This is a genomic window from Spiroplasma culicicola AES-1 (assembly GCF_000565175.1).
GTDB classification, from domain to species: domain Bacteria; phylum Bacillota_I; class Bacilli_A; order Mycoplasmatales; family Mycoplasmataceae; genus Spiroplasma_A; species Spiroplasma_A culicicola.
Window position 1 is genome coordinate 403,700 of record NZ_CP006681.1, and the last position, 57,671, is coordinate 461,370.

Below are 57,671 nucleotides of genomic sequence, written 5' to 3' on the forward strand. Positions count from 1 at the left end.
TTGGCAAAATCAATTCGTGAATTAATTGCTAAAGAAGATTATGATGAATTAGATAAAAAAATGAGTGAATTAGAGCAAGCTATGAAAATGGCTTCAGAAATTGCAGCTCAACAAGCACAACAATCATCACAAGAAGCACCAGCTGATGAGAACAAAGAAGAAACTAAAGATGAAGAAAGCAAATAATTTTAAAAAACAACTACTTGCTAGTTGTTTTTTAAAGATAGGAAAAGAGGTGTTACATTATGGCTAATAAGCGCGATTATTATGAAGTCCTTGGAGTTTCAAAATCTGCAACAGAAGATGAAATTAAAAAAGCATATCGAAAATTAGCTAAAAAATATCACCCTGATGTCAACAAAGAACATGATGCAGAAGAAAAATTTAAAGAAGCAACTGAAGCCGCTGAAGTATTGTTAGATGCCAATAAAAGAGCTACTTATGATCAATTTGGTCATGATGGTTTAAAAGGTATGGGACAAGGCTTTGGCCAAGGTTTTGGTGGCTTTGAAGATTTCTTTTCAAATATGGGTGGAGGAAGTGACTTCTTTTCAGATATATTTTCTAACTTCTTTGGTGGGGGAGCTAGAAGTTCATCAGGATTTTCACGTAACTCAAGTCGTGGTCCTTCAAGAGGAAAAGATATTGTCATTGATTTAAATTTATCATTGAAAGAATTAATGTTTGGAATTGATAAGGAAGTTGACTTAAAATTAATTGCCAAATGTGAAGAATGTGATGGTCATGGCGCAGTTGATCCAAAAGATGTCACAACTTGTGATGTATGTAATGGAATTGGAGTTGTTACAGTTCTCCAAGATATGGGAATTGCCAAATTTCAAACTCAACAACCTTGTCCTAAATGTAAAGGAAATGGAAAAGTTAATAAAAATCCATGTAAACCATGTAAAGGTGATGGAGTTAAATTGAAAAATGAAACCATTGTTTTACCAATTCCAAAAGGTCTAAGTCCAGGTCAACAAATTGTTTTACGCAATGCTGGAAATTATGGAGCCAATGGGGGAGAACGTGGCCACATTTATGCCAATATTCATCTAAAAGCAAGTAAAAAAATTAGTATCATAAATCAATATGATATTAAAACAACAATTGATGTTTCATATTTAGATGCTTTATTACATAATGACTTAACAGTTGACACTCTTGATGGTCAAGTAAGTGTTAAATTGCCAAAACACATTAAAAATGGAGAACAAGTTATTTTAAAACATCATGGTCTATATAGTGGAGTTAAATCTTCAAAACGTGGGGACATGATTTTAATAATTAATCTTGTTATTCCTGATAAAATTTCAGATAAAGAAAAAGCAGCTTTTGAACTTCTTGAAAAAGATAGTGACTTTAAAGTTCAAAATGAAATTAAAGAATAATTTAAGAGCTAGAAAATATCTTATGTGCTAAGATATTTTTTACTTTGTTTTATTGTATAATCAAATAATGGGAGGTGAGATCTATGTCTGATAAAATTAAAGTTTTACAAATTAATCGCGAAATTAATAAAGAAGTTAAATCTGTAAATGGTAAAAAAGTTTTTAAACCAGTTGATGATGTTTGATATGAAGATAATTCTTCAAGTGTATCAATGGATTTTGATCGTACTTTAAATTTTAAAAAGAATGTAGGTCCCAAAATTTCATTAGTTCAAAATGCAAATTCCCATTTTTTTAAACCAGAAACAAATCAAGATATGACATTTAAAAAAGAAGACATTGGTGCTAATGATTTTGAATCTTTAAATATTGTTGATCGTCGTTTTACAAAACGCAGTTCAGCTTTACCAGATCAAATTTTGAAATTAAGAGATGAATCATATCAAAATCAACAAGCCCAAAAAGATGTTTTACTTGAAAAATTAAATGTTAATTTAAAATTTAAAAATAACTTTGAAAATTATAATTTGACAAATCTAAATGATATTCCAGTTTCAAAAAATAAACAATTTATTGAAGATGTTAAAAAAAGTTTATTAAATACAGACACAATTAATCAACAAGAATTAATTACTCCTTCAAGAGAAAAAACTAAAAAAATTGATGAACCAATTATTACAAATGAAGTTTTTGAACAAAAACAACCTGAAGAAGTAACTAATGAAAATGTTTCACCGTTTGATCCAAATAAATTAAATGATTTAGATATTGCAAAAAGTCCAAATTTTGTTCTTGAAGAACAAAAAAAAGATGAAATCAAAAATGAAGTGGCACCTATTAATAAAAATGAAATTTCAATTAAAGAACAAAATCATTTATTTAATATTGAAAGTGAAAGTTTTATTGAAGATTTATCAATTCCAGTTATTAGAGATTTTGACAAAACTTATACAGAACAAACAGATGATTTAGAACGTGTTATTAAGGAATTGGAAAATAATAAAACTAAATTAAATGCAAAAAATATAGATTTATTTGTAACAGAACCCCAAAATGATACAACAATGTTAGTTAATCGTTTAGCAAATGGGGCAAATGAGATTAGAAAATTAAATTTAAGTGCTGCTAAATTTGATGATTTTGAATCATGATTTAATAGTTCAAAAGATGTTGCAAAATTGGCAAAACTTGCCAAAAAAGAGAAAAAAAGAATGACAAAAAATTCTAAAGGAAAATAATTTATGAGCAAAAAAGTAATAGTTGGTCTTAGTGGAGGGGTAGATTCTTCAGTGGCAGCTGCTCTTTTAATTGAGCAAGGCTATGAAGTTGAAGCTCTTTTTATGCGTAATTGAGATAGCAATTTAAATAATGATATTTTAGGAAATAATCAAACAACTGATGTTTGTCCTCAAGAATTAGACTTTATTGATGCACAAGAAGTGGCCAAAAAACTAAATATTAAATTACATCGTGTTGATTTTATTAAAGAATACTGAGATTATGTTTTTCAATACTTTGTTGAAGAATATAAAAAAGGAAGAACTCCAAATCCCGATATTTTATGCAATAAATATATTAAATTTGATAAATTTTTAAATTATGCAATTGAAAAATTAGATGCAGATTATATTGCAATGGGTCATTATGCTGGTGTTAGATTTAATGAAATAACTCAACAATATGAAATGATTAGAGGAATTGATGATAATAAAGATCAAACTTATTTTTTAGCACAATTAAATCAATTTCAATTATCTAAAACTTTATTTCCTTTACAAGCTTTTAAAAAGGATGAAATTAGAGCAATTGCTAAAAAATATGACCTAATTACTGCAGAAAAAAAAGATTCAACAGGAATTTGTTTTATTGGTGAAAGAGATTTTACTAAATTCTTACAAAATTATATTGCCAATCAACCTGGAAAAATTATTGATATTGCTGATGGCCAAGAACTAGGTGAACATATTGGAGTGATGTATTATACAATTGGTCAAAGAAAAGGTTTAAATTTAGGTGGTCAAAAAGAACCTTATTATGTTGCCAAAAAAGATATTGATAATAAAATCTTGTATGTTTCAAAGTTTAGCGATGAATCATATTTACAATCAAAAGAATGTATTGTTAATGAATTTAACTTTATTGTTGATTATACAAAATACTTTAAAGAGTCAACTTTTGAATGTGTTGCTAAATTTCGATATCGCCAAAAAGATATTAAAGTAATGGTCACAATTCTTGATAATAATAGTATTAAAATTACTTATAAAGATGAAGTCAGAGCAGTTACTGAAGGTCAACAAGCAGTTTTATATTTAAATGAAATTTGTCTTGGTGGGGGAGTAATTGATAAAGTTATAAGTTAAATGGTATTTTTTAAAAAAAATAAGTTAAAATTGATATGAAATTAAAAAAGGGAGTAGATGTATGAACATATTAGCACAAAACTATACTTCAACAATTATTATTGGAGTAGTTGCACTTGTAATTATTGTATTTATTATCGTATCTGCAATTACAAGTAAAAAAGCGCAAAAAAAAGAACAACAAAAAAGAAAAAAAGTTGTTAAAGATGAAATTAAACTATATTTATCAAAAACTCAAAGTTTAAAAAACATTAAAATTGATTATGAAAAAGTATATGCTCGTAAGGGTGCAGAATACAAATATCGTGACGTTTTTGATGTTGTTGTAAATATCTATGAACCAAAAACAAATAATTTATTGTATACAAGAGCTTATGAAGTTGAAGGTATCACAACTCGTGCTGACAAAAAAACATATACTACTGCATGACAAGTCAATCAAGAATTGGATTTAGAAGATACAAAAAAACGTATAGCAATTGCTGAAAAGAAAATCAAATTGACAAAAGAAGAAGCCAAAACTTTGAAAAAAGAAGATTTAGCAAAAGCAAAAGAACAAAAAGTACAAATGAAAGAAGAAATGAAACAGTTAAAAGAAGCCAAAGCTGAACAAAAGAAAGCAAATTCTCCAAGAATTGATGAAGCTGTTAAGGCAACTACTGTTAAATTTATTCCAAGAAGAAATAAATAACATATTTCTATTTAGAAATATGTTTTTTTATATGATAATTATATTTGGAGGTGACTTTTAGAATGGAATTAAAAAATAAAGTATCAAAAGAAGACTTTAAACGCTATATGAATGATTGTTCAAAGTTAAGTTGAATTTTTCATTCAATTGATAACTTTAAAAAAGCAATTGATTTTAAAAAAAGTCACAAGATATCAACAAAATTAAAAGTTGAATTAGAAAATAGTGATGAATATAATACTGCTGAAGGTTTTGAGCCTTTAACTTTATATGAAAGATTGCTAACAGCCTCAGATTTAACAAAAGATGAGTTGATTCAGCAAAAAGCTTTATTGGCAAATATTGACAATGCAAATGGTTTAGAATTAAGTCCAACTCCAGCAGAAACTATTATTGATGGTAATGCCGTAGGAGATGCTGCACGAGAATATTTTATTGCTGATTTATATGAATATAATCGTGAACATAAAACACAATATCAATATTTTGATTTTTTACAATATGGATTTGCTGAATCAGTTGATTTAACACGTGATATTTTAAAAGATGATACACATCGTGTTTTATTTGAACCATCATTTGAATATGGTAATTCAAAATTAAAAATTAGATGTGATATTTTAATTAATAAAGGAAATCGTCATGTTGAAATTATTGAAGTTAAAGGTTCAACAAAAGAAAAGAAAGATCATTTTTATGATTTATTTTATCAATGATATTTATTAAAAAAATTAGGCTATATTATTGATTCAGTTAAATTATGTTTAATTAATAAAAATTATTATCGTGGATTAGGAGAAATTGATCCAGGATTAGTTTTAAGTTTAGAAGAAGAATTTATTGATTTTGAAAAAGAAATTAAAATTCCATTTTTAGATAATGATTTTGAAGTGCCAAATAATGATTTTAAATCAGACATTGAGTATTCAAAATTATTTGTTGTTTCAAATACTTATAATGAACAAAAAATTAAACCAGATTATTTAGCGATTTTTGAAAATATTGCAGATAAAAATGATATTGATTATTTATTTGAAAAAATTGCTGCAATATATAATGATGAAAATTTTTTACTTAATGAAAAATGTGGAAAGTTTAAAATGGATTTTAAAAATGAAACAATTGATTATAAAAAAGCATATTGTCGCCATATTTTTAAGTATCGCAATTTAGATGAATTTAATGTTTTAAATTTACCTCAAATGCATACAAAAGTTGGAGAAATTCTGTGAACACGAGATTTCTTTTATTTAAAAGATATTCAAGATCCCTTTGATAAAAAATATACAGATTCACAAAATAAGCCAATCTTTTCTGCCACAAACGCACGTTTAATTAATTTAACAAATCAATATTTAAAAAATAATTGTCAAACTAGTCCAGATATGATTGTTGATATGAATAGAATTGATGATATTGTTGATTTACTAAAAGATTATTATCAATATCCAGTTTATATGTATGATTTTGAAACTTCAAAATGGGCTGTACCTAACTTTAATAAATCAAAAAGTTATATGCAAATTCCATTTCAATATTCAATTCACACAATTTTAGATGATAAATATGATTTTAAAAATTCACAAGCAACAATGAAACATGCAAATTTTATTGCCAATTCTCAAAATGATCCAAGACCTGAATTTATCCAAAAGTTTATTAAAGATTCATTTGAGTTTGGACCAGGAATCTATGTTGCCTACAATAAGTCATTTGAAAAAATGGTTTTAAGACAATTAATTCAGTTATTTCCTGAATATAGAAAGCCGTTGCATTATATTTGACAAAATACAATTGATTTACGTGATTTTTTTGCCAAAGCACAAAATAATTGATTGATTTATCACCCAGAATTTAAGGGAAAGTCATCAATTAAAATTACTCAACCAGTTTTAGATGGTTCATTAAGTTATAAAGATTTAAGAATTAATAAGGGAGATAAAGCAAGTCAAGTATTTCGTCAATTTGCAGATGATTTTTTTACTCAAGAACAATGAGAAAATATCTTTAAAAAAGATATGTTAGCTTATTGCGATCGCGATACTTTAGCAATGGTTGTAGTCTTGCAAAAAGTTGTAGAATTAATCAAAGAAATTGATCCAATGTTAATTGAAACAATTAAAAAAGGAGAATCTTAATATGAGTTATAAAGTAATATTTTGTGGAACGCCCCCAATTTCAGTTGAAATCTTAAAAGGACTTGAAAATATTGATGTTGAAATTGTGGGAATAATTACTCAACCAGATAAAAAAGTAGGGCGTAAAAAAGAGATTATGCCTTCCCCAGTTAAACAATATAGTTTAGAAAAAAAATATCCAATAATTCAACCATATAAAATGATTGATTCCTTTGAACAAATAAAAGCATTAAATGCAGATTTTTTAATTACTTGTGCTTTTGGCCAATTTGTACCTCAAAAAATTTTGAATTTATTTAAAAATTCTATTAATGTTCATGCTTCTTTACTACCAAAATATCGTGGAGGAAGTCCAATTCAATTTGCTATAAAAGATGGATGTCAAAAAACTGGTATTTCATTAATGAAAATGATTAAAAAAATGGATGCTGGAGCAGTTTATGCTCAAGAAGAATTAAAAATTGAAACAAATGATGACTCAGGATCACTATTTGATAAAATGGCAGTTTTGGGTAAAAATATGATTGAAAAATATTTAATTGATATTTTAAATGAAACATTGACAGGAATTGTTCAAGATGAAAATGAAGTAACTTTTGCTTATAACTTGACTAATGAACAAGAAGAAATTGATTGAAAATTGCCAAAACATGACATTGTAAATTTTATAAGAGCGTTAAGTCCTGCTCCAATTGCATTTACACATATTAATGATGAAAGAATTAAAATTAAAAAAGCAAGAGTAATTGGTGATGAAGAAATCTTTATAGCTGTTTCAAAAATTTTTCAAGTAGGAGAAATTGTCACAACAGATAAAGAAGGAATAATTGTGCAAACTATTGATGGTTATATCAAGATTTTAGAATTACAAAGAAGTGGAAAAACTATGGTTGATGCAGGCAGTTTTCACTTTCCAAATTCACCATTACATATGGGAATTAGGTTTGGTCAAAAAATAGAGCAAAATTAAGCAAATTTGTATATAATAAAAATGATTTTAAAAAATAAGGAGATTTTATGTTAGTAAACGATTTAAGACCAGGAAGTACATTCTTGTACGATGGAAATATTTTTGTAGTTTTAGAAAATTCATTTTCTAAATCAGGAAGACAACAAGGTAAAGTAACTGTTAAAATTAAAAATTTAAGAACTGGGGCAAGATTGGAGTTAACTTTCACAGGTGGTGAAAAAGTTGATAAAGCCATGATTGAGAAAAAAGATATGCAATATCTATATAATGATGGTTCAAATTGTATGTTAATGGATACAGAAACTTATGATCAAGTTGAAATTGCTTCAAGTAAATTAGAATGAGAATTGAAATTCTTAACAGAAGGTACAATGGTAAAAATGACAGAATATGAAGGAGAAATCTTGGGTATTACTATTCCAGAAAAAATGGAATTAGAAGTTGTTGAAGCAGAACCAGCTGTTAAAGGAGATACTACAAGTGGTGCTCAAAAGAAAGCCAAAGTAGAAACTGGATTAGAAATTCAAGTACCATTATTTATTAAAGAAGGCGAAAAAGTTATTATTAACACAAATGATGGAAAATATGCTGGAAGAGCATCAAACTAGTGTAAAATAATTAAGGAAAAGAATTGGAGTTAAAAATATGTATATTTCAATGGAACGAAATTCAAGAGGAAATCTTGAAATTGAAGAAAAAATCTTAAATAAAATTATTGAATTTGATGTTTCTAACAATTCAAAAGGAATTGAAAAAACTGAGGCTTCAGTGAGCTTACATCATGAAAATACTTTATTTATCTTAATAAAGTTATACGTAAGTAACAGAGATAGCTTAAAAATTGATGAATCAAAATTAAACGCAACTATTATAGCTTCAATGGAAAAAACATTATTAATTAAGCCAAAAAATATTGCATTTGCTTATATTAAAAAATAATTTAGATAATTTTAAATCAACTTGAGAGTTGATTTTTTTGACTATTATTTATCTCAATAAAAAGGGTATAATATTAACATAAATTTAAGACAAAAAACCACTAAATATAGCATTATCCCAACTAGGACTACAAAATAAGACAAAAATAGTGTATAATATTTTTGTCTTATAGTTATTAAATTAGGAGGAACGTTACATGGCTGCAACTAAAAAAACAACAAGTAAAGCAAAAGGGCAATTACAAAAGCCTGGTACTGAATATATATGGCAACCTTTCAGTCCAAAATCTTTGGCCTTAATTAATAAATACAACCTTCAAACTGATGAAAGTTATAAAAAACTAATCTCATCATTTGAAAGAATTGAATCATTACCTCAAGATGATCCAAGAAGACCAAATTTGGTTGAATTATGAGAAGCTGAATTTAACAGATTATTTAAGCATTTCTGAGAAAATTATGCGGGGGCTACTAAAAAAGATAGTGGTGTTTCAGGATGAAAAGATCGTTTAGATATTAAAGATTCACCAACAACTCCAGATGAAAAGAGAAAAGACTTAATGTCAAGACTTTCACCTGGTGCTGGAAATGGTAATAGAAATACTAAAGAAGAAATCATGAACCGTGCTGGTTATCAACCACAAATCAGAACTGAACAATTTAACTTTACAGCAACTCCAAAAACTGGTCAAAATTTACATGAAATTGAAAACTTGTTAAACATTGCAGAAGAAAAAGGAATGACAACTCCTGAAAGTATTCTGCAAAATGGCTTTGGTGCAGTTGGCGCTAATGTACAAGATAATTCAACAATTGATTTTGATGAAGAAACAAAAATCATGACTCAAGAAGTTAAACCAGATCCTAATTTACTAGACTTTGTAAATGGATCTTCTTCTGAAGATAACAGCAGTGTTGAAAAAGAAACACCTGCAAATGATTTTAATAATACATCATATATAGCAAATGAAAGTATGTCTAGAGAAGAATTTAATTCTTTAAACAATATTCAAGGAGAAATGCCTCCCCAACAAGATGCAGATGCATTATCTGTGTTAGAATTGGGAACAGACTTTTTCCAATCACAATTGGGAGCACATGGTCTACAACCTGAAACTCAAACAGAAGATGGAATGGCACCAATGACTTATTCTGAAAAAGATGAGTTAATTAATCCAGAAAAAAGAAATATTCTTTCAAAAGATGGATTTGAAGTTCACATTAATAGTGATGGTGGCTCAATGGCTGGTAAAGCCAACTATGATATTCAAACTGGTGAAATGTCAAAACCATATCATGAAATTAAACCAGTTGGAAATTATGGGATGTCTTTTGATTATGCAAAAAGACCTTCAATGCAAGATCTTTTAGATGCACATAAACGTGAAGGTCAAGCACTTGACGAAATGACACAAAAAATTGAATTCTTAAGAGATTTACGTAATGAACGTCGTCACAGAATCAATATGATGAAAATTGAACGTGCAAATAGTTATATTGTTGCAAGAGCAAGAAGAATGGCTGAAGCTCGTGAATTGAGACGAATTAAAAAACGTGATGAATTAAATCTAAAAGCAATTGAAAAAGCTGATAGAATGAGAAGACTTCAAGAACGTCAAAAACTAATCGAATTAATGAAAGAACGTCAAATTAAGAGAGCTGAAGAAAAACGTGTAGCAACAGTTCTTCGTTTAGAAAGAGAAAGACGTTTAGAGAGAGATGCAAAATATAGGGCAGAAATTGCATCAATTGATGCTCAAATTAGACATGAGCAAGAACTTATCAAACGTACAGAATTGAAAATGAAAGCCTACTTTACAAAAGTACATGATGATCAATTATTTGATGAATCTCTAAGAATTGCTAAAAAATCAAGTCAATTTGCACAACTTGAGCAAAAAGCAGAAGCAATGCAAGAACTTGAAGAAGCAAAAAGAAGAGATAGAATTGAAAAAATTAGTAGAAAATTTAATAAAAATATCAAATAGTGGGATGGGCGAGTTAAAAGAAAAAATACTCCCCATTTTTTTGTAAATATGAAAGGAAACGATGTTAATGGCAATTAAAAAATCAAAAATTGTTTCAAGAATTCCAAAAGAAAGAGTTCTAGAAGAAGCAAAACTTGACCTGAAGACTATTAGTACTTTAACAGGTAAAATTGGGGTTACTTTTTCTTCAAATGATGAAGTACCACTTCATGATGCTGTAAAAAAAATGCAAAATAATCATGGAACAACTTCAAAGCTTTCTGATAAAGAAAATAAACGAGTACAAGAGATTGAACGTATAAAAAACAAAGCTGGAACAATTAACAATAAAGTTGTTAAATTAGAATCAAGAAAAAAAGCTTTTGTAAATACACGTAAATTATCACATGAACTTGAAATTGAAGAAAAAAGAAAACGTTCGCAACAAAGTAATAATAAATCATTGTCACAACTTCCCGATTTTATGAAATTAAATCAAGAAATTGCTCAAACATATTTACAAGAAACCACAAATAAACAAAAAATTAAAGATAATTCAAAGACTTTAAAAACAAGAAATACTAAAAAAACAGAAGTTATGGATTTTTTTGATACAAGTGAATCAAAAAAATTTAGTTTTAAGCAATCTACAAATATTAAACCTTCAGCAAGAAACACTAATTTTTTAACTAAACTAGATTATGTTTCTGAATCTTCAAAATATTTTGCCCAAGAATTAGGTTGAATTGAAAATGAAAAACCAAAAAGAATTTTTAATTCACCACTAAAAGAATATAAAATAGAAGATGAAGAAGGTAATGAAGAATTAATTGCAGAACAAGTTGAAGAAAATCAACTAAGAACAATTGATAATTTAAATGATACTCTTGATTTAGAAAGAGCACAGGCTCAAGAAGAGATGGATTTAAAAACAATTGATGCTTTAGCAAAGAAATTTGCACGTGAAGCTGAAGAAATTAAAAAAAATAATGATAAATTAGAACAAGAATTTATTAATGTATCTGATATTTATAAAAAAATATTAGATCAAAGTCCAATATCAAAAATATCAAGAACAAGCAAACAAGTTGTTAAAGTTCCTGATGGAGTAGATATTAATAAAATACCTTCGTTTGTTTTGGAAGGAAAAAAGTAATAGGGGTGAATAGCATGGCAAAAAATAATACTAAAGAAACAATTAAAGATTTTAAACTTATTGGAGATCGCACAAAGCAAAGAATAATTGGCTTAATCGAAAAAAGATTAACAGCACAAACAATTATGCTATTTGCTCAAGAATATGAATCATATGATGCAGAAATTAGAAATGAAATTATTGAATTTATTATGTTTTTATTAAACCGTGAAGAAGAAGCTTTACGCTTAAATGAAGCAAAAATTGCAGATCAAAGAGCTAAAATGATTATGGAACGTCGTAAAATGGAGTTCCAAGAAAAACAAAGTAATTTCAAAAAAATTCAAGATATGTTATCTAAAACAGAAGCTAATAAAAAACGTCCAGTTGAAACAACAACTAAATTAAAGGTTACTAAACCTGAACCAAAACCAAAAGTTGAAACTAAACCAAAGGCTGCTCCAAAACCAGAAGTTAAAGCACAGCCAAAACCAAAAGTTGATAGTAAATTAGAACAAATGCTAAAAGAGGCTCAATTAAGAGAGCAAAAAATGGCTAGAGAAGAAAAACAAAGACAAGAAGAATTAGCACAACAACAAAAACTTGCAGAAGCTGCAAAGGCAAAAGAAGTTAAACAAAAAGCAGCCGCAAAACCAAAGGCTGCTCCAAAACCAAAAACAACAACAGCTTCAAATAAAGTTAGTCGTACTCCAAGCAAAAAACCACTTTCATATGAAGAAAGACTATTTGCAAGTCAAGCAGGATCAAAAACAACTCAGGAACGTGATTATGAAAAAGAACAAAAAGAAAAAGAACGTTTATGACAAGAACTTTATGGTAAAACTAGAGAACAATCTTTAGGAGAAAGACAAAAAATTGTTGCAAAAGATTCTAAAAAAGATGATGTTGACAAAACTCCAACAATTGAAGAAGTAAAATTAACAGACTTTAGATTAAATGGAGTATTATGTCCAATTGATGAATTAACAGATCCAAAAAACAAGTTGTATGTATTTTGAAGTAAAATTAAAGCTAAATATCGTACAGCCAATATTTCTGCATGATTAAGAGAAAAACCTTTAAAATTTCAAAGAAAAATTTATAAGAAAAGAATGAAAACTTTAAATCGTTTTAATAAACTTGTAGAAAATAATACACCAAAGCCAGAAAAAGCACCTGTAGAAAAACCAAAAGTAAAAGATATTAAACAATTAAAAGAAGTTAAAAAAGAAAATAAAAAGGAAATTAAAGTAGATGAAGTAAAGGTTGAAAAAAATCAAAAATCTGCTGAATAATTTCATATTAACAATCAAATAAAATAGAAAAGAGATGTTAAAATGAGTGATTTACAAATAATGTTGCTATCAATAATTGGTGGAGCAATCTTAATTGTAATATTATTGACATCAATATTGTATTCACAAATTAAGGCTAAAAACAAAGACAAGCATATTGAACAAATTACAAGAGAGCCTTATTTTGTTAATGAAAAGCATACAAAAGAAAAATGATGAGTATCAAAAGATGGGTTATTAGAAAAAAACTGAATGAAAGGTCAAGATTATGACTTTAAAGTTTCAATCTTTAATTATTATGAAAACTTTTCTGAAGGTTTTTTCAATTCTAAGTTTGTAAGAACTAAATCATTTTTATTACAAATTATGGATGTTAAATCAGTAAATAGAACAATTGAGAGATTGAAAATTCATGCTGGTTGTTTGGAAAACATTTGATGAAGAAAATATAAAATTTTAATGAATTCTTCTTTCAATGATATGCCAAAAGTTACTAAAGCACCAGAATATTTCTTTTATAAATATTATTTTGAATTTATTTATCAATTAAGAAAAATAATGAGTGATTATTTAACAAATCACATTATACCAAATACAATATTTTTAGAATTAAAGCCAATATATTACAAACAATATGGAATCAAAAAAGTTGACGATCCACAAAAAAACATTGTTTTTGCATTTAATCAAGTAAGTCAAGATGCCAATGCTTTATCAGATCGTTTACACTCTGAATTTACATTAGAATTAGCTGCTAAGGGAGCACAGTGAACTGTTGATTATAAATCAACTAATGATTTATTAATTATGCTTCAACCAGATCATTATATTCAAAAGTTATTTTTAAAAGACAAAATTTGAAAATTAACTAAAAAATATAAATTACCAGCAACTGGTGATTTAGATGAAGCAATTCAAAACTTAGAAAATCACATTAAATCAATTGAAGAAAATAATGTAAATCAAGTAAGAGAATATATTGATCGTTATCAAGAGATTAAACAAAATTCTTAAAAAATGCCTCAAAAAAGGCATTTTTTAATAGATAAAACTTCTAATCTCTATTGGCAAATCAAAGTATAATTTTGCAATTTAAAGTATAATAAGAATAGTATGGGGGTTTATTTTTATGTTATATACAGCAAGCGACGCCATTGATTTAGTGTATCGAATTATTGGCAAAACTTCTTCTTTATTAGTTGATAGTTCAACACAAGAGGACAAAAAGTCAAAAATAGCTTTTGATATTAAAGAATTTTATCGTTTTGTAATTAAATCAAAAATCAAAACTGAAATTGAGTTAGTTAATGCTTTTGATGCTTTTAATTGAACATTTGTAGAAGCTTCACATGATGTTGAAATTTTAAAAACAATGAAAGACTTTGTAATCGAATTTTTTTTAATTGATGAAGATTACAATTATTTTTTGGATGTAAATCATATTAATGAAGAATTAAATAAAATTTATGATAAATCTTTAGATAATACTTTTATTGAAGATAAATCAACAATTGAGTGACACAAAACTGTTAAAATGATTGAATCAAGATTTTTAACATGAATCCAAAATAAAAACTTAAAACAAAATCTTGAATTAAAAGATCGTTTATTAACAATTTTAGAAGCTATGAATGAAAAAGAAGAAATTAACTATGATCACAAGTATGGTCTATTAATTAATACTTTTGATCGTTTAAAAGAATATGTTGATGATTATGCAGCAGGTAAAATCGAAAAAACAGCTGAAAATGTTGAATTATATGATAAATATTTAGCATCAATGAAAGCTATCAATATTTTGCCAACTGGAGTAAAAATTAAAGACTATTTAAATCATGAACAAATGGTATTACAAGTTAAAAAGTTACCAGATGATGCAAGTTTGTGAGAATTTGATTTTACTTCTGAACTATTAATTCGTATCTTTTTAGCGTCATTAACAAATAGTTTAGTAACTTCTGATACTATGAGTATTTGAAATGCCAAAATTGAAATGCTACGTTCTAATGGGGGATGAGAAATTGATCTTAAAAAAGATTCTGTGAGAAACTTATACATTGCTTTAACTCAAAGCCAAGAAAAAATTAAAGAACTAATTGCTTTTAATGGTAAAAAAGTTAATAATGAAATGATTGATGTGGCTTCAAAATTAATTAAAAAATATACTTCATTAATTGAAAAAGAGTCATTTATGAGTATTGATCACAAAACAGCATTTGAAATGCCAAATTGTTCAATTATAAAGACATATTTAATGTATATTGGAAAATTAATTAAATATCATGAAACTGGAATTAGTGATACATTTATTACTCACCCAGGAGATGCAGTTGGAGACTTTGATATTAACAGAGCAGATTCACTTTTAAACTTTGAAAATGTTAATTCAATTATTAGAGCATTACAAGAATTAGATAGTGAAATTAAAGATTATCCTCAGGAAGTATTTCAAAAAACAATTCAATTCCTTGAAGATATGGGAAATATTATATAATAATAAAAAATCGTTATATTAACGATTTTTTTAAATGAGGTGAAATAAATATGTGTTGTAATTGCAATTATAATTATGTTAAAAACTGTACTTGTTTAATTTATGAAAAGAAATGTATTGATTTTATTTGTTGTTGATGTTGTGTTTTTCAAAGATGAATTTCAACTCAAATTGAAGGTTCTTTATATAAAAATTTAATTGCAGATATTCAAAACGCAATTAATAATAACAAGGAATTAAAGATTTTAAAGAAAGTACTTAAAAATCAATTTAGAGATATTGACAAAATTCAAAAAGATTTTGATAAATATTTAGCAAATGATTACTTAACTTTAATTGATGGAGAACAAGCAATTGAACAAGTTGTTCCCGAAATTGAATTACAATTAGGTCAAAAAATACGTTTACAATTAACAGAATGAGAAGTTTATTTTGAAGTCTGTCGTGTTGTTTTAGAAATGGATAATTCTTATTTTACTAAAATGACTTATTTAAATATGTTTGAAATGACAGAAGTTATTTCAAAAACCTTATATGAATTTGCTCAATTATTTTTAAAAACAATTAGAACTCAAGAAAATGTTAGTTTTATAGAAACTACAAAAGAAAAATTTGTTGATCTTGAAAAAATCGTTGAGGATTTTCAACGTTTATTAACTAATAAAATTGCCAATTTATAGCAATGAAAATGTGATAACAAAAAACTCAATTTTATTATGTTTTTTGTTATAATTAATTTTGTTATCAAAAATATAACTAAGGAGGCAAAATAATGAAATTTAGTGCTAAAAAAATAGCTGAAAAAGGACAAGGTGTTTGAACAGTTACAATTGATGGTCAAGAATGATTAGATGCTGTTAAAAAAGGTAAAAATAAGGTTGCAGCCAACATTGAAATTCCAGGATTTAGAAAAGGTAAAGCTCCAAAAGAAAAAGTGGAACAATATTTAACACCAGTTAAATATTTAAATGCAGCAGTTCAAAGTATCATTGAAAAAGCATTTGAATTTGCAAGAGATCAAAAATCAGATGTTAAACCATTTACTTCACCAACTCCAGTACCAACAAAAGTTTCAGAACAATTATGTGAATTGGATTTTGTTTTTGACATTATGCCAGAAATTGAAATCAGTGAATATAAAGGATTAAAATCAAAAGATTTAGTAAAAGAAGAATTTAAAGCAACAAAAGAAGAAATTGAAAAAGCAATTGATCAATATAGAGAAAGATTTGCTCTTGAAAAAGATAAAGAAGAGCAAATTATTGCAAAAGATGATGTTGTTAAATTTGACTTTGAAGGATTTATTGATGGAGTTGCTTTTAAAGGTGGAAAAGGTTTAGACTTTAGACTAGTAATTGGTTCAGGGAATATGATTCCAGGATTTGAAGATGCAATGATTGGTAAAGGAATGGGAAAATCAACAATTAATGTAACTTTCCCAGAAGATTACACACCTGAATTAAGTGGTAAAAAAGCTGAATTTAAATTAAACGTTAAAGAAATTAAAACAAGAATGTTACCTGCAAAAGATGATGAATTGGCAAAAGACTTAAACTTACCAAACATTAAAACTTATAAAGAATTAGAAACAAGCGTTGAACAACAAATTATTGATCAAAAAACAACTGCCTTAAAAAATACTTTTGTAAATAAAGTAATTGATTTAATTATTGAAAAATCAAAAATTGAATTACCTCAAACAGTAATCAATAAAGAAATTGATTCTTTATTTAAAGAATTTGAAGCACGTGTTGCTAGTCAAAAATTAACTATGAAAGAATATAAAAAACAAACTGGTCTTTCAGATGAAGACATTAGAAAAGAATTATTTGATGATGCAAAAAGAAGAATTTGCAGTCACTTAATTACAGATAAAGTTAGAAATAGTGAAAAATTTGATGTTGATGCAAAAGAAATTGAAGCTAAATATTCAAAACTTGCTGCACAATTTGGTTTAGAAGTTGATTACATTAAGAAATCAATCTTACCTGAAGAACATGTAAAAGAAGAGATTTTAAGAGAAAAATTAATTGACTTCTTATACGAAAATAATGGATAAAATATGAGAATTCTCATATTTTTTTTATTTTTTAGCACTTAACACTTGAAAGTGCTAAAAATTGTGTTAATATAATTTTGTACCAAAACAGGAGGGGTTAACATGAGTACAAACAAAAAATTACCATTACTTGTTACAAGAGGAAGTTACATTTATCCAACTTTCGAACAAGTACTTGAAATAGGAAGAGAAAAAACCACAATAGCTGTTAAACAAGCGGTTGATAACCATGAAGGTTTAATACTTATTGTTTCTCAAAAAAAACCACTTGAAGATGATCCAAAAATTGAAGATTTATTTGATTTTGGGGTTCTTGCAAAAGTAAGTATTAAAAAAGAGTGAAAAGATGGTACATTGACTGTTAATATTAAATCTTTATCAAGAGCAAAAATTAGCTCATTTGAAACAGGAGATTTTTATGTAGCAGAATATATTGAACAAACACAAGTAGACGAAAAAAATTCTGAAAAAGCAGATAAAATTGTTAAATTAATTAAATCAATGATATCAAGTCAAGATGAATTTCCAGCAGAAATGGAAGATATTTTAAAAGACGCATCTAAAAATACAAACTCAAGTTTTATTGTTGATAGTGCAGCACACTTAATGCCGTTTATGCCAATTGATAAAAAACAAGCAATCTTAGAAGAATTGGATCCTCTAAAAAGAATTGAAATTATTAATGACTTTTTAGATGAGAAAAAACAATCAGCAGATATTGAATCATCAATTTCAAAAAAAATTAAATCAAGAGTTGATGAACAACAAAGAGAGTTTTACTTAAGAGAAAAATTAAAAGCTATTAAAGAAGAATTAGGAGATATGGATGGAGAAGGCGATGACGTTAAAAAATACAAAAAACGCCTTGAAACTGAACCATTCCCTGAACACATTAAAAAAAGAATTTTTCAAGAAATTGAAAGATACGAAGGTTTACCAGCAAGTTCAAGTGAAGCCAATATTATTAGAACTTATATTGACTGAATGATGCAAACTCCATGATGAGAAAAATCAGAGGAAAAAACTGATTTAAAATATGCAAAAGATATTTTAGATAAACATCATTATGGATTAGAAAAAGTTAAGGAAAGAATCATTGAATACTTAGCTGTAAAACAAAATACTAACAAAGTTAAAGGACAAATTATTACATTAGTAGGTCCTCCAGGAGTTGGAAAAACTAGTTTAGCAAAATCAATTGCTGAATCAATGGGAAGAAACTTTGTAAAAGTAGCACTTGGTGGAATTAAAGATGAATCTGAAATTCGTGGTCACAGAAAAACATATATTGGAGCTATGCCAGGAAGAATTATTCAAGGAATGAAAAGAGCTGGAGTAAAAAACCCAGTATTCTTACTTGATGAAATTGATAAAATGGCAAGTGATTATCGAGGAGATCCAGCATCAGCAATGCTTGAGGTATTGGATTCAGAACAAAACTCTAAATTCTCAGATCACTACTTAGAAGAAGATTACGACTTAAGTGATGTTGTCTTTATTGCAACAGCCAACTATCCAGATAACATTCCTGAAGCTTTATATGATAGAATGGAAATCATTGAACTTTCAAGTTATACAGAAATCGAAAAACTTAAAATTGCAGAAGATTATTTAGTACCAAAAGTGTTAGAAGATCATGCTGTATCAAGTGATAAATTGATCTTTACAAAAGAAGGATTAAATGAAATTATTAAACACTATACAAGAGAGGCTGGAGTTCGTCAATTAGAAAGATGAATCTCATCAGTTACAAGAAAATTTGTTGTAAAAATGTTGAATAAAGATTTAGAAACTTTAACAGTTACTCCAGAAGTTGTAAATGAACTATTGAAAAAACGTATTTTTGAACATACAGAAAAAGAAAAACAACCTCAAGTTGGAGTAGTTACAGGATTGGCCTATACTCAATTTGGTGGAGATATCTTACCAATTGAAGTAAACCATTTCCCAGGAAAAGGTGGACTTGTATTAACTGGTAAATTGGGAGATGTTATGAAAGAATCTGCAACTATTGCATATGACTTTGTAAAATCAAACTATAAATCATTTAATATTCCAAAAGAAGTATTTGTTGAAAATGATATTCACATTCACGTTCCTGAAGGAGCTGTACCAAAAGATGGACCAAGTGCAGGGGTAACAATTACAACTGCAATTGTATCTGCTTTAACAAATAGACCTGTACCAAAAGACATTGGTATGACAGGAGAAATTACTTTAAGAGGATTAGTATTTCCAATTGGGGGATTAAGAGAAAAATCAATTTCTGCTAATAGAAGTGGATTGAAAAAAATCTTAATTCCATGAAAAAACCAAAAAGATATTGATGATATTCCAGAAGAAGTAAAAGCACAATTACAAATTGTTCCAGTTGAAAAATATGAACAAGTTTATGAAGAAGTATTTGGTGAAAAAGTAAAGGAGTTTAAAACAGAACTTCCAATTGCAACCTCAAGTGAGTCTTCAAAAGCAGCATCAATTTAATAACTAAAATCTTATACAATAATGTGTAAGATTTTTTTATTGTTTTTTTGTTATTATTAAACAAGTAGGTGAAAAGACATGAATGCATCATTGAGCTATATTTTAAGACCAAAAACTGTTAAAGACATTATTGGACAAACTCATTTATTAAATAATAAAAATGGGATTATTTATAAAATGATTGAAAAAAAATTTACAGCTAATTTAATTTTTTATGGTCCTCCAGGAATTGGTAAAACTTCAACAGCTATTTCTTTAGCCAATGATTTAAATATTGCATATGAACAATTTAATGCTTCAAAAGATAAGAAAGAAAAACTACAAGCAATTATTGAAAGAAATAAAGAAGAAAAAGTGATCTTAATTATCGATGAAATTCACAGAATGAATCGCAATATTCAAGATTTTTTACTTGAATATATTGAAAGTAAAGAAATTATAGTTTATATCACCACAACTGAAAACCCTTATTTTGTTATTAATCCCGCAATTAGAAGCCGATGCACAATCTTACAATTGCGAGAAATTAGTGTTGAAGAACTACAAATTGGTTTAAAAAAAATCATTAAAGAAAATGAATTTAAATTAGAGATTAATGATGAAGTATTAAAAGAAATGGCTTTATTAGCAAATGGTGATTTAAGAGTTGCTCTAAATGCTTTAGAATTACTGCTAAATTTGTATTCAGATCAAGAGATTACTTCTGAAATTTTGTTAAGTATTTTTGATAAAGCTTATGCAAAAGGTAGTGCTGAAGGTGATGAATATCATGATTTGAAAAGTGCATTACAAAAATCAATTAGGGGAAGTGATGTTAATGCTGCACTACACTATTGAGCGAGATTAATGGAAATTGGTGATTTTGAAGTTCTAATGCGTCGAATGATTATTATGGCATATGAAGATGTTGGTTTGGCAAATCCAGCAATTGGTCCAAGAGTTTATAATGCATGTCAAATATTTCGCCAAGTGGGAATGCCTGAAGGGCGCATAATCTTGGGATTAGCTATTATTGAAATGGCATTAAGCGAAAAATCAAATTCTTCTTATTTGGCAATTGAACAAGCATTAGGGGAAGTGAGAGCTGGGGGAATGTATCCAATTCCAGCTCACTTAAGAGATACACATTATAAAAGTGCAAGTAAATTAGGAGCAGGAATTGGTTATAAATATGCTCATGATTATGAAAACGATTGAGTTGATCAACAATATTTACCAGATAAAATTAAAAATAAAGTTTATTTTAATTTCAAACCTCATTCAGCTTATGAGAAAAAATTAAAAGAAATTTATGATAAATTTACTAAGAAAAAATAATAAAATTAAAAATAGAGGTGTTTAAATATGAGAACAAGTTTACAAATTAGAGAAGATCTTGCAAGTACTGGTTATATTTGAATGCCAAATTACAAAGATATCTTAACTAAAGTTTGAGCTAACATGGAAACTTATTTTGATGATGATGAAACTGTTATGTCTGCATTATGGGCAAGTTTTAAACGTTATGAAGATGAAATGGTGGGGATAGTTTTTATTACAAGTAAAAGAACTTTTACTTTAGAAGTTGCAGATAATAATTTGAATGCACAAATTAGATATTTGCCTTTTGATTCATATAGTTTACAAAAAATTCAATTACAATTATCAAAGAGTGGTAATGGTTTGAATTATGTTTCTTTATTAAATGATAGTTTTGGAAATGGAATAACATTTGCAACTCCAAATAAAGATGTTGCAGTTCATTTTGTTGAAACTCTAAGAGGTAAAACTTCAGGACAAATCGAAGTTTTACCTGAATCTGATGATCCATTATTGGCAGAAAATGAAAAAGAACAAGTAATTGATGAAGATTTAAATAAGGCAAAAGAAGTTGTTCCTCATAAGTTTGAAAAAAAACATGAAGAAATTAAGCCAATGAAAGAACATGACGGGTGAAGAAAAGCACCTCCAGATAATCGCCAAAAAGATGTTGAAATTAAAATTGTTCCAGCAAAAGAAGAGAAAAAAAAGAAAGTTAAATCAGCAACTTATGCTGCTAAATGACAATCAAAATCGTGGTTATTGTGATTTTTATTGCCAATTTCAATTGTTGCTATATTAGTATGTTTGTTATTATTTTTATAAAGAAAAAAAACAGTCTTAAGACTGTTTTTTAATACTATTTAAATTTCAAAATTTTTTGTCTTGAGTTTCTACTAATTTTACTAAGTAAGTATATTTTTTGTCAGTAAATGGATCTTTATAAATAATTTTATAATCAATAGTTCCAAGATTATCTGTTGATGTAATATTGTCATAATTACTAATTTTATAAGTAAAGTTATTGCGATTAATGTAAGGCATTAATTTTGTTGCAATGAATTCATTTTTTGAATCAGAAACATTTTTCAAACCATCATTAATACTATATATAATATTTGAGACACCTGTATCATCAAAAGCATTTTCTAAGATTTTAAATAAACTGCCTTCCATAAAACTTGTAGTGCTTGCATCATAACCAAGCAAATACATTGCTCCTTTTGTACCATAAAGAATTTTATCTTCATCTTTAGTTTTAATGCCCAGTGATTTATTATTTGATAATTTAATTATTGCATTAATAAAATTTGTTTGAATTTCATTATTTTTATTGTATAAAGTTATCTCTTCTTTAAAATTAAGATTATTTAGAGATTTTAAACCTACAGATAATTGATTATTTCAATAATCTTTTGGATCAAATTGCTCTAATGCTTTGTAATAATCTTCAAGAATTTTACTTATAGTTTTGTTATCAATTAATGTTATAGAAAGTATATTACTTAAATTCAATAGTTGATCTTTAATTTTAATGCCAGTTAAATCTGTTAATAAATGGCTATCTTTATTTCAAATTCCATTAAATGGTTTTTTTAGTTCATCTGGATTTGTTAGGTTTAAATTAATATTTATACCTAATGAATTAACAAATTCAATAAGTGATGGAATTCCAGTCAAAGGTTTATTTAGAATAAGTGTTTCAATTACCATTGTAAGTAGGCTTGAAACATTACCGCTAAATGGTTTAGCCAGTTCAGGCACATCAGGAATTAGATCTAAAATAATATTTCCTAGTGAAGTAATTAATGCTCCTAAAAAACTATCAATTCCAGCAGCATTAGTTTGAGTTATTAATCATGGTAATCACCCAAGTAATGGTTTCTTTTCTGGAAATGCTTTAAAACCTGATTTATTTGAAAATAATGATAGGATTAATATTTTTTGTAAATTATAACCATTTTCTTCATCTGGATTTAATGCTAATTGAAGGTTTTTAATCATTTTTTTATATTCAAAATCCGATTCAAATTTTTGATTATTAAAATCTTTAATATAATCAATATTATTTTTTGTATCATCAAATAAATGATCGCTATCTTTTGGCGTGATAGCAGTAAAATCTAAAACTCCTATTTTTATCATTAATGAACCAATGATATAAAAAATATCTGGAATTGCGTTTATTAATGCTGAAAAATTAATGTTATCTGGTTGTGTTATCAATTTTTTTAAGGCATTAGTTAGATTTTTATTAATAAAATTCTTATCAACTGAATCTCAATTAGATTTTTTATTTTCCTGTGGTTCTCCAGACAAATCAATTAATAAATTTGTAAATCTAATAATTGAAGAATGCTCAATTTTGGCAAATGTTAGTTCTCCTTCACCTGCATAGTCTCTAAACATTGCATTATTAATGTATGTTTCTAAAACTTTGGGGAAACTTGAACTAAGTAATTTATTTAAAAAACCTGAACTTATTAATTTATTTGTAAAATCTTTAATGTATTTTGTGTTAATTTTATTAAATTTAATATAATTTACATCAAAGAAAACTGAAACTAATAGTTCTCCTAATTGTGAATCACCTAAAACATTTAAAATAACTTGAATAATATCAATAATTTCATCAGAAATGTTGATATCGATATTAACGTCAATATCTTCACTAATTGAACCCGTTAATAAGGGTAATACAGTTTCTAAAGTCCCAGCTAAACTTGGTTTAACTCCCCCAATTGATTTCAATGCTGCCAATACAATTGATAAAGTTGACAACGTTGAATCATATTGAGTATTTGGATCTAAACTTTTTGATAAATCCAAATTACTATTTTCATTTAAACTTGTAAATAAATTTCGATCATAAGTTTGATTAAAGAAAGTGCTTCTTAAATCGCCCACTTTTGTTTGAGGTTGACCTTGATAGTCTTCCAACATATCTACCATTCTTGAACCATCGATTATTTGACTTAAATAATCAACGTTAATACCACTTGCATCATTAATAATTCCCGCTCTTAATGCTACATTTGAAACGTCAACAATACTTTTGACTTTATTTTTGATGTATTCTTTTTCATAGTTAACTAAACTACATGAAGTTACAGAAACACCAGAAATACTTATAGTCATTGCTGACAATATACCTAATAATTTCTTCATTTTTTTTATTCCCTTTTCTAACACTTATATTTTATAACACTCTTGACAAAAAAAAAAAAAAAAGTAAACTTAAATATGTCAAAGGGAATAAAAAAATGAGAAAGTTTAGTGTATTTTTATATTTAAAACAAGGAATTCGAGGTATTCTAAAATTTAGAATACAATTTTTTGTTATCATAATTTTAAGTTTTTTATCAACTTTTATATTGTCAATTTCATTATCATCAAGTAAAAGACTGTCTCAAAATTATAATAATGTTATGCAAAAAATGGAACCATTTGATTACATAACTACACGTGAGGCGGGGATTAGAAATAATAATGATTCAAATTATGTACCGTTAAACGATTTTATTAATTTTCAATTTTTATCTTCATATGATTCAACAATTGATAAATTTAGTCCAGAAAATCAATCAATTCAATATAATTTTAATTTAATTGAATGACCTTCAAAAGTAGAAAAAGATATGGATGAAACATTGCAAAAGGGTTATGAGGGGTATCAATCAACTTTTATATCAAAGGCTTTTGAAAATTCTGAAGTGCAACAAGCCTTTTTTGATTTTTTAAATAATTCAAAAGAAAACAATAATGAAAAAGGTTATTTAGATATGTTATTTGAATATACATATGATCCAACAACAGGTTCAATAACATATAAAAATCCAGAATATTTAACAAAAATAGGATTAAATTTAGGAGATACATATGCGTGTCTAGTTGATAATTGTAAAAATACTACATATAACAATTTTTTAATAACATTTATTACAAAGATGAAAGATAATTTAATAGCTGATTTAAAAAATGTTGAAGAATCAAGTTCACAATACTTAAAAAATAGTTTAGTTTATAAATTATGACAAAATGGAACTATCACTGAACAAGATTTAAATGTTGAACCTAAAAATAAAGAGAGTTTATCAATTTACTCATATTACATGTATTTTTCTTTTATATCATTAGTAGCTCAAATTATAGATTCAACTACTAATTATATATATTATTATCTTGATCAAGCGGTTTATTCAAATGAATGAAATGATAATGACCCAACTGAAGCAAAGGTTCAAGAGTATTTTAATAATAATATTAGTAAAGAAGCTGGTTTTGAATGATTTGACGGATCAGAAAACAATTCACAAACTATTGCAAATACTCTCTATGCATTTATAACTGGAGCAAATTTTAAGGGAAAGACTTCAAAAGAAGAAATGATTATTGATAATGAAAAAAAACAATTACCATGAATTCAAAAAGTTGATTTAAATTATTCAAATTATGAACAAAATATGTTTAATCAATCTTTAGAATCAATTTATAAAAATGGTCTTCGAGGTTCACTTGTCCAAATTATTGGTCAAGTAACTGCAGAAGGAAAAATTAGTGGTGGTTTGGGAAGTACAAGTCAGGTTTATAAATTAAAAATTCAAAATGGTTTTGAATCCACTAATGAAACTTTAGCAGGTTATCGTTCATTTAACAGTTTTGATGATAGATTTGATATTAATTATGATTCAGTAATGAATATTAAAATGTATTATTTTAGACATCAGTTAATTGGCCAAGCATTAGATATTAATGTTGAAAATAGAGCAGAAATAATTCTTTCAGATAGTGTTGCTGAAATGAAGTATCGTTTAGTAATTTTAGACAATTATACTTGACCAAGTAGGGTTACATTGTTGGGAGGAAGAATGCCTACAGCTGCAAATGAAATTTTGATAAATCCTCAATATGCCCATAAAAATAAGATTAAATTAGGTCAAAGTGTTCAACTTGGTGGAGGTACATTTGTAATTTCGGGATATGCAACAGATCCATTGGCTTATTATCCTGTTGCAAGTTCAACTGATGTTTTTCCAAATACTAAAAAAACTGCAATTGTTTATGGAAATAGTGCAACTCTTCAAAGTATAATTTCATCTGATTTTCATAAATTTGCTTCAAAAATGTTATTTACAATTGTCACAATGCCAAATAATAAACAAGAGGCTGCTCAAAAAATGGCATATTATTATTCAACATTAGCTTTTAGTGAAAAATACTTGATGTCTTCTTATGAGACAATTAATGCAATAAATAATAATGAAACTGTTACCTATCAAAATTGACCAAGTGGAGAAGAATACTCATCATTTAATGACTCAATATATTCTCAAAATTGAAAATTGGCACCAGCAATGACTAAGTATTTTAAAATTACTTCGTATTGTTTGAGTATATTAATATCTCTAATTGCTTTATCTGCAATTGTGATTGCAATTAAAAAAACTATTGATTTAAATTCTGGAGAAATTGGAATTTTAAAAGCAATGGGTGTAAGTGCTTCAAAAATTTCAATTTCATATATTTCTTATAGTTTTATTACAATGTTAGTTGTTGTACCTTTAGCATGATTAATTGCTTCATTTGGCCAAGAATTATTGGTTAATTTATTTTTAAATTATAGTGGTGGTTTATATAAGCAAGTAATTTTTAATTGATGATCTTTATTGATTTCTGCTGTATTGTTTGGTTTATTTTCAATGATAGTTTCATATTTTGTAGCTTATTTTTTAACTTCAAAAAATGTTCTTGAGGTACTTTCAAAAGTTGAAAAACACAAAGATCACAAAATAATAAATGGTTTCAAACAAAAATTAACTAAAAATATGAAATTTTCTTCAAAACTTTCAACTGAATTGGCGTTTTCTGGTTTTTCAAAAACATTATTAACAGGAACAACAATTTTATTAGCTTCATTTTTGGCTTCAGGATTTTTAGCAGTTCCAGGAGTGGTCTCTCAAACATTATCAAGTTACTATAAAAATATTAAATACAATAATGAAGTTGAAAATATTGATTTAGTAGGTAATGCACCACTTGCAAAAACTAGTTTAAGTCCTTGACAAGGAGTTGAGCAATATGAAGACACCTATATTCCATCAAATAATATTTTTGGAACTGGAATTAAAGATATTTCAAAAAATGTTTCAAGTTCAACATCAATTGGTGACAATTCAGTATTGCCAAAAATATTGATGAATCAAACTGGAAATAATATTGATTATCAATGACTATATGATATTTTTTTAAATGAGAAAACAAATTTAAATGCAGAAAATAATACCATTTCTGTTTTAGCAAGTATATTTGGGACTAATTTTATTCAATTAGTAGGAAAAGAATTTTCATTAATTGAAGCACAACAATTATTAGAATATATTATTCACTCAAATAAATTTGGTGATGATAATAATAAAAGAATTCAAGAAGTTAATAATGTTTCAGATTTATTAACAAATGGATTACCCGAAATTTTAAGTATGGTTATGCCTGGTGCTGGATCAAATCAGGGTGGTAATTGAAAAGAACAGATTTCAGATATAATTTTAGGTCAAGCGCCAGCTTATGTTAAAAATTATTTAAGTATTTCAGAAAATAGAATGAACCAATATAAATTTGGCTATTCATTTAATACCTATATTCCAAATGTAGATACAATGTATACATCACTTATTGGAAAAACTCGTGATTCTTCAAACATGCAATTAATTGGATTATTGGAATCTCAAAATGCTTTTGTATTACCAGAGAAACAACAACAATTATTTATTGATGATCAAAATTTAGAGTTATTAAAAGATATTATTTATGGAAGGATAGCAAGTTCTGAAATTAAAGATGTTATTATTAATGATTTTAAAATGTATGATAGTCAAACAAAAACATTAACTATTCCAACAATCACAAATGGAGAATTTGACAGAGTACATTCATTTCAAAATAATATAATTGAAGATTTGAATTTTACAGCAACAAGAATGCAACTTTCAGAAGCAAATGTTGATATTCCAAATAGTGCTTGAAAATATGATGATCGCGATTGACAGAAAATAAGTAATAATAGCAGTGAAAATCAAGGATGACTTAATCCAGAAGATTTACAATCTTCAAAATTTACTTATCAAGCGATCTTTAAAAACGACAATAGTGATAAAGCAGATAAAGGCTATGTTGATGGTTTAGATAGATATAAAAACTTTGATTCAATTAGAGATGATTCATTTGCTTTCTTTGATTTTGAACAAGACAAAATAACAGGCGAATTAACACCAGTTATTCGCCCTTACTATCAATATGATAATGTTGTATTATTTGTACCAACAAGATATACAACAAATATTAAAGAAATTGCTGGTTTTGGAAATAAAAATCAAATAGCTTGAATGGGATCTGGTAAAGCACATGATTTAGGTATTCCAGAAGATACTGTTAAAGATTGACAAAAAAAATTAGGAGATGATTCTCTTGAAGACTTTACATGAATTCGTCCTTATTCATATTATTTTGACGCAAGTGGCAAATATTCTAAACCCGATATTAATCTTAGTGGAGCTGAAATGGATGAAATGATTAATGCAAAATTTAATTTTTTAGGTTATTCATTTCATTCATCAAGTAATCCATTTATGTTAAACGAAGAAACATTAAATTGAAAAACTATGTCAGAGGGTAATATTGCAAAAATCAATTTGCAAAAAATTGATAAAATTGATGTTTATGGAAGTGAACGCGCAATTATTGATCAAAATATTGCCAACCTTGTAAAAGGATATTCAACTGCAAAATATATACCATTTAACTTTACTTATGAAAACTTAGAAACTGAAAATACAGTCAATATTAAAGACACAAAGATAAATACATATTCCTATTATAAACCTCAAGATTTAATTGCAGAAGATAAAAAAGATGAGTGAATTTATGGTTTAAATCCAGAACAAAGGTCACATATTCCAAGTGTTTGATATAATGGTGTATTTTCAAATGCACAAGAACCATACTTTGTGACAACTCAAGCGTCATTTGCAAGATCGCCAAAAATTGGAGAAGACACAATGGCTTCGGAAAATGCTAATTTCTATGCTCTAATTGAAATTAAAAATATGAAGTTTATGAGTGAACAACAAAACTTAATTAATGAATTAACAAAATTAATTTTAACAATTGGAATATTCTTTATATGTTTTATTATCTTTGTTTCATCATTATCGATTGTGTTAATTTCAGATATTTATGTACAACAATATAAAAAATTCATGATTACTATGAAGTCACTTGGGTATTCAAATTGAAAAATTATTAAATATAGTTTTGGTTTTGTTTCTGTATTTAGTTTAATCGCATTTATTCTAGGAACAATTTTAAGTCAATTTGCAATTTTAGCAATTGCTTCATATATTAATACAAACTTTATGTCGATTCCATTTGGAATTACTTGATGATTACCACTGATTTCATCAATTTTAATAGTTAGTTCATATGTATGCTCAATTGTAATTACTACATCAAAAATTAGAAAAGAATCGCCAAGTACATTAGTGGCTTAAAATATAACAAAACAACTAAACCATTTTAGTTGTTTTTATTTTTAAAAATAGTTAAAATAATAGTAATAAGTCTAGGTTTTAAGGGCTATTTTTAGTGGTAAAAACCCTATTTTTTGTGATATAATATGTTTGTATTTAAGGGGAGAATTTATATGAGCGAAAAAGTATACCAGTTGAATTCAGAACAAATTGGGGCAGTTAGTTTTGATGAACCATGATTTTTATGTCATGTTGAGATTGAAGAAAGTGACCAACCATTTCAAATATTTTTTCCTAGTCTTGAATTAGGAATTAAAAAATTTGCACCATTCTTTGAAGAAAACGTTATTAGTAAATGACAAGCTTTAGGTCCAGAAGGAGAAGCAAAAATTCAAAGATTGAGAGATTATTTATTAACAACTTGATGAAACCCAGGAGTTGAAACAATGCGTGAAGCAATGTTTCAACAATATGCTTATCCAGAATTTAGAGATAAATCTGGAACTGAATTAATTAATGACGGATTTGACTTTATGGCTGTAACAATTGGTCACATTACACTTCGTCATAATAAAATGCACTTCTACTTTGAAGGATTACATATTTCAGCTAGAGTTGTTGATAAATTCTTAGCAGTTAACTTCTGAGATAAAGTTAAAACTGAAGCTTTATCATTATTAGGAACAACTGTTTTAAAATAATAATCATAAAAAAATCAACCAATTGGTTGATTTTTATTTTGTAATTTTGACAATATCTTTTGGTTTAATATTTAAATATTTAATAGAATTAGATGCCAATACATAAACTACAGTACTATTAGCGATGTATTCAGTCATTTTATTGGGTTTAAAACTTGTAAATAATTCAACCACTTGATGGCGACGATCACAAAAAACTAAATCTACATTTTGGCGAAAACCAATTGAATTAAAACCTTTAGCATTAATAAAGCGAAAACCAATATCATGATTTAAGTTTTCTTTAAATGCTAAAGAACCAAATTTGGCATTAATTGTTTTGATATTTCGAATATTGACATTAACAATGCTATCATTAATGATCAAATTATAAATTTGGTTATCATCTTTTTTAGTCTTAGTTTTTGATGACTTTACAAATTTAAATGTCTCTTTTGTTAATTTAATTAAACCCATATTTTTTCACCTATGTAAATTATAAACTTTTTTTCTATATAATTAATAAAAGAAAGAGGTAAAAAATATGGCAAAAGTAGCGATTTTTCTAGCAACAGGTTTTGAAGAAACAGAAATGATTTCAACTGTTGATGTCTTAAGAAGAGCTGAATCTTTATTTAAAGGCTCATTTGAACAAGTAGATATGGTATCAATTACAGATAAAACAGAAGTGACAGGAAGTCACAATATTACAATTAAAGCTGACAAAACTATGCAAACAATTAATTTTGATGAATATGATTGTTTAGTATTACCTGGAGGCCAACCTGGAGTTGATAACTTGATGCAATGTGAAGTATTAATGAATGCAATTGAAAAACATGCACAAGCAAATAAAACTTTAGCAGCAATATGTGCTGCACCTCAAATTTTGGGAAAACTTGGTTTATTAGATAAAGTTGAAGTGACATTCTATCCTGGATGTGATTCATATTTAGATAATGCAGTTAAAAAACCACAAATGAGTGCAATTGCTGATGGAAACATTATTACTGGAAGTTCAATTGGGGGCGCTTTACAATTTGCTTTACAAATTGTTGACCATTTTACTTCAACAGAACAAATGTTAGCATTACACGAAACTTTAGTTTTCAATTATTAAAAAATTACCATTTTAAATGGTAATTTTTTTATCCTTTTTTAATTTATAATAAAAATATGAAAGCTTTAATTGTAGTAGATTATCAATATGATTTTGCAGATCCAAATGGTAGTCTATATTGACCTGAAGGTGAAACATTAAAGGAAGGAATTGAACAAAAAATTAAGTTTTATAAAGACAATAATTGATTGGTTGTCTTTACAATGGATTGACATCCAGAAAATCATTGTTCTTTTGAAATTTGACCCCCACATTGTATTCAAAATACAAAGGGTGCTGAAATTTTAGTTGATACATCAGTAGCAGACTTTATTGTTAAAAAAGCTGTCAATATTGATGAAGATAGTTATTCAGGATTTAATTTCCAAGTAAAAGGAGTTGCTCCTTTAGAAGAGTGACTTAAAGAACAAAAAGTTGAAGAAGTTGAAATTTGTGGACTGGTAAAACAATATTGTGTTGATGCCACTTATCAAGATGCTTTAAAACATGGTTTTAAAGCAAGCATTATTGAAGAATTAGTAAAATAGAAGATTTGACTTTTATGGACTTGTAAAAGCATTCAATAACTTAAATGGTAATTGAGATAAAGATATTTATTAAATTTATAATTCAAAAAGATAGTAATTTTGTAAAATAGGTTTATAATAAAAATGTCAAGTTTCGAAAATGAAAAGAAGGCGTAAGTCTTCTTTTCTATTTGTAAACTCAAGAATAAAGATTTTATTCAAAACAAAATTAAATAGGAGGAATTTGCTATCATGATTGATGGTGCTAAATTATTAGATGCAATTTATGACATTGCAGAAGAGAAAAAAATTGAAAAAGAAATAGTTTTTGAAGGAATTAGAGAAGGTTTTCAAAAAGCATATGAAAAATTCTTTGACCCTGAAGCTATTGTTAAAGTTGATATTGATGAACAAACAGGTCAAATTAAAGTATTTAAAGAATTAACTGTTGTTCAAAAAATTGAAGATGAATGACTAGAAATTGGTTTAAATGATGCTAAAGCAGCTTATGGAGAAGACGTTACAATTGGAGATACTGTTTATGAACCAGTTCCATTTGACGTTGATTTTAGTAAATTAGCTGTTATGCAAGTTGGGCAAATCATTAAACAAAAAATTCGTGAAGGTGAAAAAAATAAATTATATGAAGAATTTTTATCAAAAAATCACGAAATTGTTGGGGGAACTGTAAAAGATATTACAGAAACTAACTACTTAATTGATGTTGATGGTTCAATAATTCCAATTTGAAATAAAAAAATGATTCCAGGAGAAGATTTTGATGAAGGAGATCGTATTTGTTTCTATGTTGAAGAAGTTTCAAAAGACAACAAACACTCACAAATTCAAGCTTCAAGAATTCACCCAGAATTCTTAGCAAGATTAATGGAAACTCAAGTTCCCGAAATTGCAGAAGGAATTATTGAAGTTAAATCAGTTTCAAGAGATCCAGGAAAACGTTCAAAAATTGCTGTTTATTCACATGAAGAAGGAATTGATCCAATTGGAAGTTGTGTTGGTGCAGCTGGTTCAAGAATCAAAGAAGTATCAAAAGAATTAAATGGTGAAAAAGTTGATATTGTTTTATGAGATGAAGATAGAAAAACATTTGTAATGAATTCTTTAGCTCCTGTAAAAGTTATTAGTATTGATTTAGATGAAGAAGCAAATGAATGTTTTGTTGTTGTTCCAAATGAACAATTGTCATTGGCAATTGGTAAAAAAGGAATGGCTGCAAGATTAGTTGCTAACCTTGTAAACATGAAAATCAATATCTTGTCACTTGAAAATGCACAAGCTAAAGAAATGGAAATCTTGTGAAATGGAAACATTACTCAAGAAGAATTATCAAATCCTGATTTCTTAAACAATGTTAACAAAAGACGTGAAAAAACAAGAAATAATTCAAAACCGTTAAATAACTTTAACAATGACAACTATTCAAATGAATCTTCATACCAAGAAATTGATTCAAATATTTTTGTTGAAGATAATTCAATTGATGAAATAGAATCATATTCTGCTGCATTTGAAAATTTAGCAGTTGAAAATGAAGATGAAACTATTGATATGGATGAATATGATTCATATTACAAAGACTAGTAAGGAAGTGATTTAAATGGAAGATAAACATGTTGTTCTTAGAAAAGATGTATCATCAAATAAGATGTATCCAAAATTAGAATTAATTCGTATTGTTAAAAATAAAGAGGGACAGATTTTTATTGACCAAACTAGAAAAGCAAATGGGCGAGGAGTTTATTTACGCCCAACGCTTGAATCACTTGCAAAAATTAAAAAAACTAAAGCTCTTGAACGAGGTTTAAAAACTAAAGTAGATGAAAGTATTTTTGCTCAAATAGAAGATGAAATCAAAAATAACTGAGATTAATGCAAGATTTATTAAATGTATTAGGACTTGCTTCATCTGCAAACAAACTTATTTCAGGAGAAACCTTATTTAAAAAGATTATTAAGAATAAAATTAAATTGGTATTAACAGTCAAAGATATGGGTGCTAGCCAATTGAAAAAAATCAATGATAAATGTGCTTTTTATCAAGTTCCAATTTACAATGGTTTAATTGATACTATTCAATTAAACCAAGCAATTGGAAAAAACAATGTCAAAGCGATTGGCATTGAAGATATTAACTTTGTAAAGTTAATATTAAAAAATATAAGCAAAGGAGATGTAAATTATGGCCAAACAAACTAATGCAAAACCAAATAATAATGCAAAGCAACAAGCCAAAAACAAATCCAAAGCTCACACTGCTAACCTTAAAAGTAAACTTAAAGAAACAAAACAAACTGGTTTAATTGATGGAGTATTTGTCTATACAGAACCATTATCAATTGCAGAATTTGCTGCAAAAATTAATAAGGGACCAGCTGAAATTGTAAAGTGATTCTTTACAAATGGAAGTATGGTTACTCAAAATCAGTTGTTAACAGAAGAGCAAATGGGAGAGTTATGTCTAGAATTTGGATATGACTTTAAAAAAGAGACTGCTGTTACCAAGGAAAATATTTTTGAAACATTTGATGAAAATGATGATCCAAAAGATTTAAAATTAAAACCTCCAGTTGTCACTATCATGGGACACGTTGACCATGGAAAAACTACTTTATTAGATTCAATTAGAAATGCAAATGTAACTGATGGAGAATTTGGGGGAATCACTCAACATATTGGAGCCTACCAAGTAAATCTAAAAGACAATAAAATTACTTTTATTGATACTCCAGGTCACGAAGCTTTTACAGAAATGAGAGCTCGTGGTAGTGAAGTAACTGACATTGTAATTTTAGTAGTTGCCGCAGATGATGGAGTTATGCCCCAAACTGAAGAGGCAATCGATCACGCCAAAGCTGCAAATGTACCAATTGTAGTTTTTGTCAATAAAATTGACAAACCTGATGCAGATCCAAGTAAAGTTAAAATGGAATTAATGAACTATGGAATTGTTGCAGAAGAATATGGAGGCGATGTGCCTTTTATTGAAGGAAGTGCCAAGAATAAAGTTGGACTAGATACTTTACTTGAAACATTGCTATTTATAGCAGAAGTAAAAGATTTAAAAGCAAATCCAAATAAATTTGCTCGTGGAACAATTTTAGAAGCTCACCTTGATAAGGCTCGTGGACCAATTGCAACAGTTTTAGTGCAAACTGGAACATTAAATATGAGAGATATTTTTGTTGCAGGTGCAACTTTTGGAGCAATCAAAGATATTGAAAATGAAAATAAAGCAAAATTAAAAACTGTTCTTCCAGGACAACCAGCTCTAGTTGTAGGTTTAAACGAAGTACCAAGAGCTGGAGACAAATTTATGGTTGTAACTGAAGAAAAGATGGCAAGAGAAATTGCTGAAGCACAAGGGGTTAAACAAGCGCAAGAAGCTCGTCAAAAAAACCAAAGTTTTACATTAGATTCAATTAAAAATCAAATTGAAGCTGGTGAATTAAAATCAATTAACATTATTTTAAAAGCAGATACTCAAGGAACAGTTGAGGCTGTAAGAAATTCAATGCTAAAAATTAGTATTGAAGGGGTTAAAATCAATGTTATTCGTGCAACAGTTGGTGCCATTTCAGTAAGTGATGTAACTTTAGCACTTGCTTCAAATGCTTTAATTTATGGATTTAATGTTAGACCAAATGCTCAAGTTAGACAAAAAGCAGAAGAAGATGGTGTTGATATTCGTTTACACAACATTATCTACAAATTAATTGAAGAAATTGCAGAAGCTGCAACTGGAATGTTAGACCCAGTTTATGAAGAAAAATCTTTAGGTGAAGCTGAAGTGAGACAGTTATTTAAACACTCACAAGTTGGAACAATTGCTGGATGTAGAGTCGTGGCAGGAAGCATTCCAAGAGGATCAAAAGTACATATTTTAAGAAACGGAATTGTAATTTATACAGGAGAAATGTCTTCTTTAAAGAACAAGAAGGATGATATTAAAGAGGCTCGTGAAGGTCAAGAATGTGGAATTACAATTAAGAACTTTAACGATTTAAAAGAAAATGATATAATAGAGGCATACAAAGTAGAAGAGGTGAAATAATATGGCAAACGACATTAAATTAGAAAGAGCTCAATCTACAATTTTAAGAGAATTGAACCTAATTTTACAAAGAGAATTTCCAGATAGTGAATTTGTAAATTCAATTTCAGTACATGAAGTTAGGTTAACAAACGATATGAGTCAAGCAAAAGTTTACTATTCTTCAATGGATAGTGAAGCAAATCTTGGTGATATCGAAGAAGAACTTAAAGAATATGCAAAAGAAATTAGAATGTTATTAGCAAGTAGAGTGGAAATGAGAAGTGTTCCTGAATTAAAATTCGAATATGATAAATCACTTGAAAATGCCAATAAAATTGAAGAAATCTTAAAAGAAATTAAATAAATAAAAAATCTTGTAAGTTAGTTTTTAAATTAATTTACAAGATTTTTTTTCTTTTTTTGTTAGAATTAAACAATAGTTTATTAAACTGTAAGAAAGGAATAACAATGAAAAAAATAACATTACAAATAGTCTTTATTTCAATAATTACTTTTTTATATTATTTTTATAATGCATGAATTAATAGTTTGGATGGCAATGAAAGTTTAGCATTTCAAATTTTTGATCCATTTAAATTAATAATTTTGGGAACATTATTTACAATTGTTTATGGAACAATTAAATCAATGTTCTTTAAAAAAATTATTAATATAAATTCGTATAAAAAAGATTTAAGAAATAATCTTTTATTTGAGTTTGAAATTACACTAAATTATTTAGAAAAATTACAAAAATCATTAAAAGATCAAAATATAAATGATTTAAAAGCTCTTTTAAAAGAATTTAAAACAATTAAATATTGTCCAGTTTATTTAAATAGTTTAATTGATGAGCTTTCTTCAAATATTTTAATGGAAAAAGACTTTTCATATTTATTAGGAACAACTCAATTAATTACAAAATATATTCAAGATAATTTTGAATTAGAAAAGCAAAGAATCATTAGTACCAAACAAAAAGTTTTATTTGAAAATAAAATGACAGATAATTATTATTCATTATCAAGTTGACAATCAATTGGCTATTTTCTATCAATTGATGAACAAAAAGATATTAATAATAAATGAAAAATCTCAAGTCTTTATATCTTAAGATTTTCAAGTTCACTATTTTTAGCTTTCAGTATTTCATTTGCAGTCTTTGCAATTATTGGTTTAATGAGTCTGCTTGGAGTACAAATTGTTATTGGAAAAATGTTTTTTATAGCATTTACTTTATCTGTTTATTTGATGAGTATCATTTTATTTGTAGTAAACATTTTAGCAAATGCCAAAAAGAATGATTTAGTAATATTTTGAAAACATATGAGCGTATTTTTTGTTTTTATTACACTAATCTTTTTAAATATCATTTTAAACTTAGTATTTTTCCCAGAAATTAGTAACGATCAAAGCGTTTGATATAAACAACAACTTGTTCAATTATTATTTTCAATTTTATATATTATTCTTTCATCAATGTTACTTTTATATATATTTGATGGTTTTATTCAAATTGTTAAAACCAAAAAATTTAATTGATTAATTTTGATAGAAGCATTTATATTACCATTAATTATTTTTACAACATCTTTAGTTTTAAATATCTTGTGAATTAAAAATGGTGAAGATGATAAATTGTATATTGTCAATTTCTGTTTATTATTTATCTTTTGATCTTCAACAGTTTTATTGTCAAAATTTACTAGAAAATAAAATAATCAGTGTTTAAATATAAAACAACTTTATATATTAAAAAATCTCTTTAAATTAAAGAGATTTTTTAAATATTTAACATGTTTTATATAAAAATTTATTCCTGACACTTTTTATTAAATTTTAAAGCTAAAGTATTTTTATTTGTTTTCATTTATAAATTTTTGAACAGAATTTATAAATTCTTCTCAATTTTTTAAATATTCTTCTAATTGCATTAACCCAATTTTAGTAATTTTATAGTATTTTCTAACAGGACCATTATTTGATTCAGCCAAATAATATGAAACAAATCCTTTATCTACTAATTTCTTAAAAATAGCATAAGCTGTTGATTCATTAATTGAAATAAATTTATTTAAAATTTTATTTAGCTCATATGCATAATAATCTTGTTTTCTTAAAAGGTCTAAGATAATCATATCTAAGACACCTTTTTTTAATTGTGTATCCAAATTTAAATTTTAACTTCATTTGGGTTATAAATTACTGTAAAAATTTGACTTGAAATGTTGAAAATTTCTATATTTAATGGAACATCCACATTTAATCTATATGTTTTTTCATATGATAATGTAAGAGTATAATTAACAGTAATTGTTTTTTTGAAATTATGTTCTCTCTTAATTTGAATTTTTTCATGAAGTTCTTTATTTTCAACAAATTCAACTTTATATCAACTATTAATTCTTAATTCTCAATAATCCAATTCAATGTTTTCTTCATAATTCAATGTAGTAATATCTTGATTAATCATATTTTTTGAGATTGATGCTCCACCAATAGTTTTATCACCAGCAAAACATCCAATTAGACCACCAATAGTAAATAGTGAAAATATTGATAACATTACAATTGTTAATATATTTTTTAATTTAACATTTTTATTTTCTTTCTTAACATTCTTATATTCTCTTCCAGCTATTAATTCAATTGAAATTTGAAAAAATGTTTTTTGAAATGCATAAACATATTTGCTTATATAAATAAATAAAACTGAAAGTAAAGGCACTAATCCAAGTGACAACAGAGATCCACCAATTGCTTGTAAAGGTTCGTAATTGATTCAAAACATAGTTAAACAAAATAATGAAGCTGGTATTAAAGTAAAACCAATACTAATAAAGGCCAATAAAAAGACAAATACAATTAATTGTGGCAAAATTGTACATAATCCTAAAAATATTTTTGTACCTGTATATGATTTATATTTTTTCATCTTTTGTTGGTCAATGTCTATTTCTAATTCAGCATAGATGTTTTTTGCAATTACTTCTGGATTTTCAAAACTGTTAATAATATTGACAATTTCTTCTCCACTTTTATAACGATCATATATTTGTAAACGATAGTTAACCATAAAATCTTCGCGATCAACTGGGTTTAAAAATTTAAGCTCTTTTTCTAATTCTTTTAAAAATAAAGTTTCTGCTTTCATATTTTATTCCCCTTTAGATGAAGAAACTTCATCTGTTGTTTCTAGAAAATCAATACTATATTTTCTATCAAAATATATTTCTCTTACAAAAAATATTCAAACGATTAATGTAAATAAACAAATAATTGATCCTATTCCCGAAAATAGAAGTTTTATATCGTTTGTATTATTTATTTTTCCTTTTAAATCAAATGCTAAAATAAGGCCTAATCAAATACTGCCATATAAAAAATACAGTGAAAATAATCAAAAAAATACAATTGATTTTGCTGAAATTCCACCAATGCTAACTGAAATTGTTGCTAAAAACATTCCAATTGTTAACAAGGTTTGCAATATTAGAAAAGCTATATTAACTCTAATTCTTTGCGCATTAACTTTTTTTAATTTTAATTCCATTTTTGCTCTCCTATCTCTACTATGATATATTGAGTATTTGATATAGTCAAGTAGTAAATTAAAATTTTTAAGATTTTAGAATTAAATTAAATGAAAGGGCACTTACATATCTGAATTTAAAATAAAAACTGTTTAAAAAATAAAAAAGCATATTCACTTTTTAGAAAGATATGCTTTTTTATTGTCTATATTTGGATATGATTAATTGAATTCGATAAGTTGTTGTTACAAATAAAATAATTGCGAATAAGTCAAATACCATTAGACTAATTCAAGTGTTTGCAAACATTAGTAAACTATAATCTTTTACTCCAACTTCAATCATTAATCGAAAATAAGTTAAAGTTGCTCCAACAAATGGTTGAATAAATAAAATTATAATTCCGCCACAAAACGAAGCCATAGCTCGTGATGTAGTACTTTTGTTTGTATATATACTAAATAGCTTTTCAAATAATAACCAAAACAAGAAGACTCATACAACAAGTCCTAATGCTGAAGTTAATCTAAAAAGTGGGCTCATTCCCCAAATTAAAAATTGTAATAATCCATCTAACAAACCTATAATCATACCCCAGTATAATCCGACTACTTGAAAGCTTATAGCAATAATAAAGTATTTTAAGACAAATCCCACGTTTATACTTGTAATAAACATTGGAATAATCACATTTATTAAACTAACAGCTGTAGACATACTTAGTAACAAACTGACAATGGTTATATTAAGTGTTTCGCTCTTAAATTTTACATGTCTGTTCGTTTTAGATAGTTTGCTGATTTCATAATCTAAATCAATTGTGTCAAGATCATAAGTGAATTTAGTTTCACTTACTTGGTTTTGTGAATTAGATAATTCATCAGTCTTTTTCATTTATTTCTCCAATCTAATTTTTAATATAAAAAACAGTTTGGAATTCAATTAATCATTACTTGACAATAAATATTATATAATAAATTTATTAAAGGTGGAATTAATATGCATAGCTTTTTTGTTGATAAAAAAATAGACGATTCTTTTATCATTGAGGGACAAGATGTTCACCACATTAAAAATGTGATTAAACTTAAATTAACACAACAAGTTTATTGTATTTATCAGAGTGAAAAATACTTGTGTTTACTAGAAACAATTGAAATTGATCAATGTATTGTCAAAATCATTGAAAAGATTGAAAGTGATATTAAAAAAGTAACTATTAATTTATTTGCAGGGATTATTAGAGAGCAAAAATGAGATTTTCTTTTACAAAAAGCCACTGAAATTGGCGTTGACAATATTTATCCTGTTATTTTTAAACGCAATGTTGTTCAAGTTGAACCTAAAAAAGAAGAAAGCAAGATTGCTCGTTGACAATCAATTTGTAAAGAAGCTGCCAAACAATCAAAACGAGTAAACATTCCTGTAGTTCACAAAGTTATAAGAACAATACCAGGTATTTCAAAGATTGAAGCAGATTTAAAGTTGGTTGCTTGAGAAGAAACTGTTAAAAATAGTTTAAAAAACCAATTACAAACTGACTTTCAAACAATCAATATTGTTGTAGGTCCTGAAGGGGGCATTGATGCAAGTGAAATTGCTCAATTAGAACAGTTAAATTATCATGTTGTAGGATTAGGCAACAACATTTTGCGTGCAGAAACAGCTTCACTTTATTTATTGAGTACAATTATGTATGAAAAACACTAGTTTTTTAAAAATGGTATAATATCATTAGTGTTTTAGGGGTGACAAAATATGTTTCAAAAGAATGATTCTAAATTAATTACTGGTGATGTTAAGTTAATTAACGAACAATTAAAAACAGTTGAATTAGAAAAACCATTTAAACAATATATTAATCGAAACATATTTTTCATTAAAAACGAACTAAAAGATATTGTTAGTGTTAAAAAGATTGGCAGTTATGCTATTAATGGTATTTATAATTTTGATCAAGCTCCAAAAATTGATCTTTTAGCCTTAAAATATGTCAATAAAGACATGTACAATACTTATCAACAAGAAATTGAAACACGTGATCATTTTGATGATTGTTGAAATTGCGAATTAAATGAAGTAATTTATCAAAAGTTAAAAAAGAAATATGAAATTATTGAAGATATTCAAGTTAATTATTTAATTAAAAAAGTTAAAGTAAATGTTGATTCTAAAGAATTCTTTCAATTTAAAGATGCAGTGCAAATTGATTTTTATAAAGAGGATAAAATTGGTTTTTCAATTATTATTAGAATTGCTTTATGTCATAATCAATATCCTGCAATTATTTGTCGCAAGCAAAGATATTATCAAACAAATGCTTTAGAATATGTTAAAGCATTTAAAACTTTAAATAAATTAACAATTCGCAAAGTTGAAATTCTGTTTTTCTATATAAGATTAAATTATCGCAAAGAATTTAGCAACAAACAAAGACTAATGGCAAAGATTTTGATTTTAAGTGATTTACAATATCAATTAGTTAAAAATTCTCATATGCAAGATTGATTAACACAAGTTTTTAATCACTTATTTCCAAATAAAAAAATAATCGACAATATTTTTCAATCAAATAACTTATATTATAAGAAATTAAAGTTGTTTGAAAAAATGTATCGTTCATTTAATTTAAAACACTTGGATTGAGTTTTTCATAACACTTATCCAAATACAAAAGATTTTTTAGATAAATATTTAGAACAATCAAAACATTGAATTAATGAAAAGGCATATTTAGATGACAATATTTATTTTTGATATGATTCAAATCCTTACATTAAAAATACATTGGGAAATTCAAATTACACAATGAAAAAAAATAAAAAGTTATATGATGACTTAGATATTTTTATTCATTCAAAAAATATTTATCCTTCAGATAAAGAAATTGGTTTATTCTTAGTATTTTTAAGTTATTATAGATTTAATATAATTAACATTGAAAAAGAAGTAGATAGGAGGGGAATAGAACTTGGCTAAAATTAATATAATTGATCAATTTAGAATTGGAGTCAATAAAAATGTTGTCACTGATAGTAAATTAAATCAAAAAATTAAAGATTCATATAATGAATTTGAAAAACTATTAACTGATAAAGGTTTTACTTTAAAGAAGTTAAGTGATTTTAAATATCGTTCATTTAATTCAAAAACTAAGACCATTGATTTAGAATTAGCTGTTGTTAAGTATTTTCCTTCTTTAACTTTTAAACATACTTCTTTTTTAGAAAGTATTTTAGAAATTTTTCAACAATTGCCAATTAAATACAAAATTAAAAAGAATCAAAATTACATTGCAATTCATGAAACCTATAAAGACCAAGCAATTAATTATCGTTTTATTTTATTAATTCGCAAAAAGAAAAATGACTTATTAATTGATTATGTAAATCGCAATGGAATTGTTCAAGATGATCGAGCATTGCAATTAACTGAAGCATTTGCTAAAGCAAATAAAATTAGTGGCAACACTTTATCAAGTGTTAAACGTTTAATCAATTACATTTTAAAAGATCAATTTAAATATACCTATAATCTTGATTATTTTATTTTGACATGATTTTATGAGTTTATTGCCAAAAGTATGAATCAATATTTGGATACAAAATTCAATAATTTAGATAAATCATTTGACTATAAAAAATTAAATGAAGTTAAATATTTAAGTAAATGATTTAAACAAAAAATTAATATCAATAATTTATATTATTTTATATTTTCAAAATTTAATAACTATAATAGTTATTTTTTCTCAGAATTACAATCTGAATCAATTGAAATCTTTGCCGATATTTCACGTTATTCTTTGAATACAAATTCTAATTTTATTCAAAGAAGTAGTTTTTTTGCACAAATGAGAATTTTTGATTTACAAAACTTTGATGATTTAAGTTATATTCAATCGCATTGTGGCAATGAATATGGTTATTCAAAAATTGCTTGAGATAAAGCCAGAAACGAAGGCAAACGTTATTTTGCAAGTCCCAAAATTATCACAGGAAATTCTAACTTTGCTATCTTTCAAAGATTATTTACAAGTATTAGTACTGACTTGTATTCAAAATTATCACAAGAATTAAAAGAAGAAATCAAATCAATGCGTCAAAGAGAAGCAATGGAAGATTTAAATTTAGTAGCTCACAACTGATTGTCAAGTTATGAAGAAAAAATTAAGTATTTAAAACCATATTTTGATCACAAATATCCTTTATCAACTCAAAGTGATTGAAATACAATTATAAGAATGATTACAACTATGGTTGATAAAGTCAATGAAAATGATTGAATTATAGAAAATGATAATTAATAGGTGAAATAAATGAAAAGCATACGAGAAATATTAAGCAATTTAGCATCACAAGAACCAGAGAGTATTGAAAAGTCAATTGCAAAAGCAATAATGAAAGATTACGATAAAGGCATATTTAAAAATCAAACAGAAATTGCAAAGGAAGCATATGTATCTGAATCTGCTTTAACTAAATTTTCAAAAAAAATTGGTTATGCTGGATGAAAAGAATTTTATTATAATTTAAAAATTGAATATAAAAAATATTATCTTGAATTTGATGAAAATATTAATAAAGATAATTTTGTTTTAGATGAAATGGTTAAATTTAATGCTTATATTCATAAAGAATCTCAATTTCTAAATAATCTTTCTAATGAAATATTTTTAAAAAAGAAAGTAATTATGTTTTCTGGATATCAAATGGAAGTTGTAACTGACTATTTTAATGATTTATTAGTAGAATTAGATATTGAAGTAACTATTTTAAAAAACAGAAATTTATTTAGAAAATTATTAGAGCGCAATCTTGATGACTATGTTTTAGTTATGATTTTAACTGGTAATGACAATAATTTTTTAGTTGAACATTATGAACTATTAGATCAAAATATAAAAACTAATAATCTTTTTGTAATTAGTTCAAATTCTCAAAAGCATAAAGTAACAGCATATAGAGATTTATTTGTGTTGACTTCATTTGGTGGATATTCAGGATATAAATTTAGACGAATTTTTATAGAGTACTTTTTCTTAAATGTATATTATTTATTAAAAACTTTCTAATATAGAAAGTTTTTTCTATTATAAGCAATCATATAGATAAATTTTCCAATTGATAGATAATCTACATATAGAGGGGGTATTATGCAAAAAATTAATTTATATGCACCAGTTGATGGTGTAATCAATAAAATTGAAAAAATTAGTGATGACGTTTTTGCACAAAAAATGCTTGGAGATGGATTTTTTATTGTTCCAGAAAGTAATGAATTCCATTCATTTTTTGAAAATTCACAGATTGAAATGATTTTTGATACTAAACATGCGTTACATATTAAAGATTTAGAATCTGGTTGTGTTGGATTAATTCATATTGGATTAGACACAGTATCATTAAATGGTGAACCATTTAATATAAAAGTAAAAGAGAAATCAAAAGTTACAATTAAAGATGTACTTGTTGATGTTGATTTAGAATTGATTAAATCAAAAAACATTAGTACAGAAACTGCAATTGTATTTGAAACTACACAATTTAATAATTTAACAATTAAATTAAATAAAACTGGAAAAGTTAAAGCCGGAGATTTAATTGGTGAAATTAACTTTGAAAAAGAAACAACAAAGGTTTCTTCAAAAACATTAGGAACTTTTGAAAATCAATATTTAAAAACTGCCAAAGAGATTTATCAATATGTTGGTAAAAAAGATAATGTAAAAGATTTTTATAACTGTATGACAAGACTTAGAATTGTTATTGGTGACAAAACTAAAGTTAATGAAGATAGTTTAAAAAAACTTGGATTAGTGAAGGGACTTAATTGAAATGGACAAGAACTTCAAATAATTATTGGAGGAGAAGTTTATAAAGTTAAAGAAGAATTTGAAACTGTTATGGCTGGTACTGCACAAAATACAGTAGCAAAAGTTAAAATCCCATTTTATAAAAAAATACTTCCAACAATTACTGGAATTATGCAACCAAGTATACCAGCTCTTTTAACAATTGGTATTATTGGGGCTTTATACAATATTTTATTGCTAGCAAATGTTGTCCAACCTGTTCCAGAAAGTGGGAATTTAGGAGAAATAGATATGTTTAGTGGTGTACTTTACATATTATCAAAAGTTGGATTAAATTTAATTGGAATTATTTTTATATACACAACTGTAAGATTTTTAAAAGGAAATACAATAATGGCAATTTTTATTGGATACTCATTAGTATCACATCTATTTTTCTTTGGTGGGGGAAATGGGTGGCCATTATTTACAATTGGATCACAAGAAATTTATGTAAAAAATTATGTTGATTCAATGCTACCATTTATTATTGCTGGATTTATTTATTTCTACTTTGATAAATGAGTAAAAACATGAATGCCTACAAGTGTGGATGTCGTATTTAGACATACATTAACATATCTATTCACAATTACTCTTACTTTATTTGTAGTTGGACCAATTTTTGGAACAATTGAGCAATTAATGGCCTTATTGTTTATTAACTTTGAAGCAATTCCATTGGGAATTGGAGTTGCGATCTTTGCATTTATATGACAACCATTAGTTTTAACAGGAACACATTTAGCAATTGCTGTTGCATTGGGAACTCCAATTCAAGAAAACGGATATTCATTATTGTGATTTGGGATTTTCTTAGGAACATTTGGTCAATTAGGTGCTGCACTTGGTTCTGCATTAAGAACTAATAATAGTCAAATTAAACAAGTAGTTTATGGAGCAGCTCCAGCTGCAATATTTGGAATTACTGAACCGTTAATCTATGGAGTAACACTTCCAAGATTAAAACCATTCTTATTTGGATGCGTATCTGCAGCAATTGGTGCCTTGTTTATTGTTAATACTGGGGCACGTGTGCTTGAAAGTGGATATATGACATTAGGAATTATTACAATTCTAAATATTGGACCAACTGGTATTTACACAGTATGAGCAACCATTGGTCTATTAATTACTATTGGATCAGCGATTGCCTTAACATGAGCATTTGATATAGATAGAATTAATGAGTACAAAGGTGCTCTAGCTACTGTAAAAAAAATAGCATCAAGATATGCAACTATTTTAAATTTAAAATCTAAAGAAGAAAAGCAAAAAATTATTAAGCGTTTTGATACAAACTTAAATGATTTAAAAGAAAATAACAAATTGTTTAAAGAATTTGAAAAATTTAGTGTTAAACTACAGAAACTAAATATTACATTAGAAAAAATTAATAAAACAGAAGAAAAACATAAATATAAACTTTACAAAAATGCTTTAAAAAATGAAGGAACTGAAAAGTTTGAACTTTTAGTTGAAAATTATAATAACTTTAACTTGGATCTTAAAAAACAGCCTTTAATTGAGCAAAAAAACTTATTAATCACAGAAATGGAAGCAATCAAAAAACAAATTATTAGCTTACAAGAAAAAACTATGAAAGATACTTCTAAAGTTTTAGATGAACTTGCAAAAGAAACTAAGTTTGATGAAATGAAAAATTATGCAGATTTATTCTATAACTCAGTTTATTCAATCAATATTTTCTTTGGAGAGCTTGATAAAAAAGAATTTAAAATTAATAATAAAGAATTTAAGCAATTTTTAGTAGAAAGAGGTTAATTTATGAGCAAATTACCTAAAGATTTTTTATGAGGAGCATCAACTAGCGCTTATCAAGTTGAAGGAGCATGAGATACTGATGGAAAAGGGAAATCAGTACAAGATGTAAAAACTTCATTCCCACAAGGAGTAACAGATTTTAAAGTTGCATCAGATCATTATAATCACTTTAAAGAAGATGTTGCTTTAATGGCTGAAATGGGATTTAAATCATATCGTTTTTCAATATCTTGAACAAGAATTTTACCAAATGGAGTGGGTGAAGTTAATCAAAAGGGAATTGATTTTTATAATCAATTAATTGATGAACTTTTAAAATACAATATTAAACCAATTGTTACAATTTATCATTTTGATTTACCAGAAATTTTAGATAATGATGGGGGTTGAATGAATCGCAAGACAATTGATGCATTTGAAGAATTTTCAAGAATTATCTTTGAAAACTTTGGAGATCGTGTTGAATATTTTCAAACTATTAATGAACAAAATATGATGGCATTAGTACCTGCAGCTATTTTGGGAGTTGAAAGAGCAAAAACTGCAAAATTAAAAGATATTTATCAATGCAATCATCATATGTTCCTAGCTTCAGCAAAAGCTTATAATTTATGTCACAAAATAGCACCAAATGCAAAAATTGGGCCAGCACCAAATATTACAGCAATTTATCCAAATTCAAATAAACCAGAAGACTTTTATGCAGCACTAAATTTAAGTTCTTTAAGAAATTGATTTTATTTAGATTTACCTGTATTTGGAGTTTATAACAAAACTGCTATGAATATTTTGAAAAAAATTGATGCAGTATTTGAGATTCAACCAGGAGACATGGATTTATTAAGTAATGCTAAACCTGATTTTATTGCTTTTAATTATTACACAACAGCAACAGTTAAAATGCCCCAAGATAATGAAATGGTAGTTGGTGGAGATCAACAAATGGGAGCAAAAATTCCTGGATTCTTTGAACAAGTTGAAAATAACAATTTAAGTAAAACTCAATTTGGATGAGAAATTGATCCTTATGGATTTAAAAATACACTAATTGAAATGTATACAAGATATAATTTACCTTTATTATTAACAGAAAATGGTCTAGGAGCTTATGATGAATTAACTCCTGATGGAAAAGTTCACGATCAATATAGAATTGAATTTTATCAAAAACATTTTAAATACATGATTGAAGCAGTTGAAGAAGGAGTTGACCTAATTGGATATAATCCTTGAAGTGCAATTGATTTAGTATCAACTCATGAAGGTATTAAAAAGAGATATGGATTCATTTATGTTGATAGAACAGAAGATGATTTAAAAGAATGTAAAAGATATCGTAAAGACAGTTTTTATTGATATAAAAAAGTAATTGAAACAAATGGAGAAGATATCTCAAATTAAAAAAATCCTGGATTTCCAGGATTTTTATCATTTTTCTTCATCAACAACATTGTTTTTCAAGATTTCTGTACGTTTTTTAACATAGTCTTTTTCAACTTTTCCAATGTGGTGATATAAATCACGACTTGATTTAATTCTCAGTTTTTTTAACTCTTCATCACAAAAGACTCAAGTTAATCATACAATGTGGAAGTGACGTAAATATTTAATTTCTCTTTCATCATACATTTCATAACTCAAACTTTGAGCTTCACGTTGAGCAAAGTCAACTCATTTTTGGGGATCAACATTTTGATCATAGGCTTCTTTGGCCAATTCTTGGTAGTTCAGCGCTTTTTTAACAATAATATCTTCAAGTGATTGAAGCGTATTGGCAATTTCAGCCACAATTGCTTGGTCAAATTCATCATAAGAATTAAATTGATGTTTTGATAAATAGAACATTTTAGTATTTAAATTACTTACTGGGTTTCCACCACTACCTAAGTGTTCTCTTTCAGTAATGATTTTCATTTCACTTTCAATTTCTTTATAGAAATCTGATTTAATACGCATTCTAAAACACCTCGTCAATCCTTTAAATAAGTCATATTAATATCTATATTATAGCATAAATTCTAGTGATTTTTATATCATTGTGGACTATTCTGTGTGATAATAGAAATAAGAGTGTATAATAATTATTATGTTTTTATACTAGAAGGGGGATAACTATTTTTATGGACATTAAACAATCTGGAATATTTTTAGTTAATAAACCCCAAGGAATTACAAGTCACGATTTAATTCAAAAGATTAAACGTAAATTAAATATCAAAAAGATTGGTCATGCTGGAACTTTAGATCCTTTAGCGACAGGTTTAATGGTTGTCTTGGTCAATCAAGCAACCAAGATTTCAAATTACTTATTAAGTAGTGATAAAAGTTATGAAGTTGAAATGAAGTTATTTGTCAAAACAGATACAGGTGACATTACTGGAGAAGTAATTGAAACTCAAGACGAACATAAGATTTCAAGAAAAGAAATTGAACAAGTAATTGCAAAATATAATGGTTACATGTATGAACAATATCCCCCAATTTATTCAGCTGTTAAAGTTAATGGCAAAAAATTATATGAATATGCAAGAATTCATCAAGAAGAACAAGTTGAAATTAAGCCAAGAACTGTAACTATTAATACTTGTAGTTTGCTAGATTTTAATCCAAAAGCCAATACTATTCGTTTACAAGTAAATTGTAGTAAAGGAACTTATATTCGCAGTCTTGTTCAAGATATTGCTCAAGAATTTGATGCCATTTGTACAGTGTCAGCTCTTCATCGCAATATGTCAGGAAAATTTGATGTTGCTCAAGCAAAAGAATGAAATCAAGTCCAAGAAAGTGATTTAATCTCAATGTATAACGGATTATTACAAAATGATCACAATTTAATTGAATATCACAAAGTAAAAGATATAATACAAGGTAGAGCCATAAACTTAACAGGAAAAAATATTCCAATTGTTTTTTTAATTGATGACAAAAAGAATGTTTTGGCAATTTATAAATGAGTAGCTCACGATTTATATACATGTCAACGAGGTTTATGAGATGAAAGTGTTTTAAACTTAACAGAAGCAGAAAGAGAGTTTTAGAATGGAAAAAAAAGAACTATATTTAACAAATGAAGAACAGTTTAATATTGGCAATACCAATATTATTTGTATTGGATTTTTTGATGGATTGCACAAATTGCACCGCCAAATTATTGACAAAACTAAACAATTGGCCCAAGAATTTAATGAAAAATGATCAATTGTGACATTTTCAGAAAAAGTCAGTGATTTTTTATCAAAACAACACAATCAATTTCAATCAAAAATAATTAAATATTCAAATATTGAACAACAATATAATCCCGATTACTTATTTGAAATTCAAGTAAATCAAAATACTATTTCAATTGATAAAGATCAATTTATTAGTTATTTAAAAAATAATTTAAATGTTAATAAAATTGTTGTGGGTTCAGACTTTGCCTTTGGTCATATGGGAAAAGGCCACGTTGATGATTTAGTAGCTGCATTTGGTCAAGAAAATGTAATTGTTTTTCAAAGAGTAAGTACATATTCAACAACTGATTTAAAAGAATTGTTAAAGGATGGAGAAATTGAACAATTGAATGAAAAGATGGGACAAAACTATCAAATTCAATTGGAAAATACACATGAAGGGCATTTTAAAATTATTGATACATTTGTACAAATTAAAAATGCCAATTATGTACTATTAGTTGATGGAAAAGAAATGATTGCTCAATTTGATCGCAATAAAGTTTTTTTTAAAGATTACATTGCAAAACAAAATATAATTGTAGAAATGATAAAGAAAGTATAATAATGTTTAGAAAAAGCTTATTTACATATCCAGGAAATAAATTTAAGGTTTTAGAAGAAATTGCATCTTATGTAGATAAAGAAGATATCTTTTTAGACTTATTTTGTGGTAGTGGTGTAGTGGGGTTAAATATGCCCTGTAATGAAGTAATATTAAATGATATAAATAGTAATTTGATAGAAATATTAGATTTTTTTCATAAGAATTCAAAAGAAAAAATTATAGCTAGAATAGAAGAAAAACTTGAATACTTTAATCTTTCAAATTCTTATAGGAATGGTTTTAAATATTATAAGGAACAAGTTGAAAATAAAAATAATGGTTTAAAGGAATATAATAAGCAAAATTATAATATATTTAAGAATCATTATAACTTATCTTTAAATAAAGATGTTTTAGACCTTTTTATTTTAAAAACTTATGGTTTTAATAATGAAATACGGTTTAATTCTGTTGGAGAATATAATATTCCTATTGGTAAAACAGATTTTAATCAAGCAACTGTAAATAGAATTGGCAGTTTCAAGGAATTATGTTCAATAAAGAAAATAGAATTCTTAAATTATGATTTTGATAGTAAAGAACTAAAAAAATATATTGATAAAGCTACAGTTATATATATAGATCCCCCATACTTATTAACATTAGCAACATATAATTCAACATGAAATGTTGAGGAAGAACAAAGACTTATTAATTTTATGCAAGATTTAATTAATAAAAAGAAAAAAATAATTATTTCAAATATTTTAAATAGAGGTGAAAAATGTAACCAATATTTAAATAGCTTTATTAAAAAGAATAAATTAAATGTAAAAATAGTTGAAATTAATTATGCATCGTCTAGTTATAATAAAATAAATAGGGGAATGAAAGATCTAGAGGTATTAATAGATAATTATGAATCCAAATAATAGAAGATATATAGGGAATAAATATAATTTAAAAGATTGAATTTTTTCTGAGATAGAAAATTCCTTAAACCAAAATAATGATATTAATAAAAATTTTAAATTTATAGATGCCTTTTCTGGAACTGGTAGCGTAGGTTTAAAATTTGCGGATGAAAACTATGATGTCGTTTTAAATGATAATTTATATCATAATTTTTTAATTTATAATGCATTTACTGGAATTGATAAAATTAATATGCCTAAAATGGAACAATTACTAGAAAATTATAATAATTATGATTATGCTGAAGGAAATAACAATCATTTCTCAAATTTATTTGGAAATAAATATTTTTCATTAGAAAATTCCTATATTATTTGAGAAATTAGAAAAGACATAGAAGAATTATATTCAGATAGTAAAATTAATTTTTATGAGTATAGCTATTTAATTTCTGCTTTACTTTTAGCCACTGATAAAGTTGCAAATACAGTAGGCCATTATGAAAGTTTTTTAAAAAGAAGTGAAACTAGTAGTATAAAAAAAATTAATTTAAAACATTTATCATTAAAAACTTATTATGTTAATTTTCAAATTTTTAATATGGATATTAATCAATTAATTCAAGAACAAAAATTTGATTATAATTCAATTTTATATTTAGATCCTCCTTACAATGCTAGACAATATATAAATTTTTATCATGTTTTAGAATATATCTCAATTGGTAAAGAAAGTGAAATTTTTGAAGGCAATTCTATGAAGTTTAAGAGGGATCATTTAAAAAGTGAATATTCAAGATCTAAAGCCATTTATTATTTTGAAGAACTTGTGAATTATTCTTCTTCTAAATATATTATATTATCATATAATAATACATATAATGCTAGATCAACTGCTTCTAATAATAAAATGTCAGAAAAAGATATATTAAAAATCTTAAACAAGATTGGTAAGGTGAGCATTGTAGAAAAGGATTATGCATTTTTTAATTCAGGAAAGACTAAATTAAATGATCATAAAGAAAGGTTGTATATTTGTGTGAGATACTAAAACTATAAGTAATTTAATAGCAAATATAACTAATAGTGATTTAACAACAAGACATAACAAGGGTAATACTCATATTTTTACAGAGTATCTAAATACTAATAGAAGAAATTTCAGCACCTTAATACATTCAATGAAATTTATTATTAAAGCTGATGAAAATAAAAAACAGAAGTCTGGACAATCACGTTTTAAACAACATGAACCCAGACTGAAATCCTTAAATTTTATTATTAAATTGGGTCAAGATAAGTTTCAAATTACAGAATTAGGTGAGGAATTTTTAAAATATATTAATTATATTGAAACTCTAACATTAGGAGAGATAGAGTTTAAGATATTAAAAAATATATATTGCTTTTTAATATTATTTTCAAATTTAAATAAAAGAGATAATAATTATTTTTTATCAGAATATTCAAAATTCAAACATTTTCTCTTGAAAGTTAATAGACAAGAAAAATTATTTGAAGATTTATGATCCATATATCTTAAAAATGGTGAAGAATTAACTGAAAAAGAATATATTGCGTTAATTAAAATTAGAATATATCCATTTTTAAAAGATGATTTAGATAAAGAATTTGCATCAGATATTGATTGAAATCGAATAGTAGCAGAAAACCAAGATTCTATTTTATTTGAATTTAGTGACAGTTATCATATATCAACATTTTTTGCAGAAATACTAATTATGTATTTTTTAGATCTTTTATTAAAAGGACTAGATTTTGATGATACATTGGAAAAAATATGCGAACATTTGGAAATAAATAATTCAGATATTATTTTCCATTTAAAGGAAATAGTCTTTAATAGTAGTTTTACTTTAAATTTTTATGATGTAATAACTGAAAACATCGTGAATTATGAAATTAATAGAGATGATATAAAAAGACAATTAAAGAAAAATGTTAATAGTTATTTATCAAAGGAAAAACATAGAAATAACTTTAAAAAAATTAATGTTAGAGATAGAACATTATTTAATCAAAATAAATACATTGTTAAAGAATTTTATGATTTTCAATGTTTCTTTGAAGAGAATTATAGCTGTCGTTATTTTAAACAGTATAATTCAGTGAAGAATTATGTAGAGATACATCATATAATTCCGCATTCTAAATCAGATAGTTTTAAAAATTCTATTGAAGTATTGGGTAATTATATTTCACTTTGTCCAAATTGTCATAAACAAATTCATAATGGTACTAGAAATGATGTTGAGATGATGCTTAAAAAAATTTATGAGTTTAAACAGCAGGAATTAATGGAAGAAAATTTAGAATGCACATTTGAAATGTTAATGAGTTTTTTCTTTTAGTTTAATTAAAAATAAATTAATATTTAAAATAGATTGATGATATTTTTGATTTTTATAAATTATTTTTGATAGTATTAAGTTAGATAGAAATGAAGGACAAAATATGAATTGTAGCCCATATGATTATTTGAGTAAAAAAGAATTAGGTGTTTGAGACAAAGCAAAGAGGTGCGCTTGTCCTGATAATGACTGTGAACAAAATCATAAAATATGTGCTTTATGTTTGGGAACTATTGTTTTTGCAGCGTATGTAGAATGTCAACCAAATAGTGATTTTAAATGAAATATTGATCATATAATTCCTAAAAAAAGATTTAACAGTTTAATAGGAGAAGCAATAAAAAGAAAAATAGTATCTGTAAATGATGAAAGAAATTTACAAATAGTTCATGTTTCATGTAATGAAATCAAAGGTGATAATTTTAACAGTAATGAAATAAATGGCTATGGCATAATAGAGTACAATTAATATTAAAGTAAAATAACCCAACTAATCAAAGGGTTATTTTTTTATTTAAAAATCTATTAATTAGAATAATAGCTTAAAACAAACTAATAATGCTTGCTCTCTATTGCAAAAAAAAAAAAAAAAATCTACAATTATATATAGAAAATAGGGGGTAAAAATGGAAAGAAAGGATCAATATTTATCTAAGGTTAGACATACCAAAGATATTATTATTGAGGTTTATACAAAGAATAATTTTAATTGAATGGTTGGTTTTTCTGGTGGAAAGGATTCTACAGTTTTAGTTCAAATTATAATGGAAGCATTGTTAGAGATTCCCAACATTTCTAATTTTGATAATATTATTCATATTGTTAGTTCTGATACATTAATTGAAAATCCTATTGTTTTAAAGCAATTAAATACTTCATTAAAATTAATAGAAAATTTTGCAATTGATAATAAATTACCAATAAAAGTACATAAGGTTGAACCCGATATTGAAGAATCATTTTGAGTTAATTTAATTGGTAGAGGTTATCCTTTACCAAATCAAAGTTTTAGATGATGTACAGATAGATTAAAAATTAAACCAATGAATCAAAAAATGGAAGAACTTTCACTAAAAAATGAAGTTTTAACAGTTCTTGGTGTAAGAAAAGGTGAATCTGCTTCAAGAGATATAAAATTAGTCAAGAATGATATTAAAGATTCCTTATTCAAGAAGAATGATACAAATAATAAATTAATATTTGCCCCAATTGAAGAATTCAGTCTATATGATATTTGAAGTTATTTAGCAGAATCGCGAATTAATTTTTTTAAAACAAATAATAATACTTTATCTTTACTTTATGAAGATTCTTCAGTTGGAGTTGAAGAATGCCCTTCAAGTTTAGATGACAAATTACAAAAAGGATGTGGAAATTCACGATGAGGATGTTGATTGTGTCCAGTAGTTACACAGGATAAATCATTAGAAGGCTTTGTAAACTCAGGACAAACTTGGTTAAAACCCTTATTAGAATTTAGAGAAGAACTTATTCAAGGTAGAGATAAAGTTTTAAATAGGTTTAATGCATCATTAAGAATAAGTAAAACCAGTAACAATATTTCTTTACTTAAATACAGATATATGGATTTAAAAATAAAAAATGATAATTATTTTTTACCTAAAAAACTTGGTAGAGATGAAATACGATTTGGATATTTTGATAAAAATAAAAATATATTGATTAATGATAAAAAAATAAAAGTTATTAGTGAAACAGAATATAAGAATTTAGTAGATACAAATATTATTGATCCTTATTCAAATTCTTGTGCAGAGGAAATATTTGAATATGTTATAAAACTAGATAAAAATAGTAATAATCAAATTCTTTCAGTTCCTGGTTTAGGACCTTATACGTTGAAATACAGAAAGGAATTATTAAAATCTATTAAAAAATTAAAAAGAGAAATGTCTAGTTATGATATTGAAATTATTTCAGATCAGGAAATTAAATTAATCGAAAAAATTATAGTAAATGTAGAAAATAAATTAAATGAGAGGCATTTTAATATAACAAAAGAAGGAGAAAAAGTATATGAGTCAAGAATATAATGAAGAGATGGAAATTCCGCGTAGTAATAGGGAATATTTAGGCTATATTGATAAAACAACAGACCATATTTATATGTTGTCTGAATTTATAGATAATTCTATTCAATCTGCAAAAGATCATAAATTTAAAAATGTAGAAGTAAAAATCTGTATTGATAAGAAAAAGGGAATTTTATATATTAGAGATGATGCGGGTGGAATTGCGTTTAAAAATAGAGGAATTGCCATTAAAAATGGAAAAGATGAGACCGAACAAGGAGATACTTTAAATATGTTTGGTGTTGGTATGAAAATGGCTTCTATATGATTTGGTAGGAAAATGACATTTTTTACAAAATCAGTTGAAGATGATTTTAGTTATTCTTTAACTCTAGATGTAGATAAATTGGAACACTCAGATTTTAAAGTTGAAGTTCAGAAGAACATTGATATTACATCAACATCAGGAATAGATTTTCTACATGAGCATGGAACAATTGTGAAAATTGAAAATTTTCATTTAAATGGTCCACATGCAGGTAGATATGATAAAAAAATGTTTGTTAAAGGCGATAAAAAAGATGGAAAAGCACTTGAAGAGCAAATAGCTTGTCGTTTTTCAAGATATTTAAAAAATCATTTTTTAAGAATAACTTTTAGTTATATTGATGATAAAGGCCTAGAACAAATGGATGGTACAAAACCACTTGTTATTACAGAAAGTACAATTCCAAATTTATATTTATCTCAAAAAGACAAAAATGATTATGAATATTTACAAGGTAAAAATGTTAAAGAGGCAACCTTTTATAAAAAGATTATGAAGGAAATCTATAATAAATATGAAAGCATGTTTGATAATGATATTGAATTTGGTGATTTAACTTATAGAAAGATAATTGAAACTTTTGAAAATCAAGAAGAATTTAAATTTAAAACCAAAATTCAATTAGATGAAAAATTTAATAATATAAAAATCCCTTTTACTTTTGGATATATTAAAAAAGAAAGTGCTTTTATGAAATATACAGGTTTATCTGTTTATCAAGATGATAGAGCAGTAATATCAGGACCAAATACAAATAAAACAAAATTAACATGACTTACTTTTGATAAAGCACTATCAAATAAATCTGTAAAGGTAACACTGCGTTTTATTGGAGAAATTGATTTAAATAATAAATCAATGTTTAGAGTAGATAATAACAAAATGGGTTTTCATGGAACAGTAAAAGAAGATATTGAAGAAATTATTTCTAGAAAATTTCAAAAACATTTGGCAGATCTAATTGATAAACTTTTAGATATT

At 26.1% G+C, this 57,671-nt stretch carries 50 protein-coding genes (2 of these 50 running past the window's edge); 43 read left to right on the forward strand and 7 right to left on the reverse strand.

Annotation, left to right across the window (positions count from 1 at the left end):
- From dnaK to SCULI_RS02020, 19 genes are all read left to right on the forward strand, one after another.
- Positions 1-186 carry the end of a molecular chaperone DnaK gene (gene dnaK / locus SCULI_RS01930; RefSeq protein ID WP_025362951.1) on the forward strand. It extends 1,617 nt beyond the left edge of the window, so only the last 186 of its 1,803 coding nucleotides appear in the window; its start codon lies beyond the left edge, outside the window; the stop codon is at positions 184-186.
- A 59-nt stretch (positions 187-245) separates the two neighbouring features.
- Entirely contained in the window at positions 246-1,391 is a 1,146-nt protein-coding gene (locus tag SCULI_RS05755) for a DnaJ C-terminal domain-containing protein (RefSeq protein WP_025362952.1), read from the forward strand.
- 83 nt (positions 1,392-1,474) lie between these two features.
- Complete coding sequence (locus tag SCULI_RS01940; protein WP_025362953.1) at positions 1,475-2,629, forward strand: hypothetical protein; 1,155 nt, start codon at positions 1,475-1,477, stop codon at positions 2,627-2,629.
- Positions 2,630-2,632: 3 nt separating this feature from the next.
- Positions 2,633-3,754, forward strand: coding sequence for a tRNA 2-thiouridine(34) synthase MnmA (gene mnmA / locus SCULI_RS01945; protein ID WP_025362954.1), 1,122 nt, complete (start codon positions 2,633-2,635; stop codon positions 3,752-3,754).
- A 61-nt stretch (positions 3,755-3,815) separates the two neighbouring features.
- Positions 3,816-4,445 (forward strand): hypothetical protein, encoded by a 630-nt coding sequence (locus SCULI_RS01950; RefSeq protein WP_025362955.1) that lies wholly within the window; start codon positions 3,816-3,818, stop codon positions 4,443-4,445.
- 62 nt (positions 4,446-4,507) lie between these two features.
- Positions 4,508-6,583: a DUF2779 domain-containing protein gene (locus SCULI_RS01955; protein ID WP_025362956.1), complete on the forward strand. Its 2,076-nt coding sequence runs from the start codon at positions 4,508-4,510 to the stop codon at positions 6,581-6,583.
- 1 nt (position 6,584) lies between these two features.
- Entirely contained in the window at positions 6,585-7,553 is a 969-nt protein-coding gene (gene fmt / locus SCULI_RS01960; RefSeq protein WP_025362957.1) for a methionyl-tRNA formyltransferase, read from the forward strand.
- Between the two features lie 47 nt (positions 7,554-7,600).
- Positions 7,601-8,161 (forward strand): elongation factor P, encoded by a 561-nt coding sequence (efp, locus tag SCULI_RS01965; RefSeq protein ID WP_025362958.1) that lies wholly within the window; start codon positions 7,601-7,603, stop codon positions 8,159-8,161.
- Positions 8,162-8,198: 37 nt separating this feature from the next.
- Entirely contained in the window at positions 8,199-8,492 is a 294-nt protein-coding gene (locus tag SCULI_RS01970; RefSeq protein WP_025362959.1) for an MMB_0454 family protein, read from the forward strand.
- A 196-nt stretch (positions 8,493-8,688) separates the two neighbouring features.
- Positions 8,689-10,479 (forward strand): hypothetical protein, encoded by a 1,791-nt coding sequence (locus tag SCULI_RS01975; RefSeq protein ID WP_025362960.1) that lies wholly within the window; start codon positions 8,689-8,691, stop codon positions 10,477-10,479.
- Positions 10,480-10,546: 67 nt separating this feature from the next.
- Entirely contained in the window at positions 10,547-11,614 is a 1,068-nt protein-coding gene (locus tag SCULI_RS01980; RefSeq protein WP_025362961.1) for a hypothetical protein, read from the forward strand.
- A gap of 14 nt (positions 11,615-11,628) precedes the next feature.
- Positions 11,629-12,888, forward strand: coding sequence for a hypothetical protein (locus tag SCULI_RS01985; RefSeq protein ID WP_025362962.1), 1,260 nt, complete (start codon positions 11,629-11,631; stop codon positions 12,886-12,888).
- Between the two features lie 42 nt (positions 12,889-12,930).
- On the forward strand, positions 12,931-13,902 hold the full coding sequence (locus tag SCULI_RS01990; RefSeq protein ID WP_025362963.1) for a hypothetical protein: 972 nt from the start codon (positions 12,931-12,933) through the stop codon (positions 13,900-13,902).
- Between the two features lie 115 nt (positions 13,903-14,017).
- Positions 14,018-15,382: a hypothetical protein gene (locus tag SCULI_RS01995; RefSeq protein WP_025362964.1), complete on the forward strand. Its 1,365-nt coding sequence runs from the start codon at positions 14,018-14,020 to the stop codon at positions 15,380-15,382.
- A 50-nt stretch (positions 15,383-15,432) separates the two neighbouring features.
- A complete protein-coding gene (locus SCULI_RS02000) occupies positions 15,433-16,062 on the forward strand; it encodes a hypothetical protein (RefSeq protein ID WP_025362965.1) in 630 nt (209 codons plus the stop codon).
- A gap of 92 nt (positions 16,063-16,154) precedes the next feature.
- Positions 16,155-17,441 carry a trigger factor gene (gene tig / locus SCULI_RS02005; protein ID WP_025362966.1) on the forward strand — a complete coding sequence of 429 codons (1,287 nt, stop codon included), beginning with the start codon at positions 16,155-16,157 and terminating at the stop codon, positions 17,439-17,441.
- 102 nt (positions 17,442-17,543) lie between these two features.
- Positions 17,544-19,925, forward strand: a complete 2,382-nt coding sequence (lon, locus tag SCULI_RS02010) for an endopeptidase La (protein WP_025362967.1) — start codon at positions 17,544-17,546, stop codon at positions 19,923-19,925.
- Between the two features lie 78 nt (positions 19,926-20,003).
- Positions 20,004-21,242 carry a replication-associated recombination protein A gene (locus tag SCULI_RS02015; RefSeq protein WP_025362968.1) on the forward strand — a complete coding sequence of 413 codons (1,239 nt, stop codon included), beginning with the start codon at positions 20,004-20,006 and terminating at the stop codon, positions 21,240-21,242.
- A gap of 27 nt (positions 21,243-21,269) precedes the next feature.
- Complete coding sequence (locus SCULI_RS02020) at positions 21,270-22,049, forward strand: hypothetical protein (protein ID WP_025362969.1); 780 nt, start codon at positions 21,270-21,272, stop codon at positions 22,047-22,049.
- 15 nt (positions 22,050-22,064) lie between these two features.
- On the opposite strand, the gene SCULI_RS02025 is transcribed toward SCULI_RS02020, so the two are convergent.
- A complete protein-coding gene (locus SCULI_RS02025) occupies positions 22,065-24,392 on the reverse strand; it encodes an MOLPALP family lipoprotein (RefSeq protein ID WP_025362970.1) in 2,328 nt (775 codons plus the stop codon).
- Positions 24,393-24,487: 95 nt separating this feature from the next.
- Here SCULI_RS02025 and SCULI_RS02030 point away from each other — a divergent pair, with 95 nt between their 5' ends.
- Together SCULI_RS02030 and SCULI_RS02035 are read left to right on the forward strand one after the other, a co-directional pair.
- Entirely contained in the window at positions 24,488-29,770 is a 5,283-nt protein-coding gene (locus SCULI_RS02030) for an ABC transporter permease (protein ID WP_025362971.1), read from the forward strand.
- A gap of 152 nt (positions 29,771-29,922) precedes the next feature.
- Positions 29,923-30,450, forward strand: coding sequence for a hypothetical protein (locus SCULI_RS02035; RefSeq protein ID WP_025362972.1), 528 nt, complete (start codon positions 29,923-29,925; stop codon positions 30,448-30,450).
- 33 nt (positions 30,451-30,483) lie between these two features.
- Here the strand turns inward: SCULI_RS02035 and SCULI_RS02040 are convergent, their stop codons facing one another.
- Positions 30,484-30,906 carry a hypothetical protein gene (locus SCULI_RS02040; RefSeq protein ID WP_025362973.1) on the reverse strand — a complete coding sequence of 141 codons (423 nt, stop codon included), beginning with the start codon at positions 30,904-30,906 and terminating at the stop codon, positions 30,484-30,486.
- A gap of 67 nt (positions 30,907-30,973) precedes the next feature.
- Between SCULI_RS02040 and SCULI_RS02045 the strand changes: the two genes are divergently transcribed.
- The 8 genes from SCULI_RS02045 (at position 30,974) to SCULI_RS02080 (ending at position 37,825) form a co-directional block, all read left to right on the forward strand.
- On the forward strand, positions 30,974-31,549 hold the full coding sequence (locus tag SCULI_RS02045; RefSeq protein ID WP_025362974.1) for a DJ-1 family glyoxalase III: 576 nt from the start codon (positions 30,974-30,976) through the stop codon (positions 31,547-31,549).
- 56 nt (positions 31,550-31,605) lie between these two features.
- Positions 31,606-32,076, forward strand: a complete 471-nt coding sequence (locus SCULI_RS02050; protein WP_025362975.1) for an isochorismatase family protein — start codon at positions 31,606-31,608, stop codon at positions 32,074-32,076.
- A 231-nt stretch (positions 32,077-32,307) separates the two neighbouring features.
- The gene (gene nusA / locus SCULI_RS02055; protein ID WP_025362976.1) at positions 32,308-33,657 is read left to right on the forward strand and encodes a transcription termination factor NusA; all 1,350 of its coding nucleotides are present in this window, start codon (positions 32,308-32,310) and stop codon (positions 33,655-33,657) included.
- A 16-nt stretch (positions 33,658-33,673) separates the two neighbouring features.
- On the forward strand, positions 33,674-33,946 hold the full coding sequence (rnpM, locus tag SCULI_RS02060; protein WP_025362977.1) for an RNase P modulator RnpM: 273 nt from the start codon (positions 33,674-33,676) through the stop codon (positions 33,944-33,946).
- A complete protein-coding gene (locus SCULI_RS02065) occupies positions 33,946-34,272 on the forward strand; it encodes a L7Ae/L30e/S12e/Gadd45 family ribosomal protein (RefSeq protein ID WP_025362978.1) in 327 nt (108 codons plus the stop codon). Before rnpM ends, SCULI_RS02065 begins: the two co-directional genes overlap by 1 nt.
- Positions 34,256-36,127 (forward strand): translation initiation factor IF-2, encoded by a 1,872-nt coding sequence (infB, locus tag SCULI_RS02070; RefSeq protein ID WP_025362979.1) that lies wholly within the window; start codon positions 34,256-34,258, stop codon positions 36,125-36,127. The genes SCULI_RS02065 and infB overlap by 17 nt, the downstream gene beginning before the upstream one ends.
- 1 nt (position 36,128) lies before the next feature.
- Complete coding sequence (rbfA, locus tag SCULI_RS02075) at positions 36,129-36,473, forward strand: 30S ribosome-binding factor RbfA (RefSeq protein ID WP_025362980.1); 345 nt, start codon at positions 36,129-36,131, stop codon at positions 36,471-36,473.
- A 104-nt stretch (positions 36,474-36,577) separates the two neighbouring features.
- Entirely contained in the window at positions 36,578-37,825 is a 1,248-nt protein-coding gene (locus tag SCULI_RS02080; protein WP_025362981.1) for a hypothetical protein, read from the forward strand.
- Between the two features lie 140 nt (positions 37,826-37,965).
- Here SCULI_RS02080 and SCULI_RS02085 read toward each other — a convergent pair whose 3' ends face one another.
- The 4 genes from SCULI_RS02085 to SCULI_RS02100 all read right to left on the reverse strand — a co-directional run bounded on the left by SCULI_RS02085 (position 37,966) and on the right by SCULI_RS02100 (position 40,536).
- On the reverse strand, positions 37,966-38,247 hold the full coding sequence (locus tag SCULI_RS02085) for a PadR family transcriptional regulator (protein WP_053230321.1): 282 nt from the start codon (positions 38,245-38,247) through the stop codon (positions 37,966-37,968).
- Positions 38,248-38,282: 35 nt separating this feature from the next.
- Entirely contained in the window at positions 38,283-39,263 is a 981-nt protein-coding gene (locus tag SCULI_RS02090) for an HAAS signaling domain-containing protein (RefSeq protein ID WP_025362983.1), read from the reverse strand.
- 3 nt (positions 39,264-39,266) lie between these two features.
- Complete coding sequence (locus SCULI_RS02095; protein ID WP_025362984.1) at positions 39,267-39,662, reverse strand: hypothetical protein; 396 nt, start codon at positions 39,660-39,662, stop codon at positions 39,267-39,269.
- A 178-nt stretch (positions 39,663-39,840) separates the two neighbouring features.
- A complete protein-coding gene (locus SCULI_RS02100; protein ID WP_025362985.1) occupies positions 39,841-40,536 on the reverse strand; it encodes a hypothetical protein in 696 nt (231 codons plus the stop codon).
- Between the two features lie 105 nt (positions 40,537-40,641).
- On the opposite strand from SCULI_RS02100, the gene SCULI_RS02105 reads away from it, so the two are divergent.
- From SCULI_RS02105 to SCULI_RS02130, 6 genes are all read left to right on the forward strand, one after another.
- Positions 40,642-41,352 (forward strand): RsmE family RNA methyltransferase, encoded by a 711-nt coding sequence (locus tag SCULI_RS02105; protein WP_025362986.1) that lies wholly within the window; start codon positions 40,642-40,644, stop codon positions 41,350-41,352.
- Between the two features lie 48 nt (positions 41,353-41,400).
- Positions 41,401-42,621 (forward strand): hypothetical protein, encoded by a 1,221-nt coding sequence (locus SCULI_RS02110; protein ID WP_025362987.1) that lies wholly within the window; start codon positions 41,401-41,403, stop codon positions 42,619-42,621.
- Positions 42,614-43,948 (forward strand): hypothetical protein, encoded by a 1,335-nt coding sequence (locus SCULI_RS02115; protein ID WP_025362988.1) that lies wholly within the window; start codon positions 42,614-42,616, stop codon positions 43,946-43,948. The genes SCULI_RS02110 and SCULI_RS02115 overlap by 8 nt, the downstream gene beginning before the upstream one ends.
- A gap of 12 nt (positions 43,949-43,960) precedes the next feature.
- Entirely contained in the window at positions 43,961-44,716 is a 756-nt protein-coding gene (locus tag SCULI_RS02120; protein WP_025362989.1) for a MurR/RpiR family transcriptional regulator, read from the forward strand.
- 81 nt (positions 44,717-44,797) lie between these two features.
- Complete coding sequence (locus tag SCULI_RS05685; protein WP_025362990.1) at positions 44,798-47,281, forward strand: glucose PTS transporter subunit IIA; 2,484 nt, start codon at positions 44,798-44,800, stop codon at positions 47,279-47,281.
- 3 nt (positions 47,282-47,284) lie between these two features.
- Positions 47,285-48,682 (forward strand): glycoside hydrolase family 1 protein, encoded by a 1,398-nt coding sequence (locus SCULI_RS02130; protein ID WP_025362991.1) that lies wholly within the window; start codon positions 47,285-47,287, stop codon positions 48,680-48,682.
- Between the two features lie 24 nt (positions 48,683-48,706).
- Here SCULI_RS02130 and SCULI_RS02135 read toward each other — a convergent pair whose 3' ends face one another.
- Positions 48,707-49,237 carry a hypothetical protein gene (locus SCULI_RS02135; protein WP_025362992.1) on the reverse strand — a complete coding sequence of 177 codons (531 nt, stop codon included), beginning with the start codon at positions 49,235-49,237 and terminating at the stop codon, positions 48,707-48,709.
- Positions 49,238-49,401: 164 nt separating this feature from the next.
- Between SCULI_RS02135 and truB the strand changes: the two genes are divergently transcribed.
- The 8 genes from truB to SCULI_RS02175 all read left to right on the forward strand — a co-directional run.
- Entirely contained in the window at positions 49,402-50,319 is a 918-nt protein-coding gene (truB, locus tag SCULI_RS02140; protein WP_053230322.1) for a tRNA pseudouridine(55) synthase TruB, read from the forward strand.
- Position 50,320: 1 nt separating this feature from the next.
- The gene (locus SCULI_RS02145; RefSeq protein WP_025362994.1) at positions 50,321-51,061 is read left to right on the forward strand and encodes a nucleotidyl transferase family protein; all 741 of its coding nucleotides are present in this window, start codon (positions 50,321-50,323) and stop codon (positions 51,059-51,061) included.
- Positions 51,062-51,063: 2 nt separating this feature from the next.
- Positions 51,064-51,975: a DNA adenine methylase gene (locus tag SCULI_RS02150; RefSeq protein ID WP_038648037.1), complete on the forward strand. Its 912-nt coding sequence runs from the start codon at positions 51,064-51,066 to the stop codon at positions 51,973-51,975.
- Positions 51,962-53,008 (forward strand): DNA adenine methylase, encoded by a 1,047-nt coding sequence (locus SCULI_RS02155; RefSeq protein ID WP_053230323.1) that lies wholly within the window; start codon positions 51,962-51,964, stop codon positions 53,006-53,008. Before SCULI_RS02150 ends, SCULI_RS02155 begins: the two co-directional genes overlap by 14 nt.
- The gene (locus tag SCULI_RS05500) at positions 52,995-54,329 is read left to right on the forward strand and encodes an HNH endonuclease signature motif containing protein (protein WP_158499956.1); all 1,335 of its coding nucleotides are present in this window, start codon (positions 52,995-52,997) and stop codon (positions 54,327-54,329) included. Before SCULI_RS02155 ends, SCULI_RS05500 begins: the two co-directional genes overlap by 14 nt.
- A gap of 103 nt (positions 54,330-54,432) precedes the next feature.
- Complete coding sequence (locus tag SCULI_RS02165) at positions 54,433-54,798, forward strand: hypothetical protein (RefSeq protein ID WP_025362996.1); 366 nt, start codon at positions 54,433-54,435, stop codon at positions 54,796-54,798.
- 157 nt (positions 54,799-54,955) lie between these two features.
- Positions 54,956-56,383 (forward strand): DNA phosphorothioation system sulfurtransferase DndC, encoded by a 1,428-nt coding sequence (gene dndC / locus SCULI_RS05505; protein ID WP_025362997.1) that lies wholly within the window; start codon positions 54,956-54,958, stop codon positions 56,381-56,383.
- Positions 56,367-57,671, forward strand: partial view of an ATP-binding protein gene (locus SCULI_RS02175; protein ID WP_025362998.1) — the 5' portion only. The gene runs 477 nt beyond the window's last position; 1,305 of the gene's 1,782 nt are visible here — the first part of the coding sequence; it begins with the start codon at positions 56,367-56,369; its stop codon lies beyond the right edge, outside the window. The genes dndC and SCULI_RS02175 overlap by 17 nt, the downstream gene beginning before the upstream one ends.